Raw genomic sequence first — 54,007 nt, 5'->3', positions numbered from 1 at the left:
CGCGCGCCGGAGATGGTGAGATCGACGCGATGACGGCCTGAGCATGATTGTGATTACTGCATTATGGGGGGCATCATGCAGCTGGTAATAAGTTGGGTTCTATCCCTTGCGGTGGCAGCACTGTTGCCACCAATCACCGCGCAACCAAAACGTGTTGGGGTCACGCCATCCGGTTCATACGTTCTTCCAGAACGTCGAACGGTACGCCTGGCTCGTCTTTTGCGCCGCGAATAACGAGCGATGTCTTGACGCTGGCCACGTTTGGCGTGGTCAGCAACTCGCCCGTCAGAAACTGCTGAAAGCTGCTCAGGTCAGGTGCGACGCATTTCAGAATGAAATCCACTTCGCCGTTCAGCATGTGGCATTCGCGGACCAATGGCCAATCGCGGCAGCGGCCTTCGAACGCGCGCAGTTCGACTTCGGCCTGGCTGTCCAGACCTACCATGGCAAATACCTGAACCTCGAACCCCAACTCGCGCGAGTTGACCTCGGCGTGGTAGCCGGTGATGAAGCCGGATTCTTCGAGTGTGCGCACCCGGCGCAGACAGGGCGGGGCCGAGATTCCGACCCGTTTTGCCAGCTCGACATTGGTCATACGACCGTCCGCCTGCAGTTCCGCCAGAATCTTGCGATCAATATCATCCAGCCGAGTCGTGACCATCAAATGCTCCTGATTTTTTCGGTTCTTATATCAGCACCCCACACGCGCGCAATAATGTTTCGCAGATGCGCAATTTTCTTTGTTTCCTTTTCGCCTTCTTCCCGAAAACCCAAGGCACCCCGGCCCGAAGGGGGCTGAACAGTAAGGGGCTTTAAGCCGGGCCAGTCGGTCGCTATATCGGGGCGACGGGCCGCGGGCCCAAATCAGGCAATTCGAGCGGGGGCACCATGGCCGACACAAGACACACCAAGGTTCTGATCATCGGGTCAGGGCCCGCAGGATACACTGCAGGCGTATATGCAAGCCGCGCCATGCTGGAACCCATTCTGGTACAGGGCATCGAACCCGGTGGTCAGCTGACAACGACGACCGAGGTCGAAAACTGGCCCGGCGACACCGAGGTGCAGGGCCCGGACCTGATGGTGCGGATGCAGGACCATGCGAAGGCCATGGGATGTGAGGTGATTGGCGATATCATTAGCGATCTGGACCTCAGCAAGCGCCCCTTCACCGCCAAGGGCGACAGCGGCACCACCTATACCGCTGATGCGGTCATTCTGGCCACAGGCGCGCGTGCAAAATGGCTGGGTCTGCCGTCGGAAGAGAAGTTCAAGGGCTTTGGCGTCTCGGCCTGCGCCACCTGTGACGGGTTCTTCTATCGCGGGCAGGAAATCGTGGTGATCGGTGGCGGTAACACAGCCGTGGAAGAAGCCCTGTTCCTGACCAATTTCGCCAGCAAGGTGACCCTGATCCACCGCCGTGATGAGTTGCGGGCGGAAAAGATCCTTCAGGATCGCCTGTTGAAGAATGAAAAGATCGAACCGCTGTGGTTCCACCAGCTGGAAGAAGTGATCGGCACCGATGCGCCTTTGGGCGTCGAAGGTGTTCGGGTCAAACATGTTAAAACCGGCGAGATCACCGAGATCCCGTGCAAAGGTGTCTTTGTCGCCATCGGCCACGCCCCTGCGAACGAGTTGGTCAAGGACACGCTGGAAACCCATATGGGTGGTTATGTCGTCACCAAACCGGGCAGCACCGAAACCTCGATCCCCGGCGTGTTCGCGGCAGGCGATCTGACCGACCATGTCTATCGTCAGGCGGTAACAAGCGCCGGGATGGGCTGTATGGCGGCACTGGATGCCGAACGGTTCCTGGCCGAACAGGACTGATGCATGCTTGAATTCTCTGGCCCAGTCTGGAGAATTCTGTTTGCGTCGCAGGCAGCGACCCCATTGCTGCCTGCCCGCGCGCCTGAGGGGCGCTTTCATCATTCCGGACAGTTCGCGCTTTATGCCTCGCTCAGCGCCGAGGGCGCTTCGGTCGCCATCCGGCGCTACGTCTCGGGCGACGATCCCGACCGCGTGATACAAAGGTTTCTGGTGGAAAACGCGCGGTTGGTGGACTACCGCGGGCAGACGGCTGTGTCGGTGATCTGGCAGGATAATCGTGCTATGGGGGTCCCTTCGCCGACATGGGCTTTTTCGGATAAAGCGCGGGCACTGGGGGCGGACGGCTTGATCTACAGCTCGCGCTCGCGCCCCGACCTCAGCCATCTGGTGCTGTTTTGTGCGGACAAGATATCAATTCACTCCCAACACCCCGCGACCCACTGGCGGGCTTAGATTTGCACCCGAAGCCTTGACCTGACCGCGAACGTCCTCGCAAAGTCCAACCAAGGCGAACAGCGATACAGGTGGTATTCTTGAAGAGCGCTTTGTGGCGTGGCGGTTGGGCAACCCGGCTTCGGATCGGCAGCGGGTTGGTTCTGTTTGCTTTCGCTTTCTTCCATTTCATCAACATCGGACTGGGCCTGTTTCACACCGATTATCTGCACGGGATGCAGGACGGTCGAACAGCGGTGACGCGGCACAGTTTTATGAGCCTGCTGCTTTATGCGGCGTTGTTCACACATGCCGGTCTGGCCCTGGCTTCGATCGCACAACGCCGGACCCTGCGCATGCCGTTCAGCACGGCGTTGCAGATTGTTCTGGGTCTGCTGATACCTTTGCAGCTGATCTCGCATGTCATTCAGACCCGGGTCGCGCACGAGATTTACGACGTCAATGACGAGATGGGGTACATCATCATCCTGATGTGGCCTAACATCGTAATTTGGATGCAAAGCGCGTTGTTGCTGATCGTCTGGGTGCATGGCTGTATCGGGCTGCATATGTGGTTACGGCTGACGAAATGGTGGTCCAGCGCCGTACCCTATCTGATCGGTGTTGCCGTCTTCATCCCCATGTTCGCCTTGGCCGGTCTGCTGACCGAGGGCCGCCGCATTTGGTTGGAATTCGCGGATGAGTTTCTGCGGGAACAATATATCGAGCATTACAACTGGCCCTCGCCCGAGGCGTTCCAGACCATGTTCACCGTCAAGGATAATGCCCTTTTGGCGTTCTGGCTCGCCTTGGCGGCCACGGGTCTTGTGTATATCGGGCGCAAGCTGTGGCGGCGCAGGCATTCGGTGCGGGTAAGTTACAGCAACGGGCCCGAGGTGGATGCCGAAAAGGGCATGACCTTGCTTGAGATTTCGCAGGCACATAGTGTGCCCCATACGGCCTTGTGCGGCGGGAAGGGACGCTGCACCACATGCCGCGTCATCATCGAGGAAGGCGCTAACGCCCTACCCCCGCCCGGCGATGTCGAGGCCCGCAGCCTCGCCGCTGTCGGCGCCTCACCGCAGACACGGCTGGCCTGCCAGATCCGCCCGACGGAACCGACCACTGTTTTCCGCGTTTTTCAACCGGATGGCGGGCGCGTTCGCGGGCATGCCAGTCAGGGGCAGGAACGGAAACTGGCCGTGCTGTTTCTGGACATGCGCGGATTTACCGCCCGCACGACGGGTCAGCTGCCCTATGATATCGTGTTCCTGCTGAACCGGTTCTTCGACGCCGTCGTACCTGCCATCACCAAGGACGGCGGTGTCGTGGACAAGTATATGGGCGACGGGTTGCTGGCGGTTTTCGAGAAACCCGATGCGGCCGCATCCGCCAGCGCGGGGTTGAAGGCTGCGATAGATATCAGCCATGCCCTTGACCGGTTCAACGAGCAGCTTGAGGCCGAAGGCAGCCCCGGCATTCGCATCGGAATGGGCTTACACCTTGGTGATCTGGTGCTGGGTGAGATTGGCGCGCAGGGACATGCCGCGAGAACGATCATCGGCGACGCCGTCAATGTGGCCAGCCGACTGGAAAGCGAAACCAAGGCCTTGGGGGTCGAGTTGCTGGTCTCGCAAGAGGTGTTGAAGGCTGCGGGTATGAACCTGCCGCCGGAGGGTATCCGGATGTTCCAGCTGCGCGGCGTTGCCGATCCGATTCCCGCCCTGCCAGTCACCCGCGCGTCCGGGCTTGCGCCGCACACGCGAAAACAGGAACAGTCATACCTTGCATGATCGGAATATATACGCCCCAAGGAACGAGATCATCATTTTGATTTCATAGTTGGAAATTCCTTCCAATCCGCGAGAAATCAGCGCATATCGTCCTTTGTTTCATTGACGCCAGTGGACTTCGCCCAACAGTCGGTGCAAATGCCCCGAAAACGCCCTTGAATCACTGGCAACACAACACTGCGATAAGAGTATTCAGATGACGATGTTAAGCAATCTGGCCCCCATTCCCGAACTTTATGTGTCGTATGACTCGGCCCAGAAACTGAAGGTCGAAGCCGCCGACCTGACCAGCTGGGATCTGAGCCCGCGCCAGATCTGTGATCTGGAACTGCTGATGAATGGCGGTTTCAACCCGCTCAAAGGTTTCCTGAGCGAAGCCGATTACGACAATGTCGTCGAAAACATGCGTCTGGCTGATGGCACGCTTTGGCCGATGCCCATCACGCTGGACGTCAGCGAAGATTTTGCGGACAAGATCGAACTAGGTCAGGATATCGCGCTGCGCGATCAGGAAGGCGTGATTCTGGGCACCATGACGGTCACTGACCGCTGGACCCCGAACAAGGCCCGCGAGGCCGAGAAGGTTTTTGGTGCCGATGACGATGCCCACCCGGCTGTGAACTATCTGCACAATGTGGCGGGCAAGGTCTATCTGGGTGGCCCTGTCGTGGGCATCCAGCAGCCTGTTCACTATGACTTCCGCGGTCGCCGCGACACGCCGAACGAGCTGCGCGCCTATTTCCGCAAGCTGGGCTGGCGCCGGATCGTGGCCTTCCAGACCCGCAACCCCCTGCACCGTGCGCATCAGGAGCTGACCTTCCGCGCCGCCAAGGAAGCGCAGGCCAACCTGCTGATCCACCCGGTCGTGGGCATGACCAAGCCGGGCGACGTAGACCACTTTACCCGCGTGCGCTGCTATGAGGCGGTGCTGGACAAGTATCCCGCGTCCACCACCTCGATGAGCCTGCTGAATCTGGCGATGCGCATGGCTGGCCCGCGCGAGGCGGTCTGGCACGGGCTGATCCGTGCCAACCATGGCTGCACCCATTTCATCGTGGGCCGCGATCACGCGGGCCCGGGCAAGAACTCGGCCGGTGAAGATTTCTATGGCCCCTATGACGCGCAGGATCTGTTCCGCCAGTTCCAGGACGAGATCGGCGTCGAGATGGTCGATTTCAAGCACATGGTCTATGTGCAGGAACGCGCGCAATACGAGCCGAATGACGAGATTCTGGACAAGGACAATGTCACGATCCTGAACATCTCGGGCACCGAGCTGCGCCGCCGTCTGGCCGAGGGTCTGGAAATCCCCGAATGGTTCAGCTTTCCCGAAGTGGTGGCCGAGCTGCGCAAGACCAAGCCGCCACGCAGCCAACAGGGCTTTACCGTGTTCTTCACCGGCTTCTCGGGCTCGGGCAAGTCCACCATCGCCAACGCGCTTATGGTCAAGCTGATGGAGATGGGGGGCCGTCCGGTCACGTTGCTGGATGGCGATATCGTGCGGAAAAACCTGTCATCCGAACTGGGTTTCTCGAAAGAGCATCGCGACCTGAACATCCGCCGGATCGGATATGTCGCATCCGAGATCACCAAGAACGGCGGCATCGCCATCTGCGCGCCGATCGCACCTTATGCCACCACGCGCCGCGCGGTACGCGAAGAGATCGAGCAGTTCGGTGCCTTCTGCGAAGTGCATGTTGCGACCACCATCGAAGAATGTGAGCGGCGCGACCGCAAGGGTCTGTACAAGCTGGCGCGCGAAGGCAAGATCAAGGAATTCACCGGTATCTCGGACCCGTATGACGTGCCTCAGAACCCTGAATTGCGTGTCGAGACCGAAAATGTCGAGGTCGACAACTGCGCTCATCAGGTGCTGCTGAAGCTGGAAAGCATGGGCCTGATCGCAGCAGGCTGAACCAGATGAATGAAACACAGCGGCCTCCGGTTTTCGGGGGCCGTTTTTGTTTTGATAGTCTGAGGTGTTCCGGGCAGTCCCTGGGGACGGGAACGGTTCGGCTACTGGGTGGCTCCTGGCAGATCAACCTGCCCGCGCATCAGGATATGCCCCTGACCGGCTACCTTGATTCCCGTCATCGCATCGGTGGGGCCAACGCGCGTGACAACGGCCTGGCCGGGGCGACCCATATCGTGCCCCTGTTCAGCAACGAAACTGTCTTTGGTCATCAGCCCGTATTTCCACAGATAAGCCGCCATGGCCCCGGTGGCAGACCCGGTAAACGGATCCTCGGGCGGGCTGGGCGGGGCCATGAGCAGGCGCGAGAACGTATCGCCCGCGTCGGTGGCCCCTTGGAGCGTCACGAGGAAAGGCTCGGCCATGTCCGAGCCGGAATACCCTGCCGTCACAGCCACTTTGCGCAGCGCGTCCTCGGACAGGCGGGCCGCGCGCAAAGCGTCATGATCGCGCAGAACGGTAATACAGAAGGGCAAGCCGGTTGAAACCATCCGGGGTGGCGAGATGATGGCTTCTTGCGGCAGGCTGATCGCCTTTGCCACCAGATCGGCTGGCACATGCGCACCAAATTGCGGTGCGACCTGCGTCATCTCAATCTGTTCGCCCTGCAATCCGATCGAAACAATGCCAGCGCCGGTTTCCAGCGTCAGGTTATCGCCGGAGATCATGCCGCGCGACCGCATCGCCGCTACGGTGGCAATCGTCGGGTGCCCGGCAAAGGGAATTTCGCGGCTGGCCAGAAAATACCGGACGCGGATGTCGGCCACGTCGGACGGGCCGGTGAATGTGCATTCGACCAGAGAGGTTTCGAGCACATAGGCCATGCAGACCTCGGCCGAGAGACCCGCGCCGCCGTGGACCACGGCACAACCGTTGCCGCCAAATGCACGATTGGTGAAGGCGTCTACCCAGTCGAATTCAAACCAGCTCATGCAGTCGGCTCCGTTACAGGTTAAAAGCGGCAGTTTCGCCGATGCGCGTGTGTTGAGGGGAACGTTACAGCCCCACCGGGACAAAGGGGCCGTTCAGTGAACGGCCACAGGTGACAGGTCGTGCTGACGGGCTAGAACAAAGGCCAGCTTGCGGTCGGCCACAAGCGCCAGTTGCTGCCCATCGGAATCGTGCACGGCATAAAGGTGATCCAGATCACCTGCCTGATCGCGCAGATCACGCGGCAGATCGGCAACGTCGACTGTTTTCACATAGACGATACGATCGCCTTCGGTGTTGATTTCAATCGGTGTATTCATTGCTCTTACCCCTTCCGTATGTTGATTGTCTGAACCACGGTTTCCGGCACGGCGCGGGTCAGATCCACATGCAGAAGACCGTTTTCCATGATCGCCTCGCCCACCTCGACCCCGTCGGCCAGCACGAACATGCGCTGAAACTGACGCGCCGCGATACCACGGTGCAGGAAGATGCGCCCCTCGCTGTCGTCGCGCTGACGGCCCCGGATCACCAGTTGGCGATCCTCGATGGTGATCGACAGATCCTCTTCGGCGAACCCGGCCACCGCAAGGGTGATGCGGTAGGAAAAGTCCGAGGTCTGTTCGATGTTATAGGGCGGGTATCCTTCGTTACCGGCCTTGGCAGACCGTTCCAGAAGGCGTTCCAGCTGCTCGAACCCCAAAAGATGCGGGTATGAGCCAAGAGTAAGTTTCGACACGTATTTTCGTCCTTTATTGTCAAAGCGACGTGGTGCGCGGTCCCGTTCCGGCAACCGCTTGTTATAGAATATGGGAAGAAACCAGGATGTCCACAAGGTCTGGCGCGATAACGTCTGACACACTATCTTGTTGGGCAAGCACCACAACAAGCCCGAGTCGCCAATGAACGCGCCCACCGACCTTTCGATGAAAACCGAAGAAGTTCTGCGGGTTGAGTTGGAGGTTTTCCGCCGCCAGCACCGCGACCTTGATGAGGCGATCGAGGCGCTGCATGAAAAAGGAACGGCTGATCAGTTGACCCTTCGGCGTCTGAAAAAGGAAAAACTGCGCCTGAAAGACTTCATCCGCCTGATCGAAGATCGCCTGACCCCCGATATCATTGCCTGAACGCCCTGTACCGCATTGCCACAAAAGCGGATTTGGCTATAGTGCGCGCTCTTTCTGAGCGCGGGGACATAAGCGGATGAGCGATGTGACAGTGGGGATCATCATGGGCAGCCAGTCGGACTGGCCCACGATGAAGGAAGCCGCAGATATTCTGGATGAACTGGGCATCGCTTATGAGGCGCGTATCGTTTCGGCCCATCGCACCCCGGACCGGTTGTGGGACTATGGCAAGACCGCCGTGTCGCGCGGGTTGCAGGTGATCATCGCGGGCGCTGGCGGAGCGGCACATCTGCCGGGTATGATGGCCTCGAAAACACGCGTACCGGTGATTGGCGTGCCTGTTCAGACGCGGGCCCTGTCGGGCGTGGATTCGCTGTATTCCATTGTGCAGATGCCCAAGGGCTTTCCCGTGGCGACTATGGCAATCGGGTCCGCTGGCGGGGCCAATGCGGGCCTGATGGCAGCGGGCATTCTGGCCTTGCAGGATGAGGCCCTGGCCGCGCGGCTGGATGCCTGGCGCGAGGCCTTGTCAGCCTCGATCCCCGAGGAACCGCAGAGATGAGCCGGATTGGGTTTATCGGCACCGGGCATATCGCCGCGCCGATTGCGCGGCTGATGGCCGCCAAAGGGCATGAGATCAGCGTGACCGAACGCAACGCCGAGGTCTCGACCGCCCTGAAGGCCGAACTGGGCGTGACTATCGCGCCGCCGCAGGCGGTGATTGACACCTCGGACATCGTGTTTCTGTGCCTGCGCCCGCATATCGCGGCCGAGGTTCTGACTCCCCTGACCTTTCGCGCCGATCAGCAGGTCGTGTCGGTGATGGCGGCCGTTTCCGCCGAGGATTTGGCCAAGCTTTGCGCCCCTGCGTCGGATTTCGTCCAAACCATCCCACTGGGGTTCTTGCAGTCCGGTGGCTGTCCGATGGCGGCGTTCGGCAATGACCGCTTGCTGGCCGAGCTGTTTGAGCCGGAAAACCCCGTGGTCAAGGTTGCGGATGAGGTGGCGCTGAACGCGCATTTTGCCATTTGTGCCATGGTTCCCGGCATTCTGGATCTGATGGCCACCGGGGCCGAATGGCTGGGTGACGTAACCGGCGATGCGGACGGGGCCGAGTTCTATACCACGCAGTTGATGGCGGGTTTTCTCGCCGCGATGGAAAAAAACACAGCCGGGCGGTTGGCACAGGAGCGCGACGCTTTGGCGACCGAAGGTACTTTGAGCCTGCAAATGACGGGCACCCTGATCGAACAGGGCGCGCATGAGGCGCTGAGAGCGGCGCTTGGCGCAATTGGAAAACGTTTGGAGAATTGACGATGGCGGAGATGCTCGCCCAAGGTGCAGTGATCGGGATTCTGGGTGGCGGCCAGCTGGGCCGGATGCTGTCGGTGGCGGCCTCTCGGCTGGGGTTTGTCAGCCACATCTACGAGCCGGGCGCAAACCCGCCTGCCGGGCAGGTTGCGGATCGGGTTACGACAGCGGCCTACGACGATATCGACGCCTTGACGGCCTTCGCCGATGCGGTGGACGTCATCACCTATGAGTTCGAGAACATCCCGACCGAGGCATTGGATATTCTGGAAGCCCATCGCCCCATTCGTCCCGGGCGTGAGGCATTGAGGGTCAGTCAGGACCGCCTGACCGAGAAGACGTTCCTGCAAGGGCTTGGCCTGACAACGGCTCCGTTTGCGGATATCACCGATCTGGACAGCCTGAATGCGGCCATCGAAGAAATCGGCACGCCCGCCATCCTGAAGACCCGCCGCTTTGGCTATGACGGCAAAGGACAAGCCAGATTGCGCACCCCCCGGGATGCCGAGGCCGCGCTGGTCGATATGGCTGGTGCGCCTGCCCTTCTGGAGGGGTTCGTTGATTTCTCACACGAGGTTTCGATCATTGCAGCGCGGGGACTGGACGGTCAGGTGGCCTGTTTCGACCCGGGTGAGAATGTGCACCGCGACGGCATCCTGCACACCACCACCATCCCTGCACGACTGTCCCCTGCCCAGCGCACCGATGCCATCCTGCTGGCGGCCAATATCCTGAACGCGCTGGAATATGTCGGTGTCATGGGCGTTGAGCTGTTCGTGACACCCGGCGGGCTGATCGTGAACGAGATCGCGCCGCGCGTGCATAATTCGGGCCACTGGACGCAGAATGGCTGCGCCGTGGATCAGTTCGAACAGCACATCCGCGCGGTGGCGGGTTGGCCGTTGGGCGACGGGCAGCGCCACTCGGATGTGGTGATGGAGAACCTGATTGGCGACGATATGGACCGTGTGCCCGAGCTGGCGCGCGAACGGGACGTCGCGCTGCATCTTTACGGCAAGGCCGAGGTCAAGGCTGGTCGCAAGATGGGACATTTCAACCGGATCAAGCGGTAGAATATCGCGCTGCGGCGCGATGCCTTCGGCGAAAGTATTTGGAAAAAGGTGAAGCCGGTCTGGTTTCACCCCACAAAGCGCGCCGCGATATCCCCTGACATGTAGCTGACGCGCCCGCCCGCCAATGTCGCGGCGACCCGGTGAGTGGTTGCGTCAAGGATTACCAGATCGGCGCGTTTGCCCGCGGCAAGCGTGCCCCGGTCCTGCAAGTCCAGCACCCGCGCGGGGCCGGATGAGATCAGCGCCCAGGCCCCTGCGAGATCCAGCAGCCCGGTTTTGATCAGCATCAGCGCCGCGCGGCGTGGACTGGGATAATGGTAGTCCGAGGCCAGCGCATCACAGAGCCCCATCGCAATCAGCTCTACCGCGCTGGCGTTGCCCTTATGCGAGCCGCCGCGGACCACATTGGGTGAGCCGAGAATGACGTGATCCCCGGCAGCGCGCGCGGCCTCGGCGGCTTCAAGCGTTTCGGGAAACTCGGCAATGCGCACCCCTTGGCCGCGCCACCAGGCGCGCGCCTCGGCAGTTGCGTCATCGTGGCTGCCCAGACGCACGCCCATGTCCGCAAGGTCCGAACAGAGCGCTTCTAGCGCCGCCGGAACCTCAGCCTTGCGGGCGTGCATGTCGAGCAGCATCGCAAAATGCGCCTCTGGGTTGCGTCCGGCCTTCAATGCCTGCCCGGTCAGGCGCGGTGGTTTCTTGCCCTGTGCCAAACGATCATGCGGCAGGTGATCATTGAAGACCACGTATGGCACCTGCCAATCGGCGATGCGACGGGCCAGCTCGTCGTAATCCGCGAGCATATTGGTCTCGAACCGCAATTGCGGGATCAGATCGGTGACCGTGCTGCCCTTGACCGCTGCGATGGCCGCAAACACCTGCGCGGCAAAGTCCGGGCCGCGCACGCCGCCTTCCCAGCTGTAAAACTGCGCCAGAACGGCTGTGGTGATGCCGTTGGCCGCCAGTTCGGCCTCGGCCGACAGAATGCCCTCATTCATCTGCTTCATCGCGCCGCGACGTGGGGCGATATGGCGTTCGAACCCATCGCCGTGCAAGTCGACAATACCTGGCAGAACAAGAAACCCGGTCAGGTCAATCCGCCGTCCGGTTGCGTCTTTCTGAATGACCCCACCTGCAACGGAAAGCTCCGCGCGTGACAGCCCTTCATCCGGTAGCAGAACCTCGGCACCGGTCAATGTCAGTTCCAATGTGGTCATTCTGATGGCTCCGCCCCCGGTTCCGAGCAATTCTGCCCGATGCAGATCTCGTCTATTACGTCCATCACACCGTCCAGCCAAGTGATCTGGGGATCGAACCGACCAAATTCGATAAAGTGCAGAGCCTGTGCCATGACCTGCGGGTTGTTCATCATGAAAGTGTGGGTCACCGGCAAGACGAGATGATCGGCCATGCCTTCGACTTTGGTGGATTCGACCGACACCTTGCCATCGTCCGGGCCGTCGATCAGAGATGAAAACACGAGGTTCAGGGACTGATCACCTGCGATGACCCCCAGTTCGAAATCCACGGGCGGCAGGCGGCTGGGAATACCATCCGGGCCCGTACCCAGTTGCAGTCCGGCCGGGCCGTTCAGGTATCCGAACACCTCCCACGCGCTGAGTTCATCGACCAGCTGGCTACCCTGATTGGGCGGCCCCAGCATGACGACACGGCCCATGTTTTCAGGGCTGTGGTCCTGTAACCAGTATCGCAACAGGATGCCACCCATGGAATGCGCAACGACATTGACGGTGTCACTGCCGCAGGCTGCAAATGCTTGCGGGATGGTTTGTTCGGCCAGTTCGGGGATACCGATTTCGGTCGATGGGTAACCGGGGCGCACGACGGAATAGCCATTCGCTTTGAACAGTTGCTCCATCACGCTGAATGACGCCTCGGTCCGGGCCAGACCGTGCAGCAGGACAACGCATTTCGCGCTGGCCACGGCGGGAAAAAGGCAACAAAGCAGGGCGATCAGAATTCTCATACCCGCCAGATAAAGCCTGTGCGCCTGCGTTAAAAGCCCTTCCCACGTTGACGTCGCAGGACAGCCAGCGCGATACCGCCCAAAACCAGTGCCGCACCAACAAGCAGCCGCACACCCGCGCTTTCCCCCAACAGCACCACGCCGCCCACAATCGCGATCACCGGCACGCTGAGCTGGACGACCGCCGCCGTCGAAGGTGCCAGCCGGGGCAGAACGCGATACCACAAGGCGTATCCCAGACCCGAGGTCACGCCACCTGACAAGGCCGCAAGGAGATAGCCCAATCCGGTCATGTGCCACTCTGCCCCTGTGGCCATCAGGGTCAGCGCGGTCACCGGCAGCGCGACGATGAAATTTGCGGCCGTGCCCTGCAACGCATCGGGCTCGGACCGCCCGGCCAGTGAATAGGCTGCCCAGCCGATCCCGGCTGCAAGCATCAAAACGGTTCCGGTTGGATCGACCTGCACTGTTCCTGTGGGCCACAGGACACAGGCCAGACCACCCAGTGCAATCGCTGCCCCGGCCAGCTGTCGCCGGGTGGGATTGGCCCCGGCAAGGGCGTTGGCGGCGAACATAGTGATCTGCACAACGGCAAACAGGATAAGCGCGCCCAGCCCCGCATCCAACGTCAGATAGGCAATTGAAAACCCGATCATATACAGGGAAAGCGACCCGGCCCCGATGACCCGCCTACGGTTGCGAAGGGGCAAATGTCCTCTACGCAGCAGGACCAGTGCAGCCAGAACCAACGCCCCCGCCAGGACCCGGACAATGGCAAACCCCGCAGGATCACTGGACGCGCTGTCGATAGCCAGCCGGTTCAGAATGGAGTTCGCCGCAAAGGCGCACATGGTCAGGGCGGTCAGAAGGAACAGTCGCATTTCAACCACATACCGACTTGGCGGCGCGTTGGACACTCACATTTCGGGTACACGCGGCCCAGCCTTCATCTTTTCCAAAATACTCCCGCCGGAGGCATGGCCGCATTGCGGCCATCGGAAATGAAACGGGGCCGCCAAAAGGCGACCCCGTCCGTTAGCACTTTGCTTCCCCTCTCGACAGCCTGACCTTGCAGCCAAACGCCTGTCAGGGGTCGTCAGAATTCGCTTAGGCGAATTCGACGTGCTTACATCATGCCGCCCATGCCGCCCATGTCGGGCATGCCGCCAGCAGGTGCATCTTTTTGCGGTTTGTCTGCAACCATCGCTTCGGTGGTGACCAGCAGGCCGGCAACCGATGCCGCATCTTCCAGAGCGGTACGGACAACTTTGGCCGGGTCGATCACGCCGAACGAGAACATGTCGCCATATTCTTCGGTCTGAGCGTTGAAGCCAAAGGCCGGATCCGAAGATTCGCGCACTTTGCCTGCAACAACCGCACCGTCAACGCCTGCGTTTTCGGCGATCTGGCGCAGCGGCGCTTCGATAGCCTTGCGCACGATGTTGATGCCTGCGTCCTGATCAGCGTTTGCGCCTTTCAGCGATTCCAGTGCTTTACCGGCCTGAACCAGAGCAACACCTCCGCCTACAACGACGCCTTCCTGAACGGCTGCGCGTGTTGCGTTCAGAGCATCGTCCACACGGTCCTTACGCTCTTTCACTTCAACTTCGGTCATGCCGCCGACGCGAATAACGGCAACACCGCCTGCCAGTTTGGCAACGCGTTCCTGCAGCTTCTCACGGTCGTAATCCGACGAGGTTTCTTCGATCTGGGTGCGGATCTGAGCAACACGTGCTTCGATCTCGGCTTTCTCGCCAGCACCGTCGACGATGGTGGTTTCGTCTTTGCTGATCTCGATCTTCTTGGCGGTGCCCAGCATGTCCATGGTGACATTCTCAAGCTTCATGCCCAGATCTTCGCTGATCACCTGACCGCCGGTCAGGATTGCGATGTCCTGCAGCATGGCCTTACGGCGATCGCCGAAGCCCGGTGCCTTGACAGCAGCAATTTTCAGGCCGCCGCGCAGTTTGTTGACAACCAGAGTTGCCAGCGCTTCGCCTTCAACGTCTTCTGCAATGATCAGCAGCGGCTTTTGCGACTGGATCACCTGCTCGAGCAGCGGAACCATCGGCTGCAGCGAAGACAGTTTCTTTTCGTGCAGCAGGATCATGCAGTCGTCGAGTTCTGCGATCATCTTGTCTGCGTTGGTGACGAAGTAAGGCGACAGGTAGCCGCGGTCGAACTGCATACCTTCGACAACATCGGTCTCGGTTTCCAGACCTTTGTTTTCTTCGACGGTGATGACGCCTTCGTTGCCAACCTTCTGCATCGCGTCCGCGATCTGCTGGCCAATTTCAGCTTCGCCGTTGGCCGAGATGGTGCCAACCTGAGCAACTTCTGCCGAGTCTTTGACTTCGCGCGAAGCAGCACGGATACCTTCGACAACTTTGGCGGTTGCCAGGTCGATGCCGCGCTTCAGGTCCATCGGGTTCAGGCCCGCTGCAACCTGCTTCAGGCCTTCTTTTACGATGGCCTGCGCCAGAACGGTCGCGGTGGTGGTGCCGTCGCCGGCTTCGTCATTGGTGCGGCTGGCGACTTCTTTCACCATCTGCGCGCCCATGTTTTCGAACTTGTCTTCCAGTTCGATTTCCTTGGCAACCGAAACACCGTCTTTGGTGATGCGCGGTGCGCCGAAGGATTTGTCCAGAACCACGTTGCGGCCTTTGGGGCCCAGGGTCACTTTGACAGCATCCGCCAGAATGTTGACGCCTTTCAGCATCTTGTTGCGGGCATCGGTGTCGAACTTGACGTCCTTTGCAGCCATGTCGTTTCTCCTTGAGAAAATGTGTTTAGTGGAAGATCAGAGAAAGCGCGGGCTTACTCGATGATCCCCATGATGTCGCTTTCTTTCATCATCAGCAGCTCTTCGCCGTCGACCTGGACCTCGGTGCCCGACCATTTGCCGAACAGGATCTTGTCGCCAGCCTTGACCGCCATTGCGATCAGCTCGCCGCTGTCCTTGCGCGCGCCTTCGCCGGTTGCGACGACTTCGCCTTCGCTGGGCTTTTCTTTTGCGCTGTCAGGAATGATCAGTCCGCCTGCGGTTTTTTCATCGCTTTCGGTACGGCGAACCAGCACACGGTCATGAAGCGGTTTCAATGCCATCTTTGCAGCTCCTTGGGCTCAAAGTTTTGTTTATCCTCCCCTCGCCATTCGACGAGGCGTTAGCACTCGGTGTGTGTGAGTGATAACGACGCATAGCTAGGGAGTCTAAAACGCCGAGTCAACAAGGTGTTTGGGATTTTTTTGAGAACGGCCTAGTCGGACTGTTCCCAGCTGTAGGCCCAGTGTTTCAAGCCATCTGTTCCGTCAGACGTAAGAGCGTAGACGCCTTTTTCAACCTTCTCGAACCAGCCATAGTGATTTTCCCGCATCAACCGGGTGGCAACCGGGACACCCACCGATCTGGCAACTTCGGCCCCTTTGGCCGGGCCGTGTTCGGCCAGAAAGGCGGCGCATTTCAACGCATCCTGACGGTAGGCCGTCACGATCCCATGGCGTGTCGCGCCCCCGGAATTGGGGTCGCCCTCCAGCCGATCGAATTCGCGCAGCAGCCGCGCTGCCCTGGCCTTGTCCTTGCGCGGCGCATAGGGGCCCGGATCGCATTGCACCTCGACCGTGCCATCGGTACGTACGGTGATCAGACCCAGACCAAGCCTGCGGCACAGCGCCAGATTGTCCCTGAGCGCCCGCCGGGCCGTGCGCCCGGTGGGTTTGCTGACCCCGATATAGACCTGATCCGTGAGTTTCAGGCGGGCAATTGCCTGATGGAACAGGGACAGCGTGAACCTGAGCTTGAGCTCGACAATCACAGGCGGCTCGTCTTCGCGCATCGCGACGATATCGGCAGCGCCCACTTCTCCTTTGACGGTGTATCCCTGACGCTCCAAAAGCGCCTTGATCGGGGGATAGAGGTCCTGCTCGCGGTTCATGGGGCCTATGCTACGCAGATTGTTGAGGAATACCAGACGGGTTGCTTGAACATGGGTCGCAGGCATGGCTATGTCTGGAACACCTTGATGACACAACACCGGATGGGTTCATGCGCCTGCTGACATTTCTTGCTTTTCTACTGGCCCCGATCACGGCTAAGGCTGCGTGCGATGGGCAGGACCTGCGCCCACTGCTGTCAGATGACGCGCGGGCCGAGTTGCAACGCGCCGTGGCGGACATCCCCTTTCCGGAAGGCAACCACTGGATTGCGCGCAAGGATGACACGGTTCTGCACATCATTGGCACCCTGCACACGTATGACGAACGTATGGAAAAGGTGGTTGAACGCCTGTCTCCGGACCTGAGCCAGGCTGACGCGTTCTATTTCGAAGTCACCCAGACTGACATGGATGCATTCGAAAAAAACCTGGCCAATAATCTCAGCGCTGTAATGATCACATCCGGGCCGACCCTGATCGACCTGATGGGAGATGAAGACTGGGCCGCATTCTCGACCGCGTTGAACCAGCGCGGCATTCCCGGCTGGATGGCGGCCAAAATGCGACCGTGGTTCTTGAGCATGATGCTGAGCATCCCGCCCTGCATGATGGAAGATCCGAACGGGACCTACGGCATGGACGCCCGCCTGAACGATCTGGCCGCAGAAAACGGCATTCCGCAACACTCGCTGGAACGTATCGACGACCTGATCGCCATGTTCGACAGTCACCCGCTGGAACAGCAGGTCGAGTCACTGGTGCGCCTGTCCGGGGCGATGATGGGAAGCAACGATCAACTGGCCACCATGGCCAATGGATATCTGGAAGAAAAGCACGCCGAGATCATACAATTTGCCCGCCTGCAGGGGTTCGAAGAATCCGGGCTGAGCCGGGACGTCTTCGATGAGGAATGGAACGGGTTCGAGCAGCAGATGCTGGTCCAGCGGAATGCCCTGTGGATGGAGCATATTCTGGCCATCACGGATCAGACAGCGGTGATCGCGGTCGGCGCAGGTCATCTGAGTGACGACCACGGTTTGCTGAACCAGCTGGAGCAGGCCGGATACACGCTGACACGCGCCTCTTTCTAAGCCGGTTCAGCGGTTTTCAGACCAAGCGTCGCAGACGGGCTGCTGTGGCGTGACAAGGACGTTTGTCCGCCCTATAAGGCGCGCAAATTTCCATTCCGCAGGACGCTGACATGACAACGCTCGTATTTGGTCACAAATCCCCCGACACCGATTCCACAGGCTCGCCGATCCTGTGGTCGTGGTACCTTAACGAAATCAAAGGTGTGCAGGCCGAGCCCGTGCTGTTGGGCGAACCCAACACCGAAGCGGCATTCATGCTGGACAACTGGGATCTGCCGAAGCCACGTATCCTGAACGATCTGGCCGCGGACACTCCGGTGGTCATCGTCGACACCAACAACCCCGCCGAACTGCCCGCCAACGTCAATGACGCAGACATCCGCGCCATTATCGACCACCACAAGCTGGTCGGTGGTCTGGAAACCAAAGGCCCGATCGACATCACCGTGCGCCCGCTGGCCTGCACGGCCACCATCATGGTCGACCTGATGGGCGACGATGCGGCCAAGATGCCTGACGCCATCAAGGGCGCGGCACTGACCTGCATCCTGTCGGACACGCTGGAATTCCGCTCGCCCACCACCACGCCCCATGACCGCGAGGTTGCTGAGCGGCTGGCAGCCGAGCTGGAGCTGGATATCTCGGCTTACGCGGCAGACATGTTTGCGGCGAAATCGGATGTCTCGTCCTTCTCGGATGCCGAACTGATCCGCATGGACAGCAAGGAATACGAGGTCGATGGCACCAAATTCCGTGTCTCGGTTCTGGAAACCACTGCGCCGGGCGTCATTCTGGACCGCAAGGCAAGCCTGGCGGGTTCGATGGTGGATGTCGCCAAGGAAGACGGTGTCGATCAGGTGTTGCTGTTCGTCGTGGATATCCTGAACGAGGAAGCCACTCTGCTGGTGCCCAACGATCTGGTCAAAACCGTTGCCGAGAAAAGCTTTGGTGCATCCGTCGATGGCGACGCCGTGGTTCTGCCGGGCATCATGAGCCGTAAAAAGCAGATCATTCCGAACCTGAAGGTCTGAAGAAACACGCGGGGTCTGTCGTTCTGAGTAAAACGGACCCCGCATTATTGGTCTTCGGCCTGCGCATCCGGCATTGCGCTTGGGCAGACCTGTACCCGACAGATGAAATACAGGGTGGCCACCTATCGATTGGTGGCCAATCCCTTGCCAATCGGTCATAAGGCTCGTGCAGTTTCAGCTTGAGGCCACATATGACCCAGATCGTTCACGCGCTTTCCGAAATCTCTGCCCGCTACAAAGCGTTGTTTGTCGATCTGTGGGGGTGCGTTCACAACGGGATCACGGCCTATCCCGAAGCTGTTGCAGCCCTTCAAGCCTATCGCGCGGACGGGGGGCTTGTCGTGCTGGTCACGAACTCGCCCAAACCCCGCGCGGGTGTGGCCGAGCAACTGGTGCAGTTCAATGTTCCCGCAGACGCCTATGACACCATTGCCACCAGCGGCGATTCCGCGCGGTCGGCGATGTTCCGTGGCGCTGTCGGGCACAAGGTTTACTTCATGGGGGAATGGCAGCGCGATGCGGGCTTTTTCGAGCCACTGAAACTGCTGCACCACCCGATCCATATCGAACGTGTCCCGCTAAGAGAGGCCGAAGGGATCGTCTGCTGTGGTCCCTTTGATCCGATGGCTGACCCGGACGTGAACCGCCCCGATTTCCTCTATGCCAAACAGATGGGCATGAAGCTGCTATGCGCAAACCCCGATATTGTTGTCGATCGCGGCGAGGTGCGCGAATGGTGTGCCGGCGCTTTGGCAAAGCTCTATACCGAGATGGGCGGCGAGAGCCTGTATTTCGGCAAACCGCACCCGCCGATCTACGATCTGGCGCGCCGCAGGTTGCAGGAACTGGGCCATGATATCCCGGACAGCGACATTCTGGTGATCGGCGACGGCCCCCATACGGACATTCTGGGGGGCATGGGTGAAGGCATTGATTCCCTGTTCATTTCGGGCGGGCTGGCGGCGGCCGAGACAAAAACGTCGCACCATCCGGATCACGAATCCCTAACAGCTTATATCGAAAGGGAAAAGATCAACCCGACCTACACAATCGGTCGATTGAGATAGCAAGAAAAGACTTGATTTTCTGCAACTGCGAAGTAATAAAGTTGCCAACCTAGGCCGGATAGTGGTTTTTTCTTTCTCGGTCGATTTCGAGTGAGGGCAACATGTTGGACAATCTTCCACGCGGAACGATCTGTATCGAAGACATCGAAATGGGCATGTCCCGCCACCTGCGCAAAGTGGTGACGGACGAAGATATCGAGATGTTTGCGCAGATCTCGACAGACCGGAATCCGGTGCATCTGGATGATGATTATGCCCGCGATACAATCTTCGAAGGGCGCATCGCGCACGGGATGCTGACAGCTGGGCTGATTTCGGCCGTGATTGGCGAACAACTGCCGGGCCATGGCACGGTCTATATGGGGCAGTCACTGAAGTTCCTGGCCCCCGTGCGCCCCGGTGACATGGTTTACGCCGAGGTCAAAGTTATCGACATCGACTTTTCCAAGCGTCGCGTCAAACTGGATTGCCATTGCTCGGTCGAGGGCAAGAAGGTTCTGATCGGTGAAGCCATGGTACTGGCCCCGTCGCGCAAGTTCGACTGATCGGCGAACACTTCCATGCAAAAGGCGCCCGACCGGCGCCTTTTTTGTTTGGACGCTGTTTTTTGCCTGTGCCTTTCAGGACGGTCGGGCGTGTTTTCGCCCTTTCAACGCACCGGATTCCAGAATGATCTCTGACACCACGTGTTCGCGCCTGTAGGCCATCACATGAACGCCGGACACCCCCGCGATATCGCGGATCTGCTGGATCAGTTCGATACAGATCTTCTTGCCCTCGTCAGCTGGCTTTTCGGCTTTCTCCATCCGCTCGATGACCTGATCGGGGATGTGAATGCCGGGAACATTGCTGCGCATCCAGCGTGCCGCACGCGCTGACGCGATGGGGCCGACGCCCGCGATGATGAACACTTTCTTGTCCAGCCCCGCATCCCTCACCCGCGCCATGAATTTCTCGAACAGCGGAATGTCGTAGATGTAATTGGTCTGAATATACTCGGCCCCGGCCTCAACCTTCTTTGCCAGACGGTCAGGTCGCCAGTCATAAGGCGGGATACAGGGGTTTTCGGCAGCACCAAGGAACAGTTGCGGCGGGCGCGTGATCTTACGACCAGAAAGGAACATTCCCTGATCGCGCATCGTGCGGATCGTCCGCAACAGGGTCAGGGAATCGAAATCGAAAACCGGTTTTGCCCCCGGCTGATCCCCGACGCCGACGCCGTCGCCGGTCAGGCACAGCACGTTACTGACGCCCAACGCCGCAGCCCCCAGAACATCTCCCTGAATGGCAATCCGGTTCCGGTCGCGGCAGGAAATCTGATAGACCGGAGAATAACCCGCGCGCGTCAGCAAGGCACAAATCCCAATCGAGGACATGTGACAGTTCGCGCCCGAAGCATCGGTTGCATTGATCGCGTCAGCCACTTCACCAAGCGGTTGGGCCGCCTGAAAAACATCCTCGGGGTCGGCACTGTCGGGTGGGTTCAATTCGGCGGTGACTGCGAAACGGCCTGAACGGAGTACCTTTTCCAACCGGCTGTGCGACACATATCCTTGGGGAACCGGAACATAGCCAATCGGCTCCACCTCGTTGCGATGGGTATCACTCATTTCTTCAGTTCCCGGTTTATCGCGTTGGGTGGTTCGGCGGCCAGTGGTGCCGCAGAAGGTTCATTCTCGCGCGCTTCGGGGAATGCCTCGGCCAGCGCCAATCGGGCAGCATCCCGGGTCTCGCGCTCGTGCGCTGCAATCTCGCGGCTGACCCGCAACCAGGATGACGAGCCTTTCAACGTGTGCTCCACCGGTGGCAGAACTTCTTTTATCTTGTCGGCTCCGTTCCGCATGCGGCTGGCTCCGTTCCAAGCCAGGGCCCAGACACATTTCATATCCGGCTTCACCTCACAAAACTCGCCGGGACGTACGCCGCCACATGGGCCATTGCGCAATTGCTTTGGGCAGTTCATCGGGCAGGACATGCCGGTGGATGACAACACGCATTGCCCGCACATCTTGCAATCGAACAACAGGGTTTTGACGCCCTTCTCGACCAGTGCGATGGGGCGTTCGACGCGGTTATATCCGATCTTTGCAAATAGCGGGTCCATCGCGACCATGCCGCGTTCGACACATTTATAGATCCACTCGAAAGTGCGGGCATGACGAATCGCGAACAGTCGCATTCGGTACATGGGTCTGCCTCCTGTGCTGGGTTCGTTCGAACCTGGCCGGGCTTTGATCCGGTGCGCCTAAATCCAAGGGACCGGATTTTCAGTCTAAACCCAGAGTTTTTTTTGAATCAAGCGGTTGGAGGCGCCTGACCTGAAATACTTGGATTGGCCTCGTGCATTTTCCCGGCCAAGCGAAATGTTCAAAGCTCATTCGCAGGATCGCATTCTTGGAATTCAAACTGCCGCTTGAACAAATTGACTCGCGCCGCTACGCAATCGTCTATGCACATCATCCGGGATATCCAGTTCGTCCAGCCAGAAGATCGCGGCGCCAGCGTGGCAATCGGGAATTTCGACGGCGTTCATTTGGGGCACCAGTCGGTCATCGAACTGGCCCGTAATGCTGCGCCAGACGCGCCGCTGGGTGTGTTGACCTTCGAGCCGCATCCGCGGGAGTATTTTGCGCCGGACACGCCTCCGTTCCGCCTGATGCGGGGCAATGCGCGGGCGCACCGGCTGGAAAAGCTGGGCGTAGAGAAGCTGTATGAACTGCCGTTCAACGCCGCGCTGGCAGGGCTATCGCCGGAAGAGTTTGCACGCAACGTGATCTGCGACGGGCTGGGCCTGTCGCATGTCGTGGTGGGGGCCGATTTCTGCTTTGGCAAGGGCCGCAGCGGCACGGCGCAGGATCTGGTGCGGTTCGGGCGGGACATGGGGTTCGGCGTGACGATTGCGCCTTTGATGGAACGGTCGGAAAACGTTGTGTCCTCAACCGCCATTCGCACCGCGCTGAGCGACGGCCGACCACGGGACGCAGCCGCGATGCTGGGACACTGGCACCGGATCGAAGGCGAAGTGATCGGGGGCGAACAGCGCGGGCGCGAGTTGGGCTTTCCCACCGCGAATATGTCCATCGAAGGGCTGCACCCGCCAAAGTTCGGTGTCTACGCCGTATTGGTGGACGTGTTGGATGGGCCGCATAAAGGCAGCTATCACGGCGCGGCCTCGATCGGGGTACGTCCGATGTTTAACGGCCAGGTGCCCAATATCGAAACCTTCCTGTTCGACTTTTCGGGCGATCTGTACGGGGCGACGCTGTCGGTGGGTCTGATCGACTTTCTGCGCCCCGAGATGACATTTGACGGGCTGGAGAGTCTGATCACGCAGATGGATGCCGACTGCAAACAGGCCCGCGGTATATTGACCACCCTATGAGTGTTGATCCGATTGAACGCACGGGCCTGCCTGCCCGGTTTTGGGAGCGCAAACCCCTGCGCCAAATGAACCAGCGCGAGTGGGAGGCGTTATGTGATGGCTGCGGCAAATGCTGCCTGAACAAGCTGGAAGATGAAGACACGGGCGAGGTTGCCCTGACCTGCGTCGCGTGCCGCCTGTTGGATGACGAAAGCTGCCGCTGCGTACAATACGACATCCGGCATCAATTCGTGCCCGAATGCATCGTCATGACCCCCGACAATATCGACGAACATGCCTATTGGTTGCCACAAACCTGCGCGTATCGGTTGCTGTGGGAAGGCAAACCGCTTTACGACTGGCACCCGTTGATATCTGGTACAGCGGACAGTGTGCATGCCGCCGGGGTCTCGGTTCAGGGGCGCACAGTGTCCGAGTTTGAGACACCCATGGAAGAGTGGGAAGATTACATAATCGAGGAGCCAAGCTGATGCATTTCGCGTCTGACAATTCCGGGCCGGTTCATCCGCAGGTCATGGCCAGGCTGGCCGAGGTCAATCAGGGCTATCAGATGGCCTATGGTGCGGATACGCTGATGAACGAGGTGCGCGACCGTATCCGCAGCATCTTCGAGGCTCCGGGTGCTGCGGTCTATCTGGTGGCGACGGGGACAGCCGCGAATTCTCTGGCCCTTGCAACATTGTCAAAGCCTTGGGAAACGGTTTTCTGTTCCCCAGTCGCGCATATCCACGAGGACGAATGCAACGCACCGGAGTTTTACAGCGGCGCCAAGCTGACCCTGGTTCCGGGCGGAGACAAGATGACCCCTGAGGCGCTGCGCGGGTCAATTCTGGGTGAAGAAACACGCGGCGTACATGGGCCGCAGCGCGGACCCGTGTCGATCACACAAGTGACCGAGCGCGGATCGGTTTATTCGCTGGCAGAGTTGCAGGCCCTGTGCGGGGTCGCCAAGATGTACGGCCTGCCTGTACATCTGGACGGCGCGCGCTTTACCAACGCGTTGGTTGCGCTGAACTGTTCCCCGGCGGATATGACGTGGAAAGCAGGTGTGGATGCTGTCAGTTTTGGTGGCACCAAGAACGGTCTGATGGGTGTCGAGGCGGTGGTGTTCTTTGATGAAAGCAAAGCCTGGGAGTTTGAGCTGCGGCGCAAGCGCGGGGCGCATCTGTTTTCCAAGCACCGCTATCTGTCCGCTCAGATGGCGGCCTATCTGGAAGACGACCTGTGGCTGAAGATGGCACGTCAGGCCAATGACAACTGCGCCCGCTTGGCCGAGGGTTTGCGCGCCAAGGGGGCCGCGTTTCTGCACGAACCGCAGGCCAATATGATCTTTGCCTCATTCCCACGCGCGAAGCACAAGCAGCTGCATGAGGCCGGCGCGGTTTATCACCTTTGGGGGGCAGAGCTGGACGGCGAGGATGAAAACGAAAACCTCGCGTGCAGGCTGGTTTGCGACTGGTCCATCGGAGCGGCGGAGATCGATCAGTTTCTCAATCTGCTTTAACGCCTAACGGGGCGTTGGCCTGCCAGAACGCCCGCAGCAAAGCGCCGGTTTCATCAGGGTGTGAAATCGGCAGCATGTGCCCTGCGCCGTTGATGCGTTCATGGCGTGCATCAGGCAGGCGCCGTTTCAGCCCTGCGCAAATCGCGTGGATCACCGGCGGCGTCTCTGACCCGCTCAGCAGCAGGGTCGGCATCGATGCACGCCGAAGCTGATCGGCGTCAAGCAACCCTGCCTGATCATCGTAGAGCACAGGCTGCACAGCCGGAACCGCATCGATTCCACGCACCATATTTGCCCGCGTGCGTTCGGGCAAATCAGGCCATTTGGGGCTGATCTTCGTGCTCCACGCCCTGTTGAACAGGCGCGCCGCCAAAACCTTGTCACCAGATGCGAAGGCCGCATTGACCGGCTCGGAGTCCCGTTCGTGCTGTTCGAACAACAGCGGCGCATCCTGTTTTGCAACTGCAAAGAACACGGGTTCGATCAGGATCAGGCTGCGCACGCGGTCGGGATGTTCGATCGCCAGCCTGAGCGCGATCATCGCCCCAAAGGAATGCCCGATTACATCCATGGGTTCGGTCAATTCAGCCAGGGCGGGTTTGGTCACTGCGACAAAGAAATCACCCTGCCCGTCCCAATCCGGGCTGCGCCCATGCGACAGCATATCCGGGGCAATAAATGACGCGCAGCCATCCAGCGCACTGGCCAAACCAGACCAGGCACCGGAATGCGCAATCGTGCAATGGAGGGCGAGCAGTTTCCGCTCCCCCTCACCCAAGTGCCTGACGAAAACGGATTGCATCACGGCCCTGACCGTCACCCGTTCATCTTGGCCAGATGCCGGTCCAGATCGTCCAGCCTGTCCTGACCCCAGAACCGCTGATCGTCGGGCGTGATATAGAACGGTGCGCCGAAGACACCCCGGTCCACGGCTTCCTCTAGGTTGGCGGCATAGGTTTCGGCCCCCACCAGCAAGCCGCTGTCTGCCAGACCGGGATCAAACCCGGCTTGCGTCAGACATTCGCGGATAACATCGTCCTGTGCGATATCCTTTTCCTCGGCCCAGCAGGCGCGAAGGAAGGAATGACACAGCTTGCCCACATCGCCCGAGCCGTCCTTGATCGCGGCAATAACCGCATAAGATGACGGGGCCATGTTGGTCGGCCAGTGCGCGGGTTTCAGATTGAACTCCATCCCCAGATTCTTCGATTGGCGCAGCAGCTCCTGTGCGCGGTATTCGATACGAGAGATATGCCGGTCTTTCGGAGGGGTTCCCCCGGTGCGCGCGAACAGGGCGATAATGTCCAGCGGTTTATAGTTGATCGTGGCGCCGTGTTTTGCCGCGATTTCTTCCAGCCGCATCCCTGCCAGATAGGAATAGGGCGAGAGTGTCGCAAAAAAGTAGTCAATCTGGGTCATGTGCACTTTCTCCGCTGCGTTACCTTTGCGGGACGGTAAGGCCATGCTAAGCGGTGTCAACATCACGATTCTGTCACATTGCCATTGCTGCCCGGGGACCTCAGCCGATGCCGACACTTCACGAACCCAAGCTTATCGCTGGGAACGCCAACCTTCCGCTTGCCCAAGCCATCGCACGCCGCATGAGCCTGTACCGAGGCGTTGATCAGGGTCTGGTCGATGCGCGTGTCGAACGGTTCAACGACGGTGAGATTTTCGTCGAAGTGTTCGAGAATGTGCGCGGCGAGGATATGTTCATTATCCAGCCGACCTCGAACCCGGCCAATGACAACCTGATGGAACTGCTGATCATCGCAGATGCCCTGCGCCGGTCGTCCGCGCAGCGGATCACCGCCGTGATCCCGTATTTCGGGTACGCCCGTCAGGACCGCCGCACCAAGGCCCGCACGCCCATCAGCGCCAAGCTGGTCGCCAACATGCTGACCGGGGCCGGGATCGAACGGATCCTGACAATGGACCTGCACGCGGCCCAGATTCAGGGCTTTTTCGACATGCCCGTGGACAACCTTTATGCCTCGCCCATCTTTGCGCTGGATGTGAAGCATCAGTTCAAGGGAAATCTGGATGAAATCATGGTCGTTTCACCCGACGTGGGCGGCGTGGCCCGCGCGCGTGAACTGGCCAAGCGGATCAACGCCCCTCTGTCGATCGTGGACAAGCGCCGCGAGAAAGCTGGCGAAGTGGCCGAGATGACCGTGATCGGGGATGTGAAGGACAAGATCTGTCTGATCGTTGACGACATGTGCGACACCGCCGGAACGCTGTGCAAGGCGGCGCAGGTGCTTCTGGATAACGGTGCGAAAGAAGTTCATTCCTACATCACGCATGGCGTCATGAGCGGCCCTGCGGTGGAACGGGTGACAAATTCGGTGATGAAGTCGCTGGTGCTGACCGACACGATCCAGCCGACCAAAGAGATATTGAGCGCCAAGAACATCCGCATTGTTCCGACCGCGCCTATCTTTACGCAGGCGATCCTGAACATCTGGAACGGAACCAGCGTGTCATCCCTGTTCGAAGACAAGACGCTGACACCGATCTACGAATCCATGTACCAGATGGATTGAGTTTGGACGGGGCGACAGGATGTGTCGTCCCTTTCTTTTTGAACCACCGATTGCGCACAAGCCTGACCCATGTGCGCGATCAGCGACACAAGTGGACCGATCTCCATGACTGGCAACAAACGCATTGTTCTTTCCAGCGACCACGCGGCAATCGAGCTGCGTCAGGCTGTGGCCAACCACATCGCGCAGCAAGGCTGGGACGTGGTCGATATCGGCCCGACGACCCCTGAAAGCACCCATTACCCCAAACACGGCAAGGCCGCGGCACTGACTGTTGCATCGGGGGATTGCGGATTGGGCATTATCCTCTGCGGCACGGGTCAGGGCATCATGATGGCCGCAAACAAGGTGCCCGGCATTCGCTGCGGTGTCTGTTCGGATGCGTTTTCTGCGCGGATGATCCGCCAGCACAACAATGCCAACATGCTGTCGATTGGCGCGCGCGTTGTCGGCGAAGGTCAGGCGCTGGATATTGTGGATGCGTTTCTGGGTGCCGAATTCGAAGGTGGCCGCCACGCCACACGGGTCGATATGATCGAAGCGCAAGACGACTGAGTCCTGCGCCTGTCCTGCAAGCCCCGGATCAGGAAATGTTCCAGTCGTCCGGGTGTGCCACCTCTCCAAACGCAGTCCAGCTGATCCGGATGCGGGCAATCCGCGTGTCGGACCATGTCCGAAACACCGCTTCAAACCCTTCCGAGGTGATGTTTTCTGCCTGAACCTCGGCGCGCAGGGCTGATGATGTGTCGACATCCCAAAGGGAAATCCCGATCTGAACCATGGGCGGGCTAAGAAACGTGCCCTTGAATTGTATGGGTTTCCGGCGTTCGCGGGGGCCTTCGCCAGTCCACATGTCCCCGCCTTCGGCAAATTCCGAAAACAGAACACTTTCACCCTGATCGATGCCAATGGGATGGGTCAGAAATTTTTTCATGTTTTCATCATTATACTTGAATTTCCGCAACTTACCCCGACTTTCTGGCAAAAGCACGACAAAAAAACGGCCCCGCAATTGCGAGGCCATTCCAATTTTCCACTGTTAAGCCAATTACAGGCTCATATGTGTCCCAAGGGCTTCCATATCGGCCAGCAGCTTGGCGGCTTCGTCGACGATCGACATGTCGTCGCCGCCCTTTGCCGCTTCGTGCGAGGCGCGTGCCTCGGCAATCAGCTCGTCCATATGCGAACGGGTGATTTCCGAAACCGGAACCGCCTTTTCGGCCAGAACCGACAGGCTGTCGCCGTTGATCTGGGCAAACCCGCCGGTGACCAGGTATTCGCTGGACCCTTCGGGTGCCTCAACCTTCAGCAGACCGGGGCGCAGCGTTGTGATGGTGGGGGCATGATCGGGCATCGCCGTCATGTCCCCGTCCGCGCCGGGAATCTGGACCGCCGTGACCTCGAGCGAAGCAAGGCTCCGCTCGGGGCTGACGAGGTCGAAATGCATCGTGTTTGCCATCAGGGATACTCCTTAGGCGGCTGCTGCTGCCATTTTTTCGGCTTTGGCGATCACTTCGTCGATGCCGCCAACCATCAGGAAGGCTGCTTCGGGCAGGTGATCGTATTCGCCAGCCACAACGGCCTTGAACGACGAGATTGTGACATCCAGAGGAACCTGAACCCCCGGCGAGCCGGTGAAGACCTCGGCCACGTCGAACGGCTGCGACAGGAAGCGTTCGATCTTACGGGCACGGGCCACGGTCAGCTTATCCTCTTCCGACAGTTCGTCCATGCCGAGGATGGCGATGATGTCCTGCAGCGACTTGTAGCGCTGGAGGATCTGCTGAACGTCGGTCGCAACCTTGTAGTGCTCTTCGCCGACGATGGCCGGGTCGAGCAGGCGCGAGGTCGAGTCGAGCGGGTCAACCGCCGGGTAGATACCCTTTTCCGAGATCGCACGGTTGAGAACGGTGGTCGCGTCGAGGTGCGCAAACGAGGTTGCCGGCGCGGGGTCGGTCAAGTCGTCCGCAGGCACGTAGATCGCCTGCACCGAAGTGATCGATCCGGCCTTTGTCGAGGTGATGCGTTCCTGCAGGGCGCCCATGTCGGTGGCCAGTGTCGGCTGGTAGCCCACAGCGGACGGGATACGACCCAGCAGAGCCGAAACCTCGGAACCCGCCTGCGTGAAGCGGAAGATGTTGTCGACGAAGAAAAGAACGTCGGTACCGGACTGGTCGCGGAACTGCTCGGCCAGGGTCAGACCGGTCAGAGCAACACGCGCACGCGCACCCGGAGGTTCGTTCATCTGACCGTAAACCAGGGCCACCTGGCTTTCCGACAGGTTGTCCGGCTTGATCACGTTCGATTCGATCATCTCGTGATACAGGTCGTTGCCTTCACGGGTCCGTTCACCAACACCCGCAAACACCGAGAAGCCCGAGTGCACTTTTGCGATGTTGTTGATCAGTTCCATGATCAGAACGGTTTTGCCAACGCCGGCGCCGCCGAACAGGCCGATCTTACCGCCTTTGGCGTAAGGGGCCAGCAGGTCAACCACCTTGATGCCGGTGACCAGAACTTCGGACTCGGTCGACTGTTCGGCAAAGGTCGGTGCGGGCTGGTGGATCGCGCGCGCTTCGGTTGCCTCAACCGGGCCTTTTTCGTCGATCGGCTCGCCGACCACGTTCAGGATGCGGCCCAGGGTGGCGTTGCCAACCGGAACCGAGATCGGTGCACCGGTGTCGGTGACCACTTCACCACGGACCAGACCTTCGGTCGCGTCCATCGCGATGGTGCGGACAGTGTTTTCACCCAGGTGCTGAGCAACTTCCAACACCAGGCGCTTGCCGTTGTTGGTGGTTTCCAGCGCGTTCAGAATTTCAGGCAGCTGATCTTCGAAGTGCACGTCGACGACGGCCCCGATGATCTGTGTGACTTTGCCTTTTGCATTCGCCATGTTTCGTCTCCGGTTTGTCTCTACAGCGCCTCGGCGCCGGAAATAATTTCAATCAGCTCGTTGGTGATCACGGCCTGACGCGAGCGGTTGAACTGGATCGTCAGCTTGTCGATCATCTCACCCGCGTTGCGTGTCGCGTTGTCCATTGCGGACATCCGCGCGCCCTGTTCAGACGCTCCGTTTTCGAGCAGAGCCGAGAAGATCGCGGTCGCAACCCCCTTGGGCAGCAGGTCGGCCAGAATGGCCTCTTCGCTGGGCTCGTAGTCGAAAATGGCACCGCTGTCGTCACCTTCCGATTCCTCGAACGAGGCGGGGATGACTTGCTGTGCCGTCGGGATCTGGGTCACAACGTTGACGAACTTCGAGTAGAAGATCGTGGCAACGTCGAACTCGCCCCCGTCGAAGCGGGACAGGATGTCCTTTGCGATGTCCTGCGCGTTGGAATAACCCAGACGCTTGACCTCGCTCAGGTCCACATGCCCAACGAACAGATCGCCAAAATCACGCTTGAGCGCGTCGCGGCCTTTCTTGCCGACGGTCAGAATCTTGACCGTCTTGCCCTTGCCGCGCAGCTCTTCCGCCTTCTGGCGGGCCAGCTTGGCGATGTTCGAGTTGAAGCCGCCACACAGGCCGCGTTCAGCTGTCAACACAACCAGCAGATGGACATCATCACTGCCCGAACCACGGAGCAGCTTGGGGGCGCTGTCGCTGCCCCCGACCGACGCCGCCAGCCCGGCCATCACGGCATTGAACCGCTCGGCATAAGGGCGCGAGGCTTCGGCAGATTCCTGGGCGCGGCGCAGTTTTGCGGCCGCGACCATCTGCATGGCCTTGGTGATCTTGCGGGTCGATTTGACCGACTCGATCCTGTTTTTAAGGTCCTTCAGACTAGGCATCGGAACCTCCTATCAAGCGAAGGTCGCGGCGTATTCGTCGATCGCTGCTTTGAGTTTGTCGGACGCGTCGCCTTTGATCTTCGGATCTTCGTCGGTGATCCACTTCAGCAGGTCAGCGTGCTTGCCGCGCAGATGCGCCAGCAGGCCAGCCTCGTAGCGGCCAACATCCGACACGTCGATCTTATCGAGGTAACCGTTGGTGCCCGCGAAGATGACGCAGACGATTTCCGCGTTGGTCAGCGGCGAGTACTGCGGCTGCTTCATCAGCTCGGTCAGGCGCGCACCGCGGTTCAGCAGCTGCTGGGTTGCGGCGTCGAGGTCGGAACCAAACTGTGCAAAGGCCGCCATTTCGCGATACTGAGCCAGTTCCAGCTTGACCGGACCGGCAACCGATTTCATCGCGTCGGTCTGAGCCGACGAGCCCACACGCGAAACCGACAGACCGGTGTTCACAGCAGGACGGATGCCCTGATAGAACAGTTCGGTTTCCAGGAAGATCTGACCGTCGGTGATCGAGATCACGTTGGTCGGAATAAAGGCCGAAACGTCACCACCCTGGGTTTCGATAACCGGCAGAGCGGTCAGCGAACCTGCGCCGAAGTCTTCGTTCAGCTTCGCCGAACGTTCCAGCAGGCGGGAGTGGAGGTAGAAAACGTCACCCGGATAGGCTTCGCGGCCCGGCGGGCGGCGCAGCAGCAGCGACATCTGACGGTAGGACACGGCCTGTTTCGACAGGTCATCATAGATGATCAGCGCGTGGCGGCCATTGTCACGGAAGTATTCCGCCATCGCGGTTGCGGCATAGGGTGCCAGGAACTGCATCGGTGCCGGGTCGGACGCGGTTGCGGCGACAACGATCGAATACTCAATCGCACCGGATTCTTCCAGTTTCTTCACCAGCTGGGCAACGGTCGAACGTTTCTGACCGATCGCAACGTAAACGCAGTACAGTTTCTTCGACTCGTCGTCGCCTGCTGCTTCGTTATAGACCTTCTGGTTCAGGATGGTGTCCAGAGCCACAGCGGTTTTACCGGTCTGTCGGTCACCAATGATCAGCTCGCGCTGGCCACGGCCAATCGGGATCATCGCGTCAACCGATTTCAGGCCGGTTGCCATCGGTTCGTGCACCGATTTACGCGGGATGATGCCAGGTGCCTTGACGTCTGCAACGCCACGCTTGGTGGCATTGATCGGACCTTTGCCATCCAGCGGGTTGCCCAGACCGTCAACAACACGGCCCAGCAGCTCGTCACCGATCGGAACGTCCACGATCGAGTTGGTGCGCTTGACAGTGTCACCTTCTTTGATGTCACGGTCAGAACCGAAAATAACGACACCGACGTTGTCGCTTTCCAGGTTCAGCGCCATACCCATGATGCCGCCGGGGAATTCGACCATCTCACCGGCTTGAACGTTGTCCAGGCCATATACACGGGCAATCCCGTCACCGACGCTCAGCACGCGACCGATCTCGGCCACTTCGGCTTCCTGACCAAAATTCTTGATCTGGTCCTTCAGGATTGCAGAAATCTCTGCAGCTTGGATTCCCATTTATCCGACCTCTTTCATTGCATTCTGTAGGGAGTTCAGCTTCGAACGGATCGAACTGTCGATCATTTTCGAGCCCACTTTGACGACAAGACCGCCGATGAGGCTTTCATCCACGGTCGCATTGATAGTTACGGTCTTGCCCACACGCTCGGACAGCGTCTTGGACAGTTTTTCCAGTTGTGTCTTGGTCAGCGCCTTGGCCGAGGCGACATCGGCGGTCACTTCGCCACGCTCATCTGCCAGCATGTCACGCAGCACCTGCACCAGTTGCGGCACAACAAACAGGCGGCGTTTCTGCGCCATCAGAGCCAGCGTGTTGCGCAGGATGGCGTTCAGCCCCATCTTGTCAGCAACAGCGGCAATTGCTCCTTCTTGCTCGGCCCGCGAAATCAAAGGCGATGCGATCAGGTCACGCAGGTCGGCACTGTCGCCCAGTGCTGCTGCCAGATCATTGATGCCGGATTCCAGACCCGCAAGGTCATTATTCTCTTTTGCGATCTCGAAGATCGCGGTGGCATAGCGCTCGGCGATGCCTGTGGAAATCGAAGCTGGTTCGGACACGTCCACCCTTCCGATATTTGAGGCCCCGATTTTGGGTAGCGGCCGCTACCTTGGGGCGTGAGGAAACCCCGGCCAGACGGTCGGGGATCAAAATCACCGGGGATGTAGCAGAGGTGAACCAACCAAGCAATACGCTATAGCGGTAACAGATTTATCCACAAAATGTTAATTTTCATACACTTACACCAAGTGCGACCGTTTGGACCCGTCAACCCGGTTGAAAAATGTTACGAATATGCAGGTTTTTGCGATTCCTGTGACTTTTTTCTCGCGAATTTGTCACTTTGGGATGCACGCAGTTGTCATGCAGGCTTTAGCAAACCGTCAAGCGCCTTGATCGGCTTCCTTATGGCATCTTTGGTGACATTGCCCCGAGGCGGATGAATGTTCTTTGTGACCTCAACCATCAACACCCCGCCCGCCATGACAGTTGGAATGCGCTGTCCGGTTTTTTCGATCAGACTGCCCGATTTCAACCAGAACCGCCGGAAGGACGGCGGCATGTAAAGAGCCGAGCAATGCGCCTCGGGCAGGAAGTAATGCGACCTGAGCTGATTTTCCAGCTGAGTGGCGGAATAGGGACGACCAAAGCCAAATGGCGTTTTGTCCGTACGTGACCACAGACCCGCCCGGTTCGGAACAATGAACACGGCCCTGCCACCAGGGCCCAGAACACGCCAGCATTCCTCCAGCAGCTGGTTTGGCCGCTCGGACGTTTCCAGCCCGTGCATCACCACCAGCTTGTCCACGTGACCGGTTTCAATGGGCCACCGGGTTTCTTCTGTCAGCACCGAGACATTGGGCATCCCCGCAGGCCAGGGCATCACGCCCTGCGGGCCGGGCATCAGCCCGATGACCCGGCGCGCACCGGCCAGATAAGGGCGCAATAGCGGCACGGCAAAGCCAAAACCGGCAACGGTCTGACCTTTGGCTTCGGGCCAGAGCTCGGTCAGCCGCCCGCGAATAGCTGCCTGTGCCGCGCGCCCAAGGGTGCTGCGGTAGTAGAAGTTCCTCAGATCCTGCACATCAAGATGCATTGCGGACATCCGGTCAATCGGCTTAGCTGGGCGCAGTCTAGCAATGAAAGGGCAAAAGGCCATGCCTCTTGAAATCGTTACAATCCCGTGCCTCAGCGACAATTACGCCTTTCTGGCCCATGACAGCGGCAATGGCCAGACTGCGCTGATCGATGCGCCCGAAGCCGCGCCGATTCTTGCAGCACTGGAAGATCGGGGATGGAGCTTGTCACATGTGCTGCTGACCCATCATCACTGGGATCACGTTGAAGGGCTGCCCGAAATTCTGACCCATCACCCCGCAAAGGTCATCGGTGCGGCCGCCGACGCGCACCGCCTGCCCCCACTGGACCAGCAGGTTGCCGAAGGCGACAGCTTTGAGGTGGGTGGCGAACTGGTCGAGGTGCTGGACGTTTCGGGGCACACGGTTGGTCATGTCGCGTTTTATCTTCCGCAAAGCGCGGTCGTCTTTACCGCTGACAGCCTGATGGCCCTCGGGTGTGGGCGTCTGTTCGAAGGCAGCCCGGCGCAGATGTGGGCGTCGCTGAGCAAGCTGGCCGCTTTGCCGGACGACACCCTTGTCTGTTCGGGGCATGAATATACACAATCCAACGCGAAATTCGCCATTACCGTCGATCCCGAGAACGCTGCGCTGAAACAGCGAATTGCCGATATCGACCGCGCCCGCGCCGCTGGCGAAGCCACTGTTCCGTCGGTTTTGGCGCTTGAAAAAGCCACCAACCCGTTCCTGAGGGCCACGGATCCGGCGATTCAGGCCCATCTTGGTATGGTAAACGCCGATCCTGCGGCGGTTTTCGCCGAAATCCGGGGTAGAAAAGACAGGTTCTGATGCTTATTTGCCCCTCTTCACGGCCACGGTCACAACAAATGTGACTGTCAAGTGAAAGAAAACCCTTGAAGCCGGGCCACGATCAACCAAACTCTAATAGTATGAGGACATGGTTGGGATGGGGTTCCGGCCGAAAGCCCGCCCCCTTCTGACCCAAGACAGAGGAGCACCCGCGTGCCTTCATTCTCGAGCACACTGGAACAAGCCATCCACGCGGCCCTTGCGGCTGCGAATGAACGGCGACACGAATTTGCAACGCTGGAGCATTTGCTGCTGGCGCTTCTGGAAGAACCCGATGCGGTACGCGTCATGAAAGCGTGCAGCGTTGATCTGGACGAGTTGCGCAGCACTCTGGTTGAGTTCATCGACGAGGACCTATCGAATCTGGTCACGGATATTGACGGGTCCGAAGCCGTACCAACGGCAGCGTTCCAGCGCGTTATTCAACGCGCCGCGATCCATGTACAAAGCTCGGGCCGGACCGAAGTGACCGGTGCCAATGTGCTGGTCGCGATATTCGCTGAACGCGAAAGCAATGCCGCCTATTTCCTGCAGGAACAGGACATGACCCGGTATGACGCGGTCAATTTCATCGCCCATGGCGTGGCCAAAGACCCTGCGTATGGCGAAAGCCGGTCGGTGTCCGGAGCGGATCAGGTGGAAGAAGAAGCTCAATCAGGTTCCGGCGACACGGAGCAAAAGGAAAGTGCGCTTGGGAAATACTGCATTGACCTGAACGCGAAATCGCGTGCGGGTGATGTCGATCCTCTGATCGGGCGCGCGGATGAGGTGGAACGCTGTATCCAGGTGCTTTGCCGCCGCCGCAAGAACAACCCGCTGCTGGTGGGCGACCCGGGCGTGGGCAAAACCGCCATTGCCGAAGGTCTGGCGCACAAGATCGTCGCCGGAGAAGCCCCAGATGTCTTGGCAAACACCACCATCTACTCGCTGGACATGGGTGCGCTGCTGGCCGGGACCCGTTATCGCGGCGATTTCGAGGAACGCCTGAAAGCGGTTGTAACCGAGCTGGAAGAGCACCCCGACGCGGTGCTGTTCATCGACGAAATTCACACCGTGATCGGTGCCGGTGCAACCTCGGGCGGGGCAATGGATGCCTCGAACCTGCTGAAGCCTGCGTTGCAGGGCGGCAAGCTGCGCACCATGGGCTCGACCACCTACAAAGAGTTTCGCCAGCATTTCGAGAAGGACCGCGCTCTGTCGCGCCGGTTCCAGAAGATCGATGTGAACGAACCTTCGGTTGAAGACAGCGTCAAGATTCTGCGCGGTCTGAAACCCTATTTCGAAAAACATCACGACATCAAGTATACCGCTGATGCGATCAAAACGGCGGTCGAGCTGTCGGCACGTTACATCAACGACCGCAAGCTGCCCGACAAGGCCATCGACGTGATTGACGAGGCTGGCGCGGCGCAGCATCTGGTGGCGGAAAGCAAACGGCGCAAAACCATTGGTGTCAAAGAGATTGAGGCCGTGGTTGCCAAGATCGCCCGCATCCCGCCCAAGAACGTCACCAAGGACGATGCCGAGGTGCTGAAAGACCTCGAAGCCTCGCTGAAACGGGTGGTGTTTGGTCAGAATCTGGCGATCGAGGCGCTGGCCAGCGCAATCAAACTGGCCCGCGCCGGCCTGCGGGAACCCGAAAAGCCCATCGGCAACTATCTGTTTGCCGGCCCGACCGGCGTGGGCAAGACCGAGGTGGCGAAACAGCTGGCGGACACGCTGGGCGTTGAACTGCTGCGTTTCGACATGTCGGAATACATGGAGAAACACGCGGTCAGCCGTCTGATCGGCGCGCCTCCGGGCTATGTCGGGTTCGATCAGGGCGGCCTGCTGACCGACGGTGTCGACCAGCATCCACATTGTGTGTTGCTGCTGGACGAGATTGAAAAGGCGCACCCGGACGTGTTCAACATCCTGTTGCAGGTGATGGACCATGGGGAACTGACCGACCATAACGGCCGTACAGTGAACTTCCGCAACGTGGTGCTGATCATGACCTCGAACGCGGGGGCGCAAGAGCAGGCCAAGGCCGCGATCGGGTTCGGTCGTGACCGTCGCGAGGGCGAAGACACCGCCGCGATTGAACGCATGTTCACGCCGGAATTCCGCAACCGTCTGGATGCCGTGATCTCGTTCGCGCCGCTGCCGAAAGAGGTCATTTTGCAGGTGGTCGAGAAATTCGTCCTGCAACTGGAAGCGCAGTTGCTGGATCGTGGTGTGACCATTGATCTGACACCCAAAGCCGCCGAATGGCTGGCGGATAAAGGGTATGACGACAAGATGGGTGCGCGCCCGCTGGGTCGCGTCATTCAGGAATACATCAAGAAACCGCTGGCCGAAGAATTGTTGTTTGGCAAGCTGGCAAAAGGCGGTGTGGTCCGTGTCTCGGTCAAGAAAGGTGATCTGGATCTTGAGATCCTTGGCCCGGATCAACCGCGCATTTCGGGTGACAAGCCTCCGCTTCTGACGGCGGACTGATCGCCCGCCGCATTTAACAGAAAACCCGCCTACCAAGGCGGGTTTTTTTGGTTTCGCCCAGCGCTGGCAAGGCCCACCCGCCTACCCGGCGTCGCGTTGGCATCTCGGTTAGGCCGCGTGTGAAACGTCTGGCGGACATGCACCGCCTTGATTTTCCAACGGTTCGGGTCACTGTGGCCGGGATCGCCACTAACCGGTTGCGGATCGGCTGTTTGTTTTCGTGACTGCTAAGGGCCAGTGGCCTTACCTTTCGGTCAGCTTCAACTCGATCCGGCGGTTTTGCGCGCGTGCCTCGGGCGTGTCAGCCGGATTGACGGGCTGGAATTCACCAAACCCGTTGGCTGCAAGGCGGTTGGGCGGAATGCCCAGCGCGTCAACCATATAGCGCACAACCGACAGCGCGCGACCCTGGCTGAGCTCCCAGTTGTCGCGATACCTGCCCGACCCGGCCAGAGGAACGTTGTCGGTGTGGCCGTCGACCCGGATCACCCAGTTCAGACCGGGCGGGATTTCAGCAGCGACACTGCGCAGGATGCTGGCCACCTTGGCGACTTCCTGCTGCCCTTCTGCGGACAGCACGGCGGACCCGGTCGGAAACAGAACCTCGGACGAGAACACGAACCGGTCGCCTTCGATGCGCACCCCTTCCTGACCGCCAAGGACGTCCCGCAAACGACCAAAGAATTCCGAGCGATAGCGTTGCAGGTCCTCGGCCTGTGCCGCCAGTTCCTGGTTCTGCCCGGCCAGAGCCTTGGCCTCGGCCTCAAGACGCAGGCGCTCCGCTTCTTCCAGCAGACGGCGCCTGCGTTCTTCGGATGCGGCACGGGCCAGTGCGGCGTTCAGGTCCTGCCCTAAGGTCTGAATCTGCACCTCGGCGGCGGCGTTGCGTTCTTCGAAATCATCAAGCAAAGCCTGCAAAGAGCCCAATTGCCCGCGCAGGGCGGCGATCTGCTGGTTCAGCAGGGCGGCCTCTCTCTGCGCCTCGGCAGAGATTTCTTTTTCATCCGAAAGCGTCGCATTGGCGAGGTCCAATAAGGCCTGCCGCTGCTCGGCCAGAGAGCGTTGCGCATCGGCATCCGCCTGCGCTTGTGTCTGCGCCTGCAAAGCGGATTCAAGCTGGGCCCGCAGTTCATCGGGGTTCACGTCGCCAAACTGACGCTCCAACGCGGCACGCGCCGCCTGTGCTGCCGCCAGCAGGGTGAGTGTGTCTTCAGCCTCTTTGCGCTGCGCTTCGAGTGCGAGTGTCATGGCCGTCAGTTCGGCATCGGCATCCTGAAGGCGGTTACGCAATGCTTCGGCGGCGGCGGCTTCGGCCAGACGGGCGGCCTCTTCATCGCTGAGCTGCTGTTCAAGGTTGGTGATCTGGGCGTCCCGGTCGGCGCTGCCTTGCTCCAGATCCGCCACCAGTGCTTCCAGTGCTTCCCGACGGGCAGCGGCCAAACGGGCGGCTTCGGTCTGTGCGTCGATTTCCTCGCGGCTTTGGGCAAGCGCCAGGTTCAACGCCTCCTGCTCGGTCAGCAGTTTCGCGCGCTGCGATTCAAGCGCTGCAATATCACCCAGTGCCCGTTCCTGTTCGGCCAGCAGGGCGGCAACTTGCGCTTCGAAGTTGGTGATCCGGGTCTGTGCCTGATCCAATGCGGCAGCCTGACGGTCGCGCTCGGTGGTCAGTGACGCGATCAGTGACTGGGCTTGCGCGAGATCGTCTTCAGCCCGCGACAGGGTGGTGTTCAACGCCCCAAGTCGCGCCTGCAACCGGCTGTTTTCGCGTTCTTCCAGCCCCAGCGCGCCCGCCAGAGCTGCGATTTCGTCGGCCAATGTGGTCAGTTCGTCTTCCTGACCCGAGATGGTTTCGCGCAGCACAAACTGGATCACCATGAAGATGGTCAGCACAAAGGTCAGCACCATCAACAGCCCCGTCATCGCGTCGACGAAACCGGGCCAGACCGAGCCCTGGAACCGTTGACCGGTGCGGCGGGACAGCGCCATGGGTTATTCTCCTTCCGGCGTGGTACGCACCGCACCGCGCGGCAGGGTCAGCGCCTTGACCAGCAGTTCAATATCCTTGCGGAACTCGTTCATGCTTTCCTGCCGACCCGCCGATATCTCTTCGAGGATACGCAGCAGCTGCACATCCATCGAGCGCAGGCGCATCCGGCTTTCGGCGTCGATACCTTCACCCGCACCGTGATCGCGCATGTGATCCAGCAGGGCTTCCTGACCCAGCGCCACGCGTTCCAACACCGCTGTGACACTTTCGGTATTGGCCTGACGGTTGTTCATCTCACCGATCACATCGACTAGCAAACCCAGCTTGGCGGAAACCTCGGCCCGGTCGCTTTCCTGCGCTGAAAACAGATCCTGCAATGCGTCCATCTGTTCGGACATGGCGTCCAGCACCGGCGTGAGCACGGCAATTTCGGCACCGCCTTCTTCTCCACCCGCGAAACCTACACGGGTGATCGAAGACAGCCATTCTTCGAGCTCGCGATAGAAACGGTTCTGGCCATGCCCTGCGAAAACTTCGAGCAGACCGACGATCAGCGACCCCGCAAGACCCAGCAGAGACGATCCGAACGCAACGCCCATCCCCTGCAACTGCGCTTCGAGCCCGGTCATCAGGCGGTTGAAAACGGCCAGCCCTTCTTCGCCCTCCTGCGGATTAAGGCTGCGGATCGTATCGACGATGGCAGGTACGGTTGTTGCCAGACCGAAGAACGTACCCAAAAGACCCAGATAGATCAGCACATTGGTGATATAGCGGGTGATCTCCCGCTCTTCCTCGACCCGTTCGGCCACGGAATCCAGAATGGAGCGGGTCGAGGTCGAACTGATCTGCGACCGCGCGCCCCGTTCGCGCAGCAACGAGGCCAAAGGTGCAAGCAATTGCGGCGTGCGGGCGTCTTCGCGCACTACACCGCCAACAAAGGCCTCGATCCAGCGTACGGATCCGATCAGTTGCGTCACCTGATAGAAACAGGCAAGAACGCCGATCAGAAAAACCATCAGGATGAAGCCGTTCAGGTACGGGTTGGCGAAGAAAACCGGTAACACATAGGGCAGCGCCAGAAACACACCCAGCCCGGACAGGCCGATCGCCATCAACATCAACAGAATCTGCCGTGTTGGATGCGAGAAATGGGGTCTCGCGCCCTGATGTGCCTGCGCCATGCGCGTGGTTCCCGGTATTTGCCTGCTCTGCGTCGAAACTAGCGAAATTCCACTGGTGACGCCAAGAGTTTATGCGGTAATACTGCGCACCCGTTGCGCCAACCACTCAAGATCGGCGTCGCGCAGGCCGATCTCGGCCAGATGTTCGGCGGTATTGTACAGGTATTCGTCATTCGGGCCGCGCCCGCCAACCGCATGGGCGATGATCCGGGCCTGATCCTCCAACGGCATCCCGCCGCAATACTGCACATGGTCGGCATCGATCACATAGGTCACGGCGTTGACAATGTCGCCATTTTCCAGATGCACATCCAGCATACGTTCGACATAGGCCGACGAGATCAGCTCGCGCTCGCGCAGTTCGTGCAGGGTGCGGTCTTCGTGACCGGTTTCAACCGCAAGGGCCAAACCGGTGCAGGTCGCGTTTGCCTGTTCGTCCAGCGCCAGCACCAGCCCCGGTTCTTCCTCGGTTCCCCGGTGGTGGATCGAGCTCATGCAGAAGGACCGGGCATAGCCATGCAGTGTCGCGCGTTCGCTGCGCGCGACCGGAAAGCCCGGATTCCACAGCAGCGATCCATAACCGAAAACCCACATCGTCATTGCACTGGTCCTTGCCCGTTTGGGCCTATAAACATCAATTCCGAGGCAGGAAAAAGGGCCAAAGCTCATGCGCCGTGTCATACGAGTGATCATTTTTATCGGCATCCTTTGGAGCGCCTATTGGTTTGTCGCCGGATATGGTCTGCGCGCGGCAATCACTGGCTGGTTTGATCAACAACAGGCGCGCGGCTGGCTGGCTGATTTCTCGGACGTGGCAACGGCAGGGTATCCGACCCATCACGTGACTCGTCTGAACAACCCTGCCCTTGCAGATCCGGTGAATGGCACAGCCTGGCGTGCGGACTGGATCGAATTCGAAAGCCCCGCGATCTGGCCCGGCCGGCAGGTGCTGCGGTTTGCCGAGACGCCGCAACGACTGTCTTACTACGATCAAACCTCAACGATTGTCGCCGATGAATTGATTGCAGAACTACAGTTGCAGCCCGGCGTTTCGCTTGTGCTTGAGAAACTGGCGCTGACGGCAGGGGCGTGGTCGGTGACCGAGAACACCACTGCACTGGCCGCCGGGGACACCCTGAGCCTGATCATGGCGCAAACATCCCTGCCCGAAGCCTATGCCATTACCGCCCGCGCGGATGGGTTCACACCCGGCGACCGGTTGCGGGCCCTTATGAATTCGGCGGCTTCGCTGCCGCAGTCCTTCGAAACGCTGGAACTGGACATGGTCACCACGTTCAGCAAAGTCTGGGACAGGTCGGCGCTGGAGGACAGCAGACCACAGCCCGTGGCCATCGACCTGCGACTGGCCGAGATCAAATGGGGTGGGTTGCGTTTGTTTGCGGCTGGGAAACTGGATGTAGACGCGCAGGGTGTTCCCAGTGGTGAGATCGCCGTCAAAGCCGAGAACTGGCGTGATATGATCGACATGGCAAACGCGGCAGGCGCTCTGCCCGATCAGGCGGTTGATCCTGTCACCCGCGCACTGAATTTTCTGGCAGGGCTGGGCGGCAACCCCAACGCACTGGACCTTCGGCTAAACTTCCGGGACGGTTTTGTCGCTCTGGGGCCGGTTCCGCTGGGCCCTGCCCCGCGGCTGATCTTGCGTTAACGGCAATACGCTCCGCTGCGGTAGCGTGCCGTATCCAGATGGAAATGATCGCGATGGTAGCTGTCCGAGTTCGGCCCCAAAACGGTGCCGAACGGGCCACACGCGCCGCGCCAGATCTTCTGCAATTGCTTCTTTGACGGGTTCTTGCGCCATCCTGCGAGGACGGTCACCACCTCACCATCGGCCATTTTGAAGGCCGAAATATCGATCGCGCGCCCTTTGCCGTGCTCGGAAATCCGCGCGCCTTTGCGGTTGTTGCGGGTTCGGCAGGCATAATGAGCCGCCACCTGCAATTCGACCACCGGGCCGCGACGTTTGAAGGTGGGTTTGACTGTCTTATCGACCCATTTGTTCAGCGCAACGGCGGTGCCGCAATCCATTGTCGACGGGCGGCTGAGTGCCACACCGGAAACAGAGGTGATCTGCACTGCATCTTTTACGCCACAGGCTGAATTCTCGCTGCCGACCCTGCCGACGGGCTTGCCCTGAATTGCGATATCTCCGCAAACGGACCCTTTGCGCAGCTTGCGTTTTTTGAAAAGCACCTGCTGTTCAAGCGATTCAGGTCTCATGTTAGGCATCAGCGAGGTGTCGGGCCCCAGCAGTGGCAAATCCGAAGGTCGCGCCAGGGCGGCAGTGACCTGCGGTGAAACCGGACGTGAGATGGGGCGCAGATCGGTTATGGCCGCGACGGACACCGGGGCAACGGCGGACACAACCTGTACGTTGTGCTGGTCCAGAATCGGACGTGCAGGAGGAACCAGAGATCGTTCCAGAGGTGCTGCCCGTGTGGCCATGGCGCACAACGCCATGATCCCGATCAGAAATTGCCCCCGGTATGACCTCATGAACCTGCCTTTCCCCGCCCGAAATCCGGTGCGTCGGTGTCCTGCCCCGCGTCGATGATGCCGCGACGAATAGCACGGGTATGGGTGAAGTAGTCAAACAAATGTTCCCCGTCCCCGGTCCGGATGGCACGTTGCAGCGCAAACAGCTCTTCCGTGAACCGGCCCAGGATTTCCAGCGTCGCGTCTTTGTTGGACAGGAACACATCACGCCACATGGTCGGGTCGGATGCGGCGATGCGAGTGAAGTCCCGGAAACCCGCGGCCGAGTATTTGATCACTTCGCTATCGGTCACCCGGCGCAGATCGTCGGCCACGCCAACCATCGTGTAGGCGATCAGGTGCGGCGCATGGGACGTGACGGCCAGAACCAGATCGTGATGATCGGCGTCCATCTCATCCACATGGGACCCCATACCTTCCCACAACGCCCGAAGGCGGGCGATTGCATCCGGGTCGGTCCCTTCGACAGGCACCAGCAGGCACCAGCGATTGTCGAACAATTTGGCAAAACCCGATTCCGGACCGGAATGCTCTGTCCCAGCCAAAGGATGCGCGGGAATGAAATGCACACCTTCGGGGATATGCGGCTGAACCGCCTGAATGACATGCCGCTTGACCGACCCCACGTCCGACAGGGTCGCGCCGGGCTTGAGCACGGGCGCGATGTCTTCTGCGACGGCCCCCATTGCCCCCACGGGCACGCAAAGAACGACAAGATCCGCACCTTCGACCGCTTCGCGCGCCGTGTCACAGACGCGGTCGCACAGCCCGATTCTGCGCGCCGTGTCACGTGTCGCCTCGGACCGGGCATAGCCGGTCACTTCCCCGGCCAGGCCCCCACGCTTGATCGCCCAGAACATGGAGGAGGCAATCAGGCCAAGCCCGATCAGCGCAACCCGGTCGTAAATCTGGCTCATGCTGCACCCTCTTTGAATGCTGTAATCGCCGAAACAACGCGGCGGCAGGCTTCCTCATCGCCCACGGTGATCCGCAGGGCATTCGGCAGGTTGTAGCCTGCAACCCGGCGGACAATCAAACCCTGCGTCTTCAGATAGTCGTCACAGGCCTCGGCCTCGGTCCTGTCGGCAAAACGCGCGAGGATGAAATTGGTGCAGGACGGGTCCGAGGGCACGCCGATCTTGTCCAGCTCCTCGGCCAGCCACACCCGAAGGCGCGCATTTTCGGATTGGCAGAACGTCAGGAATTCGACGTCGCTGATCGCTGCTTCGGCTGCGGCCAGAGCTGTCAAAGACAGGTTGAAGGGCTGACGCACCCGGTTCAGTACATCGATAATCGATTGGTGCGCATACCCCCAGCCGACCCGCATCCCGCCCAGCCCGTACACTTTCGAGAATGTGCGGGTCATGATCACGTTCTCATACGCATCCACCAAAGACGCGCCACCATCGAAATCGCCGACGAATTCGGCATAGGCGCCGTCCAGAACCATCAGGCAGGTATCAGGCAGACGCTGCGCCAGACGGTCCAGTTCGTCGTTCGAGATCATGGTCGAGGTCGGGTTACCGGGGTTGGTGACAAACACGATCCGCGTCTGGCTGGTTACGGCGGCCAGAATGGCATCCACATCAACTTTGCGGTCGCGCTCGGCCACCATGACCGGCGTGGCACCTGCCATGCGGGCAATGATCGGGTACATGGAGAACCCGTGCTCGGTATAGATCACCTCATCCCCCGGCCCTGCATAGGCCTGAGCGATGAATTGCAGCACCTCGTCGCTGCCGACACCGCAGATGATCTGCGCAGGGTCCAGCCCGTGACGTGCGCCGATGGCCGAGCGCAAACTGGCGTGGTCGGTGTTGGGGTACCGATGCAAATTTGCCGCGCTGTCGCGCACCGCCTCAATCGCCTTGGGGCTGGGGCCGAACGGGTTCTCGTTCGAGCTCAGCTTGATCACATGCTCAACACCCGCCACATGCGACTGGCCGCCCTGATAAAGCGCGATGTCCATAATGCCGGGTTGCGGGGTGATCTTGGTCATGAGAGGCTCCGTTGATTGGGCCCCTCATACCTGTCTCAACGGATTGAGAAAAGCGGCAATTCCATCATGCGGCCTTGAAGCGCGCAGTCGCCGGGTCGGCGTTGTAATACGGCACGAATTCCTCGGTACGGCGGGACAGGTCATTGACACTGTCGATGATGAATTGAACCGTTTCCTCGCTCATCAGGTACGAGAAATTCAGGCGTACCCAGCCGGGTTTCTTCATCTCTTCGCCCGCAGACAAGGCCGCGTGCAGAGCCTCGGACGCGGCGCGGTCAATCCCCAGCAGGCGGTGGGCATAAGGCCCTGCGCAGGCACATCCGCCACGTGCCTGAATGCCGTAGACGTCGCTGAGCATCCGGGTAAACAGCTGCTGATGCACAGGCTGTCCCGCGTTGTCGCGCACAAGGAAAGAGAAGATCGGCAGGCGATGCGAATTATTGACCCCAAGCAATGTCAGGTGCGGGTTATCCTTCCACCCGTCCAGCGCCATCTGGTTGTACTGCGCCTCGCGTCTTGCGATTTCTTCCGTGCCGACGACATCCTTGACGATAAAGGCAAGCGCCGCGCGGATATCACCGATCACGTTGGGCGTTCCCGCCTCTTCCCGCGCAGACAGGTCCGCACTGTAGTCATGCCGCCACGGTGACACGAAACTGACGGTGCCGCCGCCCGGCCAGCTGGGGCAGTTCCGTTTGACTGCAGCCCGGTTTACGATCAGAACACCCGACGCGCCCGGACCGCCCGGGAACTTGTGCGGGGAAACGACGATCGCATCCTTGCGCGCGTCCGCCGGCCCCATATCCATCGGCAGGTAAGGCCCGCCTCCGGCGTAATCCCAAATCGCCACGGCACCATGCGCCTTGAGCAACCGCGTCACCGGATCAGGGTCAGTGACAATTCCGGTTACATTGGACGCCGCCGAAAAGGAACCGATCAGAAGATCTGCGCCTGCATGGGTCAACAGCGCGGTTTCCAGCGCCCCCAGGTCAACACCGCCACCTTCGGCTTCGGGGATTTCAACCACAAGTGCCTTGCTTTCCCGCCACGGCAGGATGTTCGAGTGATGCTCGTAAGGACCAATCAAGACAACCGGTTGGTCGGCCTCTGCCACCCCGAGCAGGCTGACCAACCGGTTGAGCCCCGCAGTGGCACCAGACCCGGTGAAGATCACCGCATCCTCTTCCTGGGCACCTACAATGCGGGCTATTTCCGCCCGCGCCTCGCGGCGCAGATGTGTCATGTAAGATCCGCAGTAAGAGGCCTCGGTGTGGCTGTTCGCGTAAAACGGCAACACATGTTGCGCCACAAAGTCTTCGACCTGCCGCAAGGCGCGACCCGAAGCGACGTAATCCGCATAGACAAGCGGCACGTCCCCATGCAGACCCGGGATCAGAACATTCTCTCCGATCAGCCCATCGCGCAGGTTTGAATTGTGAGCGGTGGAACAGAGTTCCGCACGAAACTTGGACAGGGACATTGCATTGGCTCCTAACTGCCCGAGTAATGTGATTTATTATTCGCGCGAAAACTTCACCTATAATTGCGTAGATTTTAAATACTTTGTGTCATATGATTAGTTATGTCATCTAAAATAGATCAAATTGACACACGCGTTCTGAAAGAGCTGCAAAAGGACGCCACCCTGTCGCAACGGGAATTGGCGGATCGTGTAGGGCTTTCCCAGAACGCCTGCTGGCGACGTCTGAAGGCTTTGAACGAAGATGGTGTCCTGATCGGTTCAACCGCCCGCATCGCACGCGAGAAATTGGGGCTGAGCCTTGTGGTCTTTGTCATGCTGCGCACGCGGCATCATTCGACCGAGTGGCTACAGGCCTTTCGCAGCCACGTTCTGACGATCCCCGAGGTCGTGGATTTTCATCGTATCGGCGGTGATTATGATTATCAGCTGAAAGTCGTTACACAGGATATGGCGTCTTACGACAAGGTGTATCAACGGCTGATCGAAAAGGTCGAGCTGGACAGCGTCACGTCGTATTTCGCGATGGAAGCAATCGCCGAAGGACGACCTTTGCCGATTTGATCACGCCGTAAACAGCGGGCGTTTTTGTTTAAAAAAGGGCACCGCGATATCGCGGAACGCGACCAGTTTCGCCGAAGGCCAAACATCCGGGTGCGCCACGATCCAGATATCTGCGTAGGGTTGCGGTGAAAGGACCGGAACCTGCACCAAGCCCCGAAGTGAGCGGCCCAGAAACACCGGCATACGCACAACGCCCAACCCTGATTGTGCGGCACCCGCCATCGCGACCATGTCATCAAAACGCATATGTATGCGCGAGTTCGGATAGATATTGTCGACGCCGTCCGGCAGGTTCGGCTGCTTCTCATAAAGCAACCAATCCACGGGCGCGTTCGGATCTTGCTGCATTCGCGCGGCCCATTCAGGCGTGGCAAAACAAGCGCTGTGCTGTTGCGTCAGGCGCAGACCTTTCAACGTATCGCCGGGGTTGCGGCTGATCCGGATCGCTATGTCGGCTTCGCGCCGATTAAGATCCAGAATCTCGTTTGCTGCACGCACCTGCAAAGACACAGCAGGGTGCCTTTGAGCAAAATCACCCAGCGCCGGGGCCAGCACATGGGCAATTAAGAGTTGCGGCGCAGTTAAGGTCAGTTGCCCTTCCAACCGGGCATCCCGCCCTGACAAACCACGCAGCATCGCATGTTCTGCGCTTTCCATCCGGGCAGCATATGCAGCGACAAGATGCGCTGCTTCTGTCGGCCGATACCCGTCGGTTAGCCTTTCGAACAGCACTTCGCCTGTCGCCGCTTCGGCGCGGGCTATACGGCGCGCGACAGTTGTGTAGTTGACGCCAAGCTCTTGTGCCGCGGCGGACAGGGTACGCCTGCGGACCACGGCGAGTACGGCCCGGTAATCATCCCAATGAATATCCATACATGCAAATTCGCATACCAATGATGCAAATACACGCGTTTTCGCAAAGCAGATCACACCCTAGCTTTTGCCCACACATCAAGGAGCAAAGCCATGATCTATGCCTACGCAAAACTTACCGTAAAGAATCCCGACGCTCTGGCCGCTTATCGCGAGCAGGCAGGGCCTGCACTGGCCCGCCATGGCGGAAAGGTCGAACACGCGACTGCTGAAACAACCGCGCTGGACGGCACACCGGACTTACCTGACGTTGCAGCCCTGCTTTCCTTTCCCAACCGGGACGCTGCACTGGGATGGATCAACGACCCGGAACTAAAAGACATTCACGAGCTGCGTCGCAGCGCAGGCGCGTCAGATATCGTTCTGCTGGGCTGAAAATGAAAAGAGCCGCACCCAAAGGTGCGGCTCTGAATTCCAGGTCGGAAAGCGAAGATCAGTTCTTCGCGTAGAATTCGACGACCAGGTTCGGTTCCATCATGACCGGGTACGGCACATCGCTCAGGCCCGGTGCGCGAACGAACGTTGCGGTCATTTTCGAGTGGTCGGCGTCGATGTAGTCAGGAACATCGCGCTCGGCCAAGGCAACAGCTTCCAGAACAACAGCCAGCTGCTTGGACTTGTCACGCACTTCGATGACGTCGCCTTCTTTGACACGGTAGCTGGGGATGTTGACCCGCTTGCCGTTCACTTTGACGTGGCCGTGGTTCACGAACTGACGCGCAGCGAAGACGGTCGGTACAAACTTGGCACGATAGACGACGGCGTCCAGACGGCGCTCCAGCAGGCCGATCAGGTTTTCACCGGTGTCGCCTTTGACACGCTCGGCTTCGGCATAGATGCGGCGGAACTGCTTTTCGGTCAGGTCGCCGTAGTAGCCTTTCAGCTTCTGCTTGGCACGCAGCTGCAGACCGAAGTCCGATAGTTTGCCTTTGCGGCGCTGGCCGTGCTGGCCGGGGCCATATTCACGACGGTTAACCGGGGATTTCGGACGACCCCAGATGTTTTCGCCCATCCGGCGGTCGATTTTGTACTTGGCAGACGTGCGTTTGGTCACGGCTGATCTCCTTCTTTAGGTCGATGCCCAAACGGGCAACTATGAAGGGCGTTGTCCTCTTGAGATTTCCCTCATGACAGGCTTCCCCTTGCGGGGGCCACCAACACCAATGAAGCCGCGCTTATATCCGCAAAGCCGGCAGAGTCAACACGGCATTCAACGCAGTTTCGAATATCTGCAAAGATATGTTCGCCGCAGGCAGCACAGGCCCCTGCGCGCATAGCGACGGTTGCCGTCACACCGCTTTCATCAAGAAAAATGCAGGTGGCGTTCAGGCCGGAAATGCAACGACATTCCCGCCGCCTTCAACACCCGCCTTGTGCACCATCACAACCTCGGTCACGTCGACGATCCAGAATTCTTCATCCCGTGGCGGGCATGCGCCATCGAAAACGATGGTTGGTGCTGCATCATTGGTGTCGGCAACAAGGTTGGCTGAAAACCGCTGCGACCCATTGGTAAGTGTCAAAGCACCGGTCACGTGGCCGGAAACTTCCCGGACAATCGGGAAGCGGTTTTGTATGCGGGTTGCAGCGCCCCGCGCATATCCAATCTGTTCGACGCTGTTCTCGGCTTCTGCGCTCAGCACTATCGCCTGTCCGCGCCATGACCAAGCCGCGCCGACGGCCAGACACGCCAGAGGCGCGTCCTCGAGTCCGTCGATTTCAGTTTGATCCCATGAAATGGCTACCTGACCGTTAACTCCGGCTCTCATCTGCCCACTCGCACTATTTAACATCCCGATATTCAATCATTGCTTATCAGCACCAAATCCGGCGGAAAAGAGACGGGAATGAAGCATTCACAAGAATGTTGCAGAAGTGAATCAAAAATATGTGTTTGCCTTGATCCAAGCTGATTATCTGAGCATCAGCTTGCTGCGGCGACCCAGGGAATGGTTTCTGATCAGAGATCAAGATGGAAAAACCCACTCGTGAGAGTGGTGGTCACACTTCCTTAGTCAGACATGCGATCCGACGGAGCGTTTTGGTGATGGGCGCTAAGCTGCTGCCGGACCGTCCATGGACCTTGACGCCGAGTGTAACGGCATTGGCGGCAACATGCGTTCTTTTGACCTTGTTCACTGGTGTGGCCCTGCCGATCTATCTCAAACTGGTGCACACGCTAGGGTCCATGGACGTCACAAGCCAGGCGTATCTGCGCGCCGGTGTCGGTGTGATGCCGGGTCTGGCCATCCTGGGTGAGACATTAACCTGCCCTGTGGCGATAGGGCTTTTCTCGGTCATTGGTGCACCTGCAGTATTTCACCAGCCGCCATGGACCGCCCCGCTGATTCGGCTCATAGCTGCCTTACGTCAGCGACCGTCGATGCCGTGGTGCGGCCTGTTCGTTTTCGTAAGGTCGCGTGACAAGACCGCTTTCGAGAAAACACCCCGCTTGCGAACTGCAGACGGGGCGCTTTGCCAAAACGACTAGGTCGTTGGGGGTTCAATAACCTACGGTAAAGGCGGCGCGTGGATATTTGGGCGATTGAGCCTCATCTACAATTGCCACTGCAAAATCTTCCATGGAGATTTCTGAGTTGCCGGCGTCATCAACAATCAGGTTATCTGTGTCGGTTCTGAAGACGCCCAGGCGTTCACCGGGCTGCAATAAGGCGGACGGGCTGGCATAGGTCCAGTTTGCTGAGGCATCCGATGAACAGAGTTCCCACTGCGCCATGGATGCACGTGCGGTTGGGACTATGCTTTCAGGCAGAAAGTCTGGATCTGATAAGACAGTGTGCGGGCTGCCATCGGGCATATGCAGACGAGCGGCACCCCCAATAATAATTACACGAAGACGGACAAGAGATGCGACATGCAGGATGGATCGGGTCAAAGCAACAACTTCGCCTTCACGCCCGGCCGGTGTACGCACAGCGCTTATGGCCAAATCCTGGCCAGCCATCGCAGTGGCCAATGCCGCAGGGTCTGCGACATCTGCAACAACCGGCTTGGCACCTTTGGGTAGTTTTTTGAGCCCCGCCTCATTTCGAACTGCCGCAGTAACCTCATGGCCACGCGAAATGGCCTCAGTCACGACACGAGAACCGACGTCGCCAGTGGCACCAAATACAACAAGTTTCATGAGCATTCTCCTTTTGAGACGAGGTGTGAATTGGAAGTTCTTGAAAGTACGGAATTGCCCATCTGCCCAGCACGCTGTCCAAGCCAGATTGCCGTGAGCACAACCCCGGCTCCGGCGATCTGGGTGGGTGTCAAAGCCTGACCAAGAAGCATCCATCCAATAATGACTGCGGAAAGCGGGCTGAGAAAACCAAGGGCTGAAACGGCGCCGGGTTCGATCCGGGAAACGCCCCGGAACCATAAGATGTATGTCAGCGCAGCCCCGATCAGAGTGAGATAGACGATGCCGGTGATGTTTTGCGTATTCAATGGTGGAAACGCAGGCTCAAACAAAAGCGCCAAGGGTACCAGCAACAGCCCCCCTGCCGTGAGTTGCCAGGCCGCCAAAGTCAAAAGGGGCACAGGGGCTTGCCACTTCCGGGTCAGAACTGTGCCCGCCCCCATGGAGGCTGCGCCCCCGATGCCCGCAATCACTCCAATCGGATCAAGTGAAATCCCCGAACCAAGAACAAGAAGTCCGACCCCAAAGATACCGATCAGTGCCGCGACCACCGCAGACACCTTGACCGTCGTACCAATCAGCACCCCGGCCAAGAATACGACAATCAAAGGCTGAACCGCCCCAACAGTTGCGGCTACACCGCCAGGCAGCCGGTATGCCGCCACAAATAGCAATGTCCAGAACGCGGTGAAGTTGAGCGCACCGAGAACGAAGGCGCGTATCCACCAGATACCCTGCGGCAATTGCCGGGCAAGAACAAGCAATAGCAGGCCAGCGGGCAAAGCCCGCAGGGCAGCCATAGTGACTGGGTACCCGGCCGGAAGGAATTCAGTCGTAACGTAGTACGTGCTGCCCCAGACCAGCGGCGCGATTGCAGTGAGCGCGATGTCGACACGATGTTTCATGAGGAATCTCCATTTATCTTGACGTCAAGATATTACTCATTCTCTTGACGTCAAGATAAATCTTCGCAATATGCTTCCATGGACCACATTGATCGTATCATTTCGCAATGGAACAAAGCCCGACCCGACCTTGATGTCGGACCGATGGAAACGATTGGGCGTCTCTCCCGCCTGGTGGCTCAACTCAGAAAAGAGATGGACAAAACCTGGAAGGTTTACGGGCTAAACCTCGCCAGCTTTGATGTACTGGCGACTCTGCGCAGATCCGGAAAGCCTGAAGGCTTGTCGCCCGGGGAATTGCTTGACCTGACCATGGTGACGTCCGGGACAATGACCAACCGGATTGACCAGCTCGTCAAGGCAGGTCTGGTAGAGCGCGTACCAAATCCTGAAGATAAACGGGGTTTTTTGATACGTTTGACCAAGGCCGGGTTCTCAAAAATCGAAAATGTCGTTTCAGATCACGTTGAAACACAACATCGGCTCTTGAGAGGGTTATCACCCACGCAGCGCGAAAACCTGAATGAATTGCTTAAAACACTGGGCGAGGCGATTGACGTAGACGCGAAATAAATACCGGAAAATTGGCGCGTCCCAAGAAACCAACACACTCTCAGAATACGACTTTGCATTGGAACTAACTACCAATGCTCTAACAGGATTCTCATTGCTACAATTTTATGAAACACAGGCGAACATTGCTCGGTTCTGTTTCGCAGTTCTTGATTACCTGATGATCGGGAATGTACAGCAGTTTGGTATTCTTGGCCGAGTTCGCCCTCGGTTCTGCCACAGAATAGTTGCCACCCGTGTCTGAGGTCGTCACGACCTACTCCTGTCAGTCCCAGCACGCGCTACCAGAACTGCGTTCGACCTGCCAGGTTGGGACGAAATTTGCGACAGAACCCTTTCACCCGCTTCAACTCTAGCGACTGGTTATGTTTACGACTTTCGGGCGCGGCTTTTTCGCCGTCCATGATACCTGTAGGGCGGTCAGCTGCCGCGATAGGTTGCGTAGCTGAATGGCGAGAGCAGGAGCGGTACATGGTAGTGGATCGCTTCCGACATGATGAACCGAAGCGGGATGACGTCCAGGAAGCGTGGCTTTTCGGGAGCAACACCAGCCAGGTCCAGATAGTCTCCGGCATGGAAGACTAGTTCATAGACGCCTTTTGCAAACCGTTCTGTCGGCATCACCTGTTCATCGGTGCGGCCGTCGCCGTTTGTCGTGAGCGTCTTGAGATACGTGCGCCGGTCGCCCTCGATCTGGAACAGTTCGATCTTCATTCCCTCTGCCGGGCGGCCGCGCGCGGTGTCGAGAACATGGGTCGTGAGATAGCCAGACATTGATTTTCCTCAAAGTTCTGAAGCGTTAAAGCACTTTGATGTTCACTTTGCATAGTCCACTGAACTTGTCAGACGGGGCAACTAAGGGAGTTGATGCCGGGCCAAAGTCTCAGATGAATCTCATCGGCTTGCGCGGCATAAACCGCAGGAGACTGGTCGCCATACAAGATGAGCATGGCGACCAAATCAAAGCGGTCTACTCCTTGATTCCGGCCGATTCGATCAGGGGCGCCCAGACCTCGATCGAGTTCGCAACGAAGGCTGTGTAGTCCTCGGTCGACATCGCCGCATGCGTTATCCCGAGTTCCTTTAGCCGTTCCTGGACATCGGGACTGCCAAAAAGAGCAAGGACGGTGTCGTGAATTGTCTCGGCGGTTGCCGGGTCGATGCCCGCCGGTCCGGACAGGCCAACCCAGTTCTCAATCACGATGTCGTAGCCCTGCTCCTTAAAGGTCGGGACGTCAGGAATTTCCTTGTTCCGCTCAGGTGAAGCGATCGCAATCGCGACGGCTTCGTTGTCTTCGATCATCTCGCTGTTCTGAACGACCATGTCATAGAAACTGTCCAGCACGCCGGCGCGAAAATCTTGGATCGCCGGAGAGCTGCCCTGGTAGGGCACGTTGTCCGTCATCGAATGATTTGGAACACGAGCGTTTGATTGGCTTAGGAGGATCAGGCTCGCCGCAGTTTCAATCTACGCCGCGTTCTGATGATGCAGCAAGCGGCGTTTCT

The 54,007-nt window shown here is 59.3% G+C and carries 60 protein-coding genes (1 of these 60 cut by a window edge); 25 read left to right on the top strand and 35 right to left on the bottom strand.

Translation table 11 applies throughout. The features are described 5' to 3' along the window. Positions 1-41, top strand: partial view of a Hint domain-containing protein gene (locus tag ACR0DY_RS09850; protein ID WP_267362963.1) — the 3' portion only. The gene continues 742 nt to the left of window position 1, outside the view; the window shows 41 of its 783 coding nt (coding positions 743-783); the start codon falls outside the window, past its left edge; it ends in the stop codon at positions 39-41. Positions 42-160: 119 nt separating this feature from the next. Here ACR0DY_RS09850 and ACR0DY_RS09845 read toward each other — a convergent pair whose 3' ends face one another. After that, a complete protein-coding gene (locus tag ACR0DY_RS09845) occupies positions 161-661 on the bottom strand; it encodes an Lrp/AsnC family transcriptional regulator (RefSeq protein ID WP_480475487.1) in 501 nt (166 codons plus the stop codon). 227 nt (positions 662-888) lie between these two features. Between ACR0DY_RS09845 and trxB the strand changes: the two genes are divergently transcribed. The 4 genes from trxB (at position 889) to ACR0DY_RS09825 (ending at position 5,970) form a co-directional block, all read left to right on the top strand. Further along, on the top strand, positions 889-1,830 hold the full coding sequence (gene trxB / locus ACR0DY_RS09840) for a thioredoxin-disulfide reductase (protein ID WP_267362965.1): 942 nt from the start codon (positions 889-891) through the stop codon (positions 1,828-1,830). 3 nt (positions 1,831-1,833) lie between these two features. Next, on the top strand, positions 1,834-2,283 hold the full coding sequence (locus ACR0DY_RS09835; RefSeq protein WP_480475485.1) for an RES family NAD+ phosphorylase: 450 nt from the start codon (positions 1,834-1,836) through the stop codon (positions 2,281-2,283). 80 nt (positions 2,284-2,363) lie between these two features. Beyond that, on the top strand, positions 2,364-4,055 hold the full coding sequence (locus ACR0DY_RS09830) for an adenylate/guanylate cyclase domain-containing protein (RefSeq protein ID WP_480482242.1): 1,692 nt from the start codon (positions 2,364-2,366) through the stop codon (positions 4,053-4,055). A 196-nt stretch (positions 4,056-4,251) separates the two neighbouring features. Then, the gene (locus ACR0DY_RS09825) at positions 4,252-5,970 is read left to right on the top strand and encodes a bifunctional sulfate adenylyltransferase/adenylylsulfate kinase (protein ID WP_267362968.1); all 1,719 of its coding nucleotides are present in this window, start codon (positions 4,252-4,254) and stop codon (positions 5,968-5,970) included. Between the two features lie 101 nt (positions 5,971-6,071). Here ACR0DY_RS09825 and ACR0DY_RS09820 read toward each other — a convergent pair whose 3' ends face one another. From ACR0DY_RS09820 to ACR0DY_RS09810, 3 genes are all read right to left on the bottom strand, one after another. Further along, positions 6,072-6,959, bottom strand: a complete 888-nt coding sequence (locus ACR0DY_RS09820; RefSeq protein WP_480898188.1) for a PhzF family phenazine biosynthesis protein — start codon at positions 6,957-6,959, stop codon at positions 6,072-6,074. 93 nt (positions 6,960-7,052) lie between these two features. Next, complete coding sequence (locus ACR0DY_RS09815) at positions 7,053-7,277, bottom strand: DUF1150 family protein (RefSeq protein WP_209504776.1); 225 nt, start codon at positions 7,275-7,277, stop codon at positions 7,053-7,055. Positions 7,278-7,282: 5 nt separating this feature from the next. Continuing rightward, positions 7,283-7,696: an Hsp20 family protein gene (locus ACR0DY_RS09810; RefSeq protein ID WP_058275530.1), complete on the bottom strand. Its 414-nt coding sequence runs from the start codon at positions 7,694-7,696 to the stop codon at positions 7,283-7,285. A gap of 163 nt (positions 7,697-7,859) precedes the next feature. On the opposite strand from ACR0DY_RS09810, the gene ACR0DY_RS09805 reads away from it, so the two are divergent. From ACR0DY_RS09805 to ACR0DY_RS09790, 4 genes are all read left to right on the top strand, one after another. Then, positions 7,860-8,084 (top strand): YdcH family protein, encoded by a 225-nt coding sequence (locus ACR0DY_RS09805; RefSeq protein ID WP_267362973.1) that lies wholly within the window; start codon positions 7,860-7,862, stop codon positions 8,082-8,084. A gap of 76 nt (positions 8,085-8,160) precedes the next feature. Beyond that, positions 8,161-8,646, top strand: coding sequence for a 5-(carboxyamino)imidazole ribonucleotide mutase (gene purE / locus ACR0DY_RS09800; protein WP_480898186.1), 486 nt, complete (start codon positions 8,161-8,163; stop codon positions 8,644-8,646). Then, positions 8,643-9,398 carry an NAD(P)-binding domain-containing protein gene (locus tag ACR0DY_RS09795; RefSeq protein ID WP_480898184.1) on the top strand — a complete coding sequence of 252 codons (756 nt, stop codon included), beginning with the start codon at positions 8,643-8,645 and terminating at the stop codon, positions 9,396-9,398. Before purE ends, ACR0DY_RS09795 begins: the two co-directional genes overlap by 4 nt. A gap of 2 nt (positions 9,399-9,400) precedes the next feature. Continuing rightward, positions 9,401-10,468 (top strand): 5-(carboxyamino)imidazole ribonucleotide synthase, encoded by a 1,068-nt coding sequence (locus ACR0DY_RS09790; protein WP_480898182.1) that lies wholly within the window; start codon positions 9,401-9,403, stop codon positions 10,466-10,468. Positions 10,469-10,533: 65 nt separating this feature from the next. On the opposite strand, the gene ACR0DY_RS09785 is transcribed toward ACR0DY_RS09790, so the two are convergent. The 6 genes from ACR0DY_RS09785 to ACR0DY_RS09760 form a co-directional block, all read right to left on the bottom strand. Beyond that, positions 10,534-11,685, bottom strand: coding sequence for an alpha-D-ribose 1-methylphosphonate 5-triphosphate diphosphatase (locus ACR0DY_RS09785; protein WP_480546140.1), 1,152 nt, complete (start codon positions 11,683-11,685; stop codon positions 10,534-10,536). Next, on the bottom strand, positions 11,682-12,455 hold the full coding sequence (locus ACR0DY_RS09780; protein ID WP_480546141.1) for an alpha/beta fold hydrolase: 774 nt from the start codon (positions 12,453-12,455) through the stop codon (positions 11,682-11,684). Before ACR0DY_RS09780 ends, ACR0DY_RS09785 begins: the two co-directional genes overlap by 4 nt. Before the next feature lie 29 nt (positions 12,456-12,484). Further along, a complete protein-coding gene (locus tag ACR0DY_RS09775; RefSeq protein ID WP_480546142.1) occupies positions 12,485-13,336 on the bottom strand; it encodes a DMT family transporter in 852 nt (283 codons plus the stop codon). 245 nt (positions 13,337-13,581) lie between these two features. Then, complete coding sequence (gene groL, locus ACR0DY_RS09770; protein ID WP_267362982.1) at positions 13,582-15,219, bottom strand: chaperonin GroEL; 1,638 nt, start codon at positions 15,217-15,219, stop codon at positions 13,582-13,584. 53 nt (positions 15,220-15,272) lie between these two features. Beyond that, positions 15,273-15,560 carry a co-chaperone GroES gene (groES, locus tag ACR0DY_RS09765; protein WP_170536247.1) on the bottom strand — a complete coding sequence of 96 codons (288 nt, stop codon included), beginning with the start codon at positions 15,558-15,560 and terminating at the stop codon, positions 15,273-15,275. Positions 15,561-15,712: 152 nt separating this feature from the next. Beyond that, positions 15,713-16,387, bottom strand: a complete 675-nt coding sequence (locus tag ACR0DY_RS09760) for a DUF2161 domain-containing phosphodiesterase (protein ID WP_480482260.1) — start codon at positions 16,385-16,387, stop codon at positions 15,713-15,715. 110 nt (positions 16,388-16,497) lie between these two features. Between ACR0DY_RS09760 and ACR0DY_RS09755 the strand changes: the two genes are divergently transcribed. The 4 genes from ACR0DY_RS09755 (at position 16,498) to ACR0DY_RS09740 (ending at position 20,121) form a co-directional block, all read left to right on the top strand. Further along, complete coding sequence (locus ACR0DY_RS09755) at positions 16,498-17,478, top strand: TraB/GumN family protein (RefSeq protein ID WP_480482262.1); 981 nt, start codon at positions 16,498-16,500, stop codon at positions 17,476-17,478. Between the two features lie 110 nt (positions 17,479-17,588). Then, a complete protein-coding gene (locus tag ACR0DY_RS09750; RefSeq protein ID WP_480539337.1) occupies positions 17,589-18,509 on the top strand; it encodes a manganese-dependent inorganic pyrophosphatase in 921 nt (306 codons plus the stop codon). 191 nt (positions 18,510-18,700) lie between these two features. Next, on the top strand, positions 18,701-19,576 hold the full coding sequence (locus ACR0DY_RS09745; protein WP_267362988.1) for a TIGR01459 family HAD-type hydrolase: 876 nt from the start codon (positions 18,701-18,703) through the stop codon (positions 19,574-19,576). A 101-nt stretch (positions 19,577-19,677) separates the two neighbouring features. After that, entirely contained in the window at positions 19,678-20,121 is a 444-nt protein-coding gene (locus ACR0DY_RS09740; RefSeq protein WP_267362989.1) for a MaoC family dehydratase, read from the top strand. 75 nt (positions 20,122-20,196) lie between these two features. On the opposite strand, the gene ACR0DY_RS09735 is transcribed toward ACR0DY_RS09740, so the two are convergent. Together ACR0DY_RS09735 and ACR0DY_RS09730 are read right to left on the bottom strand one after the other, a co-directional pair. Next, positions 20,197-21,186 carry a methylenetetrahydrofolate reductase gene (locus ACR0DY_RS09735; protein ID WP_480482266.1) on the bottom strand — a complete coding sequence of 330 codons (990 nt, stop codon included), beginning with the start codon at positions 21,184-21,186 and terminating at the stop codon, positions 20,197-20,199. Then, positions 21,183-21,764, bottom strand: coding sequence for a methylenetetrahydrofolate reductase C-terminal domain-containing protein (locus ACR0DY_RS09730; RefSeq protein WP_480487559.1), 582 nt, complete (start codon positions 21,762-21,764; stop codon positions 21,183-21,185). The genes ACR0DY_RS09735 and ACR0DY_RS09730 overlap by 4 nt, the downstream gene beginning before the upstream one ends. Positions 21,765-22,025: 261 nt before the next feature. Between ACR0DY_RS09730 and ACR0DY_RS09725 the strand changes: the two genes are divergently transcribed. From ACR0DY_RS09725 to ACR0DY_RS09715, 3 genes are read left to right on the top strand one after another with little or no spacing between them, the layout of a single operon-like run. Continuing rightward, positions 22,026-22,958, top strand: a complete 933-nt coding sequence (locus ACR0DY_RS09725) for a bifunctional riboflavin kinase/FAD synthetase (RefSeq protein WP_480475451.1) — start codon at positions 22,026-22,028, stop codon at positions 22,956-22,958. After that, entirely contained in the window at positions 22,955-23,428 is a 474-nt protein-coding gene (locus tag ACR0DY_RS09720; RefSeq protein WP_209504795.1) for a YcgN family cysteine cluster protein, read from the top strand. Before ACR0DY_RS09725 ends, ACR0DY_RS09720 begins: the two co-directional genes overlap by 4 nt. Then, positions 23,428-24,462, top strand: a complete 1,035-nt coding sequence (locus ACR0DY_RS09715) for a threonine aldolase family protein (RefSeq protein WP_480487555.1) — start codon at positions 23,428-23,430, stop codon at positions 24,460-24,462. The genes ACR0DY_RS09720 and ACR0DY_RS09715 overlap by 1 nt, the downstream gene beginning before the upstream one ends. On the opposite strand, the gene ACR0DY_RS09710 is transcribed toward ACR0DY_RS09715, so the two are convergent. Together ACR0DY_RS09710 and ACR0DY_RS09705 are read right to left on the bottom strand one after the other, a co-directional pair. Then, the gene (locus ACR0DY_RS09710; RefSeq protein ID WP_480487554.1) at positions 24,449-25,282 is read right to left on the bottom strand and encodes an alpha/beta fold hydrolase; all 834 of its coding nucleotides are present in this window, start codon (positions 25,280-25,282) and stop codon (positions 24,449-24,451) included. The two genes, ACR0DY_RS09715 and ACR0DY_RS09710, sit on opposite strands and share 14 nt — an antisense overlap. Next, positions 25,279-25,881, bottom strand: a complete 603-nt coding sequence (locus ACR0DY_RS09705; RefSeq protein WP_267362997.1) for a 2-hydroxychromene-2-carboxylate isomerase — start codon at positions 25,879-25,881, stop codon at positions 25,279-25,281. Before ACR0DY_RS09705 ends, ACR0DY_RS09710 begins: the two co-directional genes overlap by 4 nt. A gap of 107 nt (positions 25,882-25,988) precedes the next feature. Between ACR0DY_RS09705 and ACR0DY_RS09700 the strand changes: the two genes are divergently transcribed. Both ACR0DY_RS09700 and rpiB read left to right on the top strand, forming a co-directional pair. Further along, positions 25,989-27,008, top strand: a complete 1,020-nt coding sequence (locus tag ACR0DY_RS09700; RefSeq protein ID WP_480546145.1) for a ribose-phosphate pyrophosphokinase — start codon at positions 25,989-25,991, stop codon at positions 27,006-27,008. A 105-nt stretch (positions 27,009-27,113) separates the two neighbouring features. Beyond that, positions 27,114-27,563, top strand: a complete 450-nt coding sequence (rpiB, locus tag ACR0DY_RS09695) for a ribose 5-phosphate isomerase B (protein ID WP_480546146.1) — start codon at positions 27,114-27,116, stop codon at positions 27,561-27,563. A 28-nt stretch (positions 27,564-27,591) separates the two neighbouring features. Here rpiB and ACR0DY_RS09690 read toward each other — a convergent pair whose 3' ends face one another. The 7 genes from ACR0DY_RS09690 to ACR0DY_RS09660 form a co-directional block, all read right to left on the bottom strand. Continuing rightward, complete coding sequence (locus tag ACR0DY_RS09690) at positions 27,592-27,942, bottom strand: H-type lectin domain-containing protein (RefSeq protein ID WP_480482280.1); 351 nt, start codon at positions 27,940-27,942, stop codon at positions 27,592-27,594. Between the two features lie 114 nt (positions 27,943-28,056). Beyond that, positions 28,057-28,467 carry a F0F1 ATP synthase subunit epsilon gene (locus tag ACR0DY_RS09685; RefSeq protein WP_209504801.1) on the bottom strand — a complete coding sequence of 137 codons (411 nt, stop codon included), beginning with the start codon at positions 28,465-28,467 and terminating at the stop codon, positions 28,057-28,059. A 12-nt stretch (positions 28,468-28,479) separates the two neighbouring features. Then, positions 28,480-29,904, bottom strand: coding sequence for a F0F1 ATP synthase subunit beta (atpD, locus tag ACR0DY_RS09680; RefSeq protein WP_209504802.1), 1,425 nt, complete (start codon positions 29,902-29,904; stop codon positions 28,480-28,482). Positions 29,905-29,924: 20 nt separating this feature from the next. Further along, entirely contained in the window at positions 29,925-30,800 is an 876-nt protein-coding gene (locus tag ACR0DY_RS09675; RefSeq protein ID WP_480487549.1) for a F0F1 ATP synthase subunit gamma, read from the bottom strand. A 12-nt stretch (positions 30,801-30,812) separates the two neighbouring features. Continuing rightward, on the bottom strand, positions 30,813-32,351 hold the full coding sequence (gene atpA, locus ACR0DY_RS09670) for a F0F1 ATP synthase subunit alpha (RefSeq protein ID WP_209504804.1): 1,539 nt from the start codon (positions 32,349-32,351) through the stop codon (positions 30,813-30,815). Continuing rightward, positions 32,352-32,912, bottom strand: a complete 561-nt coding sequence (locus ACR0DY_RS09665) for a F0F1 ATP synthase subunit delta (protein ID WP_209598051.1) — start codon at positions 32,910-32,912, stop codon at positions 32,352-32,354. A gap of 302 nt (positions 32,913-33,214) precedes the next feature. After that, positions 33,215-33,949 (bottom strand): class I SAM-dependent methyltransferase, encoded by a 735-nt coding sequence (locus ACR0DY_RS09660; protein WP_480482285.1) that lies wholly within the window; start codon positions 33,947-33,949, stop codon positions 33,215-33,217. A gap of 61 nt (positions 33,950-34,010) precedes the next feature. Here ACR0DY_RS09660 and gloB point away from each other — a divergent pair, with 61 nt between their 5' ends. Then, positions 34,011-34,778 (top strand): hydroxyacylglutathione hydrolase, encoded by a 768-nt coding sequence (gloB, locus tag ACR0DY_RS09655; RefSeq protein ID WP_480482287.1) that lies wholly within the window; start codon positions 34,011-34,013, stop codon positions 34,776-34,778. A gap of 174 nt (positions 34,779-34,952) precedes the next feature. Next, positions 34,953-37,277, top strand: coding sequence for an ATP-dependent Clp protease ATP-binding subunit ClpA (clpA, locus tag ACR0DY_RS09650; RefSeq protein ID WP_267363009.1), 2,325 nt, complete (start codon positions 34,953-34,955; stop codon positions 37,275-37,277). A gap of 243 nt (positions 37,278-37,520) precedes the next feature. Here clpA and ACR0DY_RS09645 read toward each other — a convergent pair whose 3' ends face one another. From ACR0DY_RS09645 to ACR0DY_RS09635, 3 genes are all read right to left on the bottom strand, one after another. Then, entirely contained in the window at positions 37,521-39,263 is a 1,743-nt protein-coding gene (locus tag ACR0DY_RS09645) for a peptidoglycan -binding protein (RefSeq protein WP_480898178.1), read from the bottom strand. Positions 39,264-39,266: 3 nt separating this feature from the next. After that, positions 39,267-40,445: a biopolymer transporter ExbB gene (locus tag ACR0DY_RS09640; protein ID WP_480898175.1), complete on the bottom strand. Its 1,179-nt coding sequence runs from the start codon at positions 40,443-40,445 to the stop codon at positions 39,267-39,269. A 69-nt stretch (positions 40,446-40,514) separates the two neighbouring features. Next, entirely contained in the window at positions 40,515-41,045 is a 531-nt protein-coding gene (locus ACR0DY_RS09635; protein ID WP_480487542.1) for a gamma-glutamylcyclotransferase, read from the bottom strand. 67 nt (positions 41,046-41,112) lie between these two features. On the opposite strand from ACR0DY_RS09635, the gene ACR0DY_RS09630 reads away from it, so the two are divergent. Continuing rightward, complete coding sequence (locus ACR0DY_RS09630; RefSeq protein WP_480898172.1) at positions 41,113-42,114, top strand: DUF2125 domain-containing protein; 1,002 nt, start codon at positions 41,113-41,115, stop codon at positions 42,112-42,114. Here ACR0DY_RS09630 and ACR0DY_RS09625 read toward each other — a convergent pair. The 4 genes from ACR0DY_RS09625 to ACR0DY_RS09610 form a co-directional block, all read right to left on the bottom strand. Then, the gene (locus ACR0DY_RS09625; protein WP_480898170.1) at positions 42,111-42,962 is read right to left on the bottom strand and encodes an extensin-like domain-containing protein; all 852 of its coding nucleotides are present in this window, start codon (positions 42,960-42,962) and stop codon (positions 42,111-42,113) included. The two genes, ACR0DY_RS09630 and ACR0DY_RS09625, sit on opposite strands and share 4 nt — an antisense overlap. Beyond that, positions 42,959-43,879 (bottom strand): prephenate/arogenate dehydrogenase family protein, encoded by a 921-nt coding sequence (locus ACR0DY_RS09620; RefSeq protein WP_267365625.1) that lies wholly within the window; start codon positions 43,877-43,879, stop codon positions 42,959-42,961. Before ACR0DY_RS09620 ends, ACR0DY_RS09625 begins: the two co-directional genes overlap by 4 nt. Continuing rightward, positions 43,876-44,961, bottom strand: a complete 1,086-nt coding sequence (hisC, locus tag ACR0DY_RS09615) for a histidinol-phosphate transaminase (protein WP_480546149.1) — start codon at positions 44,959-44,961, stop codon at positions 43,876-43,878. The genes ACR0DY_RS09620 and hisC overlap by 4 nt, the downstream gene beginning before the upstream one ends. A 64-nt stretch (positions 44,962-45,025) precedes the next feature. After that, positions 45,026-46,441, bottom strand: coding sequence for an aminotransferase class V-fold PLP-dependent enzyme (locus ACR0DY_RS09610; RefSeq protein WP_480546150.1), 1,416 nt, complete (start codon positions 46,439-46,441; stop codon positions 45,026-45,028). 102 nt (positions 46,442-46,543) lie between these two features. Between ACR0DY_RS09610 and ACR0DY_RS09605 the strand changes: the two genes are divergently transcribed. Continuing rightward, positions 46,544-47,005 carry an Lrp/AsnC family transcriptional regulator gene (locus ACR0DY_RS09605; RefSeq protein WP_480482304.1) on the top strand — a complete coding sequence of 154 codons (462 nt, stop codon included), beginning with the start codon at positions 46,544-46,546 and terminating at the stop codon, positions 47,003-47,005. Here the strand turns inward: ACR0DY_RS09605 and ACR0DY_RS09600 are convergent, their stop codons facing one another. Continuing rightward, complete coding sequence (locus ACR0DY_RS09600) at positions 47,006-47,878, bottom strand: LysR family transcriptional regulator (RefSeq protein WP_480546151.1); 873 nt, start codon at positions 47,876-47,878, stop codon at positions 47,006-47,008. 93 nt (positions 47,879-47,971) lie between these two features. Between ACR0DY_RS09600 and ACR0DY_RS09595 the strand changes: the two genes are divergently transcribed. After that, entirely contained in the window at positions 47,972-48,253 is a 282-nt protein-coding gene (locus ACR0DY_RS09595; protein ID WP_480546152.1) for a DUF1330 domain-containing protein, read from the top strand. Positions 48,254-48,311: 58 nt separating this feature from the next. Here the strand turns inward: ACR0DY_RS09595 and rpsD are convergent, their stop codons facing one another. Next, positions 48,312-48,932, bottom strand: a complete 621-nt coding sequence (gene rpsD / locus ACR0DY_RS09590) for a 30S ribosomal protein S4 (RefSeq protein ID WP_170374584.1) — start codon at positions 48,930-48,932, stop codon at positions 48,312-48,314. Positions 48,933-49,203: 271 nt separating this feature from the next. Next, positions 49,204-49,647, bottom strand: a complete 444-nt coding sequence (locus ACR0DY_RS09585) for a hypothetical protein (RefSeq protein WP_267367456.1) — start codon at positions 49,645-49,647, stop codon at positions 49,204-49,206. 278 nt (positions 49,648-49,925) lie between these two features. Between ACR0DY_RS09585 and ACR0DY_RS09580 the strand changes: the two genes are divergently transcribed. Continuing rightward, on the top strand, positions 49,926-50,369 hold the full coding sequence (locus ACR0DY_RS09580; RefSeq protein ID WP_480546153.1) for a hypothetical protein: 444 nt from the start codon (positions 49,926-49,928) through the stop codon (positions 50,367-50,369). Between the two features lie 12 nt (positions 50,370-50,381). On the opposite strand, the gene ACR0DY_RS09575 is transcribed toward ACR0DY_RS09580, so the two are convergent. Next, positions 50,382-51,023, bottom strand: coding sequence for an NAD(P)-dependent oxidoreductase (locus ACR0DY_RS09575; protein WP_480546154.1), 642 nt, complete (start codon positions 51,021-51,023; stop codon positions 50,382-50,384). Then, positions 51,020-51,928, bottom strand: a complete 909-nt coding sequence (locus ACR0DY_RS09570; protein WP_480482316.1) for an EamA family transporter — start codon at positions 51,926-51,928, stop codon at positions 51,020-51,022. Before ACR0DY_RS09570 ends, ACR0DY_RS09575 begins: the two co-directional genes overlap by 4 nt. Before the next feature lie 78 nt (positions 51,929-52,006). Between ACR0DY_RS09570 and ACR0DY_RS09565 the strand changes: the two genes are divergently transcribed. Further along, positions 52,007-52,501, top strand: coding sequence for a MarR family winged helix-turn-helix transcriptional regulator (locus tag ACR0DY_RS09565; RefSeq protein ID WP_480482318.1), 495 nt, complete (start codon positions 52,007-52,009; stop codon positions 52,499-52,501). 420 nt (positions 52,502-52,921) lie between these two features. On the opposite strand, the gene uraH is transcribed toward ACR0DY_RS09565, so the two are convergent. Continuing rightward, positions 52,922-53,275: a hydroxyisourate hydrolase gene (uraH, locus tag ACR0DY_RS09560; RefSeq protein ID WP_480487523.1), complete on the bottom strand. Its 354-nt coding sequence runs from the start codon at positions 53,273-53,275 to the stop codon at positions 52,922-52,924. A 196-nt stretch (positions 53,276-53,471) separates the two neighbouring features. Further along, on the bottom strand, positions 53,472-53,906 hold the full coding sequence (locus tag ACR0DY_RS09555) for a Bug family tripartite tricarboxylate transporter substrate binding protein (RefSeq protein ID WP_480898164.1): 435 nt from the start codon (positions 53,904-53,906) through the stop codon (positions 53,472-53,474). Positions 53,907-54,007 lie beyond the last annotated feature (101 nt).

The organism is Ruegeria sp. O6, from assembly GCF_056535045.1.
The sequence above is the reverse complement of the archived record's forward strand: the minus strand, read 5'-3'. Positions and strand labels throughout refer to the sequence as shown.

What these genes read in the sequence shown, in the direction of transcription:
- ACR0DY_RS09705 (WP_267362997.1), bottom strand. Translation starts at nt 25,881, where the DNA reads ATGACCCAGATTGACTACTTTTTTGCGACACTCTCGCCCTATTCCTAT.
- ACR0DY_RS09760 (WP_480482260.1), bottom strand. Translation starts at nt 16,387, where the DNA reads ATGAACCGCGAGCAGGACCTCTATCCCCCGATCAAGGCGCTTTTGGAG.
- groES (WP_170536247.1), bottom strand. Translation starts at nt 15,560, where the DNA reads ATGGCATTGAAACCGCTTCATGACCGTGTGCTGGTTCGCCGTACCGAA.
- ACR0DY_RS09805 (WP_267362973.1), top strand. Translation starts at nt 7,860, where the DNA reads ATGAACGCGCCCACCGACCTTTCGATGAAAACCGAAGAAGTTCTGCGG.
- ACR0DY_RS09595 (WP_480546152.1), top strand. Translation starts at nt 47,972, where the DNA reads ATGATCTATGCCTACGCAAAACTTACCGTAAAGAATCCCGACGCTCTG.
- ACR0DY_RS09645 (WP_480898178.1), bottom strand. Translation starts at nt 39,263, where the DNA reads ATGGCGCTGTCCCGCCGCACCGGTCAACGGTTCCAGGGCTCGGTCTGG.
- atpA (WP_209504804.1), bottom strand. Translation starts at nt 32,351, where the DNA reads ATGGGAATCCAAGCTGCAGAGATTTCTGCAATCCTGAAGGACCAGATC.
- atpD (WP_209504802.1), bottom strand. Translation starts at nt 29,904, where the DNA reads ATGGCGAATGCAAAAGGCAAAGTCACACAGATCATCGGGGCCGTCGTC.
- ACR0DY_RS09660 (WP_480482285.1), bottom strand. Translation starts at nt 33,949, where the DNA reads ATGCATCTTGATGTGCAGGATCTGAGGAACTTCTACTACCGCAGCACC.
- uraH (WP_480487523.1), bottom strand. Translation starts at nt 53,275, where the DNA reads ATGTCTGGCTATCTCACGACCCATGTTCTCGACACCGCGCGCGGCCGC.
- ACR0DY_RS09795 (WP_480898184.1), top strand. Translation starts at nt 8,643, where the DNA reads ATGAGCCGGATTGGGTTTATCGGCACCGGGCATATCGCCGCGCCGATT.
- ACR0DY_RS09820 (WP_480898188.1), bottom strand. Translation starts at nt 6,959, where the DNA reads ATGAGCTGGTTTGAATTCGACTGGGTAGACGCCTTCACCAATCGTGCA.
- groL (WP_267362982.1), bottom strand. Translation starts at nt 15,219, where the DNA reads ATGGCTGCAAAGGACGTCAAGTTCGACACCGATGCCCGCAACAAGATG.
- ACR0DY_RS09745 (WP_267362988.1), top strand. Translation starts at nt 18,701, where the DNA reads ATGACCCAGATCGTTCACGCGCTTTCCGAAATCTCTGCCCGCTACAAA.
- ACR0DY_RS09605 (WP_480482304.1), top strand. Translation starts at nt 46,544, where the DNA reads ATGTCATCTAAAATAGATCAAATTGACACACGCGTTCTGAAAGAGCTG.
- ACR0DY_RS09825 (WP_267362968.1), top strand. Translation starts at nt 4,252, where the DNA reads ATGACGATGTTAAGCAATCTGGCCCCCATTCCCGAACTTTATGTGTCG.
- rpiB (WP_480546146.1), top strand. Translation starts at nt 27,114, where the DNA reads ATGACTGGCAACAAACGCATTGTTCTTTCCAGCGACCACGCGGCAATC.
- ACR0DY_RS09640 (WP_480898175.1), bottom strand. Translation starts at nt 40,445, where the DNA reads ATGGCGCAGGCACATCAGGGCGCGAGACCCCATTTCTCGCATCCAACA.
- ACR0DY_RS09740 (WP_267362989.1), top strand. Translation starts at nt 19,678, where the DNA reads ATGTTGGACAATCTTCCACGCGGAACGATCTGTATCGAAGACATCGAA.
- ACR0DY_RS09600 (WP_480546151.1), bottom strand. Translation starts at nt 47,878, where the DNA reads ATGGATATTCATTGGGATGATTACCGGGCCGTACTCGCCGTGGTCCGC.
- ACR0DY_RS09720 (WP_209504795.1), top strand. Translation starts at nt 22,955, where the DNA reads ATGAGTGTTGATCCGATTGAACGCACGGGCCTGCCTGCCCGGTTTTGG.
- ACR0DY_RS09630 (WP_480898172.1), top strand. Translation starts at nt 41,113, where the DNA reads ATGCGCCGTGTCATACGAGTGATCATTTTTATCGGCATCCTTTGGAGC.
- ACR0DY_RS09845 (WP_480475487.1), bottom strand. Translation starts at nt 661, where the DNA reads ATGGTCACGACTCGGCTGGATGATATTGATCGCAAGATTCTGGCGGAA.
- ACR0DY_RS09625 (WP_480898170.1), bottom strand. Translation starts at nt 42,962, where the DNA reads ATGAGGTCATACCGGGGGCAATTTCTGATCGGGATCATGGCGTTGTGC.
- ACR0DY_RS09620 (WP_267365625.1), bottom strand. Translation starts at nt 43,879, where the DNA reads ATGAGCCAGATTTACGACCGGGTTGCGCTGATCGGGCTTGGCCTGATT.
- hisC (WP_480546149.1), bottom strand. Translation starts at nt 44,961, where the DNA reads ATGACCAAGATCACCCCGCAACCCGGCATTATGGACATCGCGCTTTAT.
- gloB (WP_480482287.1), top strand. Translation starts at nt 34,011, where the DNA reads ATGCCTCTTGAAATCGTTACAATCCCGTGCCTCAGCGACAATTACGCC.
- ACR0DY_RS09750 (WP_480539337.1), top strand. Translation starts at nt 17,589, where the DNA reads ATGACAACGCTCGTATTTGGTCACAAATCCCCCGACACCGATTCCACA.
- ACR0DY_RS09575 (WP_480546154.1), bottom strand. Translation starts at nt 51,023, where the DNA reads ATGAAACTTGTTGTATTTGGTGCCACTGGCGACGTCGGTTCTCGTGTC.
- ACR0DY_RS09685 (WP_209504801.1), bottom strand. Translation starts at nt 28,467, where the DNA reads ATGGCAAACACGATGCATTTCGACCTCGTCAGCCCCGAGCGGAGCCTT.
- ACR0DY_RS09735 (WP_480482266.1), bottom strand. Translation starts at nt 21,186, where the DNA reads ATGAGTGATACCCATCGCAACGAGGTGGAGCCGATTGGCTATGTTCCG.
- ACR0DY_RS09700 (WP_480546145.1), top strand. Translation starts at nt 25,989, where the DNA reads ATGCCGACACTTCACGAACCCAAGCTTATCGCTGGGAACGCCAACCTT.
- ACR0DY_RS09610 (WP_480546150.1), bottom strand. Translation starts at nt 46,441, where the DNA reads ATGTCCCTGTCCAAGTTTCGTGCGGAACTCTGTTCCACCGCTCACAAT.
- trxB (WP_267362965.1), top strand. Translation starts at nt 889, where the DNA reads ATGGCCGACACAAGACACACCAAGGTTCTGATCATCGGGTCAGGGCCC.
- ACR0DY_RS09585 (WP_267367456.1), bottom strand. Translation starts at nt 49,647, where the DNA reads ATGAGAGCCGGAGTTAACGGTCAGGTAGCCATTTCATGGGATCAAACT.
- ACR0DY_RS09785 (WP_480546140.1), bottom strand. Translation starts at nt 11,685, where the DNA reads ATGACCACATTGGAACTGACATTGACCGGTGCCGAGGTTCTGCTACCG.
- ACR0DY_RS09715 (WP_480487555.1), top strand. Translation starts at nt 23,428, where the DNA reads ATGCATTTCGCGTCTGACAATTCCGGGCCGGTTCATCCGCAGGTCATG.
- ACR0DY_RS09580 (WP_480546153.1), top strand. Translation starts at nt 49,926, where the DNA reads ATGGGCGCTAAGCTGCTGCCGGACCGTCCATGGACCTTGACGCCGAGT.
- ACR0DY_RS09775 (WP_480546142.1), bottom strand. Translation starts at nt 13,336, where the DNA reads ATGCGACTGTTCCTTCTGACCGCCCTGACCATGTGCGCCTTTGCGGCG.
- ACR0DY_RS09635 (WP_480487542.1), bottom strand. Translation starts at nt 41,045, where the DNA reads ATGACGATGTGGGTTTTCGGTTATGGATCGCTGCTGTGGAATCCGGGC.
- ACR0DY_RS09790 (WP_480898182.1), top strand. Translation starts at nt 9,401, where the DNA reads ATGGCGGAGATGCTCGCCCAAGGTGCAGTGATCGGGATTCTGGGTGGC.
- ACR0DY_RS09725 (WP_480475451.1), top strand. Translation starts at nt 22,026, where the DNA reads ATGCACATCATCCGGGATATCCAGTTCGTCCAGCCAGAAGATCGCGGC.
- ACR0DY_RS09835 (WP_480475485.1), top strand. Translation starts at nt 1,834, where the DNA reads ATGCTTGAATTCTCTGGCCCAGTCTGGAGAATTCTGTTTGCGTCGCAG.
- ACR0DY_RS09755 (WP_480482262.1), top strand. Translation starts at nt 16,498, where the DNA reads ATGCGCCTGCTGACATTTCTTGCTTTTCTACTGGCCCCGATCACGGCT.
- ACR0DY_RS09815 (WP_209504776.1), bottom strand. Translation starts at nt 7,277, where the DNA reads ATGAATACACCGATTGAAATCAACACCGAAGGCGATCGTATCGTCTAT.
- ACR0DY_RS09570 (WP_480482316.1), bottom strand. Translation starts at nt 51,928, where the DNA reads ATGAAACATCGTGTCGACATCGCGCTCACTGCAATCGCGCCGCTGGTC.
- ACR0DY_RS09730 (WP_480487559.1), bottom strand. Translation starts at nt 21,764, where the DNA reads ATGTACCGAATGCGACTGTTCGCGATTCGTCATGCCCGCACTTTCGAG.
- ACR0DY_RS09675 (WP_480487549.1), bottom strand. Translation starts at nt 30,800, where the DNA reads ATGCCTAGTCTGAAGGACCTTAAAAACAGGATCGAGTCGGTCAAATCG.
- ACR0DY_RS09690 (WP_480482280.1), bottom strand. Translation starts at nt 27,942, where the DNA reads ATGAAAAAATTTCTGACCCATCCCATTGGCATCGATCAGGGTGAAAGT.
- purE (WP_480898186.1), top strand. Translation starts at nt 8,161, where the DNA reads ATGAGCGATGTGACAGTGGGGATCATCATGGGCAGCCAGTCGGACTGG.
- ACR0DY_RS09565 (WP_480482318.1), top strand. Translation starts at nt 52,007, where the DNA reads ATGGACCACATTGATCGTATCATTTCGCAATGGAACAAAGCCCGACCC.
- ACR0DY_RS09555 (WP_480898164.1), bottom strand. Translation starts at nt 53,906, where the DNA reads ATGACGGACAACGTGCCCTACCAGGGCAGCTCTCCGGCGATCCAAGAT.
- ACR0DY_RS09780 (WP_480546141.1), bottom strand. Translation starts at nt 12,455, where the DNA reads ATGAGAATTCTGATCGCCCTGCTTTGTTGCCTTTTTCCCGCCGTGGCC.